Origin of the sequence: Oceanospirillum sediminis, assembly GCF_014164585.1 — a bacterium.
Lineage (GTDB): Bacteria > Pseudomonadota > Gammaproteobacteria > Pseudomonadales > Halomonadaceae > Oceanospirillum > Oceanospirillum sediminis.
In genome coordinates this window covers 1-57,671 of sequence record NZ_JACJFM010000030.1, presented here as the reverse complement: position 1 = coordinate 57,671, position 57,671 = coordinate 1, and the positions used below count along the sequence as shown (strand labels likewise).

Below are 57,671 nucleotides of genomic sequence, written 5' to 3'. Positions count from 1 at the left end.
GCTGACAGAGTCTGTGTTTACAGCGGATGCCGGTGTTCAGGTTCCTGCTGATATTCATACTCCATTCAGCCATAGCTTTGATGAACCGGGTAAACGAGATCGCCTGTTTGCAGCGATCAATCACCTGCATCAGTTTGCGCCGGAAAAACCGGATTATCTGCCTCTGCCTGCCGGTGCGCCTTTTGGTCAGGTCGCCATCGACAGCCAGAACTGCACCATGTGCCTGTCCTGTGCAGCGGTATGCCCTACCGGCAGTATCAGCAGTGATCAGGATTCCCCTGTACTGAATTTCCTTGAAGCGGACTGCGTACAGTGCGGCCTGTGTGAATCTGCCTGTCCGGAAAAAGTGATTACCCGTGAACAGCGTTTTGTATTTACCCCGGCTCTGCGTGACGAGAAGCGTGTTCTGAATAAAGATGAACCGTTCCATTGCATTGATTGCGGCAAGCCTTTCGCCCCGACCAGTACGGTCAACATGATGAAAGAAAAACTGAAAAACCATGCCATGTTCGCAGGCGATGCCATCAAACGCCTGGAGCGTTGTGAGGACTGTCGGGTTAAAGATATCTACCGGGGACTGGCTGCAGATCCTCAGGCTCAGCTGAATCTGTAAGGGGATACATGACTATGACTGCTGAATTCTACCCAGCCCTGACCGAACAGGATCAACTGCGAGCCGATATTTACAGCCTGCTGGCGGCTCTGCTCAGAGCCGTACCCGGCGAAGAGATGATGCAATGGCTGAAAGAACTGGATACCGATGATCAGGATGGTTCTGACATGGGTAAAGCCTGGTTAACGCTGCAGCTAGCAGCCACTCATGCAAGCCAGGAGCAACTGGCAGATGAGTACCAGGATCTCTTTATCGGATTGGGTCGTGGAGAACTGGTGCCTTATGGTTCCTGGTATCTCACTGGCTCACTGATGGAAACCCCACTGGCGATTCTCCGGCAGGATCTGAACCAACTGGGGTTTGAGCGGGCTGAGGATGTGCATGAACCTGAAGACCATGCCGCCGCCCTGTTTGAAGTGATGGCCTATCTGATTGCCAGTGGCAGTAGTGGGGCTACACAGAAAACATTTTATGAACGTCATTTAGGTGGCTGGATTGGTCGCTTTTTCCGTGATCTGCAGATCGCTGATGCCGCTGTGTTCTATAGCAGTGTTGGCACCCTGGGCCGGGCGTTCACTGACTTTGAAACAGACATGCTTGCTGCTGTGCAGGAGCAGGCTCTGTCCGTTTCCTGATAAGAACAGTGATCTCTGAGAAGAGAACACAGCGCGTTACCCCATAATGGGGCAGGTTCGCTTCTGGCCGAGAGAAGTGAGCCTTAGCGGAAATGAGGAGAACATTTGTGACTGACAACAATAAAAAAGACCTGAAGCAGGCGGGGCGCCGTCAGTTTCTGAAAGCGATTACCGCAGGTGGTGCAGTAGCCGGTCTGGCAGCCGTAACAGCCAGCAAAGCTGTTGCTGCAACAGACACTCAGGAATCTGTTCGTCCGGAAACCAATAAGCAGGATGGTTACCGCGAAACAGATCATGTGCGTTCTTACTACGATACTCTGCGTTAATCACCCCGGAGAAAACTGATGAAACTGACGAAAAAGACCAGCTCCGGCGAAAGCGTCGTAGCAGAAAAAGGCAGCAAGGGTCTTGGCCTGAGCCGCCGTGCCTTTCTGAAAAACACTGGTATCACCACAGGTGGTATCGCAGCAGCAGGCTTTATGGGTAATGGCATGATCCGCAAAGCGGAGGCCAAAACCTCGTATAGTAATGCACCAAAAGAAGTTAAACGTACCATCTGCTCCCACTGTTCCGTGGGTTGTGGTGTTTACGCCGAAGTACAAAATGGTGTCTGGACTCACCAGGAACCCGCTTTTGACCACCCGATCAACCGTGGTGCACACTGTGCCAAGGGTGCGGCTCTGCGTGAGCACGGTCATGGCGAACGTCGTCTGAAATACCCAATGAAGCTGGTTAACGGCAAATGGCAGAAACTGAGCTGGGATCAGGCGATCAATGAGATCGGTGATCAGACTCAGCAGATCCGCCAGGAGTCGGGGCCTGACTCTGTTTACTTCCTGGGTTCCGCGAAGCACAGCAACGAGCAGGCCTACCTGTTCCGTAAGTTTGCCGCCCTGTGGGGTACCAACAACGTTGACCACCAGGCTCGTATCTGTCACTCCACTACGGTAGCCGGTGTGGCTAACACCTGGGGTTATGGTGCGATGACCAACTCGTTCAACGACATGCACTTTGCCAAGTCGGTGATTCTGATTGGTTCTAACCCGGCTGAAGCCCACCCGGTTTCCATGCAGCACATTCTGATCGCTAAAGAGCAGAATAAAGCCAAGCTGATCGTGGTTGATCCTCGTTTCACCCGTACGGCGGCAAAAGCCAACGAATATGTACGTATCCGTCCAGGTACTGACGTCGCTTACGTTTGGGGTCTGCTGTGGCACATCTTTGAAAACGGTTGGGAAGATGAGCAGTTTATCAATCAGCGCGTTTATGGCATGGATGAAGTACGTGAAGAAGTGAAGCGCTGGAATCCTGCTGAAGTTGAGAATGTCACGGGTGTTGGCGAAGAGCAGATGCGTAAAGTGGCGAAGATGCTGGCCACTAACCGTCCGGGTTCTATCGTGTGGTGTATGGGTGGGACTCAGCACACTACAGGTAACAACAATACCCGTGCCTACTGCATCCTGATGCTGGCTCTGGGTAACATGGGAACCAGCGGTGGCGGTGCTAACATCTTCCGTGGTCACGATAACGTACAGGGCGCGACCGATCTGGGCGTACTGTCTCACACTCTGCCGGGCTACTACGGTCTGTCTGACGGTGCGTGGAAGCACTGGTGTGGTGTTTGGGGGCTGGACTTTGACTGGGTGAACGCTCGTTTCGATCAGAACAAATACAACGGTAAAGCCCCCCGTAACAACTCCGGTATTCCCGTTTCCCGCTGGGTTGACGGTGTTCTGGAAAATAAGAGCAAGATTGAGCAGAAAGATAATATCCGTGCCATGTTCTATTGGGGGCATGCGGTGAACTCTCAGACCCGTGGTCCTGAGATGAAAACAGCGATGGAAAAAATGGATCTGATGGTCATTGTTGACCCCTATCCAACCCACGCGGCGGTGATGCATGATCGCAAAGATGGTGTTTACCTGCTACCGGCCTGTACCCAGTTTGAAACCTATGGGTCTGTGACCAACTCCAGCCGCTCAATGCAATGGCGTGACAAAGTGGTTGATCCTCTGTTTGAATCGAAAACAGACCACGAAATCATGTACCTGTTTGCGAAGAAATGGGGCATCGCTGATCAGCTGTTCAAAAATATCAAGGTGGAAGGCAACATTCCTTACATCGAAGATATCACCCGTGAATTTAACCGGGGTATGTGGACTATCGGTTACACCGGTCAGAGTCCTGAGCGTCTGAAGCAACACCAACAAAACTGGCACACTTTCGATTTCGATACCCTGAAAGCGGAAGGCGGTCCTGCCGATGGTGATTACTACGGTATGCCCTGGCCATGTTGGGGTGATGCTGAAATGGGGCATCCGGGAACGCCGATTCTGTACGATACCAGCAAGCCTGTGGCTGAAGGTGGTCTGAACTTCCGTGCCCGTTTCGGTGTGGAACGTGATGGCGTTAACCTGCTGGCAGAAGGCTCAGCTCCAGTAGGTAGTGAGATTGGTGATGGTCATCCTGAATTTTCCTCCAAACTGCTGAAACAGCTGGGCTGGTGGAAGGATCTGACCCCAGAAGAGCAGAAAGCGGCTGAAGGAAAAAACTGGAAAACGGACCTGTCCGGCGGTATTCAGCGTGTAGCCATCAAGCACGGTTGTGCACCATTTGGTAATGCTAAGGCCCGTGCTGTGGTCTGGACCTTCCCGGATAAAGTGCCCCTGCACCGTGAGCCGCTGTACACCAATCGTCGTGACCTGTTGAAAGATTACGCGACCTGGAAAGACTCCGAGTCTATGTACCGTCTGCCGACCCTGTATGAATCTATCCAGAAGAAAGATGTGTCAAAAGAATACCCGATTATTCTGACCTCTGGTCGTCTGGTGGAATACGAAGGGGGGGGGGAAGAAACCCGTTCTAATCCATGGCTGGCTGAACTGCAGCAGGAAATGTTTGCTGAGATCAATCCTTATGACGCCAACAACCTGAATGTTCGTGATGGTGCGGATATCTGGCTGGAGGGTGCTGAAGGTGGCCGCATTAAAGTGAAAGCAATGGTAACCCGTCGTGTTGACCGTGGTGTGGTATTTATACCGTTCCACTTCGGTGGCAAGTTCCAGGGTAAAGATCTGACCAGTAAATACCCGCAAGGCAGTGCGCCTTACGTGGTGGGTGAAGCGGCGAATACTGCCACCACTTATGGTTATGACCCTGTGACTCAGATGCAGGAAACCAAAGTAACCCTGTGTAAGGTTACACCGGCTTAAACATTGATGTAGTGCGTCAGGTCTGTCTGATCTGACGTGAATCACCTTTGAGGATTGAACAATGGCTAAAATGAAATTCCTGTGTGACTCAGAGCGCTGCATTGAATGTAACGGCTGTGTCACCGCCTGTAAGAATGCCAATGAGACAGAGTGGGGCATTCAGCGTCGTCGAGTGGTTACTATTGACGATGGTGAACCGAATGAGACCTCCATTTCAGTTGCCTGTATGCACTGTACCGATGCGCCATGTATGGCCGTTTGTCCAACGGACTGTTTCTATCAGACAGATGATGGGATCGTATTGCACGATAAAGATCTGTGTATCGGTTGTGGCTACTGCCTGTTTGCCTGTCCGTTTGGTGCACCTCAGTTCCCTAAACAAGGGGCTTTTGGTGAACGAGGCAAGATGGATAAATGTACTTTCTGCGCTGGTGGTCCAGAAGAAGATCCGGCTAAACAGAAAGCCAAATACGGTGCTAATCGTATCGCGGAGGGCAAACTGCCACTGTGTGCTGAAATGTGTTCCACTAAGGCTCTGTTGGCCGGTGATGCTCAGACTGTATCTGATATCTTCCGCGAGCGTGTGGTTTACCGTGGTCACAAAGACGGTGCCTGGTCTTCTCTGGACAGTGAAAAAGCTGTTCCGGGAGAGATGAGCCAGCAGCAAATGGCTGCTCTGGCAGACGAACTGGCTGTTGATGCAGGAAATATTATTGCTAAGGCATAATTTTTGCTTTGCATGACGACCTCTGGGTCATTTTAACCAGGAAAGCCGGACTGCACCGGCTTTCCTGATATTCAACAGTTCGTTTTCAGGTTTCAATCATGATGATAAAAACAATTCAGCATAACAGCCGTCTGACGGCTGGAGGATGCTTTACTGTTCTACTGCTGGCACTGACCGCCTTTATGTTCGCTTTTTCTGGTGATGTCAGTGCTGCAGATCAGGCCACAGAAAAAGTTCAGGGCAACTTTGCCGGTGCTGATTACTGGCGTTCAGTGTCTGATGGAACTGAAGGATATACCACATCCCAGGGGGCCGAACACGGTCAGCTGATTAATGTGGATGGCGAACGCTGGCGTCATTGGAGAAACAAATGGATCAGTCCGGGTGGCCTGATTGCCATTGGTGGTAGTCTGGGTTTGCTGGTTCTGGTCTATCTGACTCTGGGATGTATGAAGCTGGACAAACCTCGCACCGGACGTCTGGTTCTGCGCTGGGGGCTGTTTGATCGTGCCATGCATTGGTTTGTTGCGATCACCTTCCTGACTCTGGCTTTTTCCGGCTTAAATATTCTGTATGGTAAGCATTTTATCCCAGAGTATTTTGGTTACGATATCTGGAAAAATCTGATCGCGTTATCGAAATTCCTGCACAACTATATCGGCCCGGTATTCTCTGTCGGTCTGTTAGTGATGATTGTGCGCTGGTTCGGACACAACTTCTTTAATATGACTGATCTGAAGTGGTTTATTCAGGGCGGTGGCCTGATTGGGAATAAACACCCCAGTGCAGGTTTTCTGAATGGCGGTGAAAAAGGCTGGTTCTGGGCACTGACCATTCTGGGGCTGGTTGTGGTAGGTAGTGGCCTGGTTCTGGACTTCCCTCTGTTTGGTCAGACCCGTAATGATATGCAGACCGCTAATCTGATTCACGGTGGCGTTTCTCTGTTACTGGTAGCAGTATCTCTGGGACATATCTATATCGGTACCATAGGTTCTGAAGGCGCACTGGAAGGTATGAAGACCGGTTACGTTGATGAAACCTGGGCTAAACAGCATCATGACCTCTGGTATGAAGAGGTTAAAGATCAGATTAAAGAGCCGGCTGGTGAAGAAAAAAGTGCTACAGAGAAAGGCAATACAGGCCGAGCCTGATTCTGAAAGATACAAGTTATACCCCTGAGGGAAAGGAGATCTCTTAAGCGCTGAAAGGACACCGTTAGTCAGGAAAACCTGTCAGATCCTCAAAGCAATCTATCCGGGCGATGCTGAATCACCTGAATAGATAAATCAGAGGAACCTTCCACTGTCAGGTTCTCCGTCATACTGCCATTTGCCCGAATAACAGAGAAGCCTGCGCAGCTTCTCTTATTCGGGCTGTTTTCTTATCTGTAGCTTTTGTTAGCTAATATCCTGAAGACTTGTCTCTGATCATAACGGATAAAAATTATTCTAATGGCAACTGTTTACAACAGGTAATTTTCCTCTCCAGGGGCAAATTTCTTCCAACTGATGTGCCAGCATCAAGAGCTTACCATCGTTCCCTATATCAGCCATAAAGTGCGCACCATGAGGAAGCCCATCATGATCCCAATGTAAAGGAACAGACATAGCAGGCTGACCAGTTATATTGGCGATAGGGGTAAATGGTGTGACATAGAGAGATTTATCGATAGCCATATCCAATGATTTATCATTGACTATTCTTTGGCCAAGGCCTGAAGCTATAATCCCTTTCATTATAAGTTTTTCTATGATGCCAGGGTCAAGCGCATTGCTTTCCAATGGTGGAGTAGCGACCGTTGGAGTAAGAATCACATCAAATTGTTGATGCAAAGCAGACAGGCTTTCACAGGCTCTTTTCCATATATTGAACGACTGTTCTAGTTTTTCCGGTTTGATACCACTGCCTGCAACAGCCATAAATCTTGTGTTTAACTCAATATCAAGCTGATCTTTATCTACTTCAAGTAATTTAGCAATATTTACCACATCCTGATGTGTGTAATGCATTACAATCGCAATAAAAGCCCTCATCAATTCACGACCATCAAAATTCCACTTCGCAGGTAATACTCTATGCCCCAGTTTTTCACAAAGCTGGCCCGCTAATTCGGCCGCTTTAATACATTCAGGGTGAACATGGGTTCCGACAGGTGATTCTGTAATCAATCCTATAGTTAATTGTTGACTACTACACAATGTATGATGCAAATAGCTTCCGCTGACAGGTTTATTTATCTGGTAATGGTTCAGGCAATTTCCTGTTATGCAGTCAAGGTAAGCTGCGCTGTCTCTGACAGAAATCGTTGATACATGACTGACAACAGCCCCACCCCAGGCTTCTGACATATCTTCATATGGATTAATACCTCGCGATGGTTTCAGACCAAAGATACCGCAATATGAAGCGGGTAAACGAATTGATCCACCTCCGTCACTAGAATAAGCCATTGGTACAACACGGCTTGCAACGGCTACTGAGCTGCCCCCGCTGGATCCCCCTGAGTTCTTCTTTTTATTCCAGGGATTCAGAGTATTCCCGAATGCCATGCTTTTGGTTAAAGGTAAAGTACCTAATTCTGACGTTGTCGTTTTCCCAAACGTAATAAGCCCACACTCATTTAACCTGTTGGCCATAGCGCTATTTTCATCAGATACAAACGCTCGCATCGCTTTTGTACCATTAGATAAAGGCATCCCTTTAAACGGAAGCATCAAGTCTTTTACAAGAAAAGGGACACCGCAAAAAATACTATCTTTCGATTGTGTCCCAACAGATGGTATTGATAAATCGTCTGGAAGATATGTTGCGATATTGAGTTGCGTGTGAATCTTATTCAGTCTTGCTCTTGCTTCGGACAATAGCTCTTCAGGAGAAATATCGCCATTACGCACTAATTGCGCCAAACCTAAAGCATCATAATTATCATATTCTAAAAATTTACTCATGTGTCACATCCCTTTTTCACAATTATTTTCTGACATTTTGCTGATGAGTATAAAACGATAACCGTATCAGCCAGCCTGCTTCTCCGATAACCAATAATTCATTCTGCTCTGGTGTTTCTCTTGTTAGCTTTAATTGTAACTGGCTGGTACTGCTCGCAAGACGATTACCATTAAGATACCAGTGTCTGCCCTGATAACCTTCCTCTAATTTCACCGGAACATTAATTGACTCATTTTTAATCAGAAACACCTGCCCTTGTTTAATTCCCTGTAACCGGACATCTCGCTTATCACTGAGATAAGGCAAGCACCGGTCTGACCATGATGGTAGCTGAGTTGCTGTTTTTTTATCTGCAGACAGCCAGGGCGCTAAAAAATCTGGCCATAGCGAAATCTCTGTTTTTTCAATATTTCCCTTAAAACAAGCCCTGTTTACCCGAAGCCCTGTCTTCTGATCCGTTAAAACGGTGCCATCCGGATCATAGAACAGTTGATTCGGATTCAGATCCAGAGTTCTGGGCGTCGTACCCTCGATCGTCTGTGCAATATGAGACTGATCACACTGACGGACAAGGTTCTCTGAACGACCATCAGGCCAGCAAATGATTTGTTGCTGAACACCTTCCGGTTTGTCGATGGCTTTTACTCTGGGGCTGATATCACGAAACAGATTAAATAGTATGGGACCGGCCGTGTTATAACCGGTTCGGCCTTTAGCCATCGGTTGCCCATCCGGACGCCCTGCCCATATGCCTATGGTATAGTCACGGGACACACCCACTGCCCAGGCATCCCTGTGTCCCCAGCTGGTTCCGGTTTTCCAGCCCACTTTACCGGAGAGCCGTCTTGCCGTATCCAGCCCTGTAGATGAAGGCATGCGCACTTCACGCAGGGTATCCCAGGTGATCCAGGCGGCTTGCGGGCTGAGCAGATGCCGCTTATTTAACAGAGCATCGGCCTGATCCAAACTATTCTCACCTTCTTCTGTATTCTGATCTGAATCCTGTTTTAGATCCCCGGGTGATTGATCCTCCATTACAGCGTTCACGTCGGTATCTGACAGAGTAAACTGCAACTCAGAGACTTTACCCTGATTCGCTAAACTGGCGTATAAGCGCACCAGATGCTCCAGTTGAATACCGACACCACCCAGAATCATAGCCGGATTGCCCTCATCCCCTGGTACGCTCAGATCCACGCCGCTGCTGAGTAAACGGTTCATAAAATTGCGGGGGCCATAGGCTTCTATCAGTTGAACAAAAGGCAGGTTCAGGGATAGTTGCAGGGCACGGCTGGCACTGACCGGGCCAGAAAAGTGACGGTTAAAGTTCTCGGGCTGATAGTGCTGACTGACAAATGGTACATCCGCCAGCAGGGAGTGGCTGTGAATCAGAGATTTATCCAGTGACAAGCCATATAAAAAAGGCTTAAGGGCTGATCCCGGTGAGCGGATAGCCTGCACCATATCCACCTGTCCCTGACGTTGTTTCGCCAGAAAATCTGCCGAGCCTGCATAGGCCAGTACCTGATGATTGCGGTTATCAACCACCAGAGCAGCGGCTGATACGGCATTCCCCATCACTGCTACGGCGTGGGCTAAACGGCGCTCAACCTGCTGTTGCAGCTGTTTATCCAGTGTTGAACGATGCACACTGACTTGTGGTGCAAGTTTGTAGAGTCGATAAGCCAGATGAGGGGCAATCAGGGGTGTTTCGACAGGCCGGATGTCGACCGGCTCCTGTTTTGCCCGGCGCACCTTTTGCGCTGACCAGATGCCCTGCTGCTGCAACCGATCCAGTACTTTATTTCTAGCGGTCTCAGCTCGTTGCGGATGCCGATCCGGCCGATAACGGGAGGGTGCCTGGGGTAGTACCGCCAGCAAAGCGGCTTCTGCGGGACGCAGACGATCTGCCGGTTTTCCCAGATAATGAAAACTGGCAGCCTGAACACCTTCCAGTGTGCCACCAAACGGCGCATAGTTCAGATACAGTTCCAGAATCTGTGGTTTACTTAATTGCTGCTCCAGCTGAATCGCCCGAAACATCTGCCGGAGTTTACCGGTCAGCGTACGGGAGTGAGGATCAAGAATGCGTGCAACCTGCATGGTCAGTGTCGAGCCACCTGAGATAATCTGGCCAAACTGGATATATTGTCCCATAGCCCGCAACAGGCTGAATGGGTTGATACCCGGATGCTGGTAGAAAAATTGATCTTCATAAGCCAGCAGAGCCTGGAGATAATCATCGGACACCTGATTAATGGACACCTGATGACGCCAGATACCCTGCTGATCAGCAAAGTAGCGCAGCGGCTGACCGTCACGATCCAGTACCACAGAGGCAGGTTGCCGGTTATTGTCAGGCAGAGGTAACGGCCAGATCTGATCGGCAATGGTAAACAGTAACACTGACAGCAGTGAAACAAATGCCACTCCTGCCAGTGTTTTTTTTACAGCACTCAAAATATCAGGTTTGCTCAGGGCTGAACGGTGATCACCGGCACAGCGATACCCTGACCACGAATCTCAGGCTGATACATGGATTCAGCCAGAACCGGAGGCACCTGATACTGCCCTGGTGTGACCACCCTGGACAGATAATACAGATCCGCTTCTACCCCTTTATAAAGTTCCAGTGCCGCGGCATAGCGATCATCCAGGTACGCTTCATATTCCAGAGCAGCCTGAGTCTGTATCACCTGACCATCAAGCGTGATGCCTTCCAGTTTGATTGCATGTTTCAGCTGCTGATTTTCCAGCTCCAGCCCCGCAGGAAGCAGTGCAGACAGGAGCACATCAGCCAGATCTTTCTGACTGCGCAGATTCACGTGAGTCAGTACCAGATCACCTGGCCGAAGCACATCCTTATCCGTGAGAGGCAATGCTTCATTGTTTTCCACTTTGAAGTAATTAGCCCGCACTGAGATGCCCAGGTCAAAGTCTTCTGGCTGTCCGGCTGGCAACGCGGTCCAGTCATAGGTGGCATATAGTACACCCGTTTCACTTTTGCCTTTACCCGTTTCACTTTTACCTTTGTCACCATAGATAAAGCGGGTATCGGCTAATAATGTTCTGTCCAGAGCGACAATCAGTTTCTTCTTTGCTTCCAGCAGCGTTTCTTCTCCTGATTGTGCCAGAGTACCCTGCCAGGCCTTGGCTGAGCGTTGATCCAGCTGAACCGCCAGGCGGAGTAAAGCGCTATGCTCCTGAGTACTCAGATAATGGGATTGCTGCACCTGTATCACCAACTGCTGGAGTTTCTTCTCCAGTGCTGCCCGATCATCATGGCTGATATGACGTATGGCCCCCTCTTCCAGAATCAACGCCATCATCAGAGCATCGTCTCTGATTACAGAGCCATAATCACCGGAGTAATGTTCTCGTTTTTGCGGCATTGCCCGAGCAATCAGCTCAATGCCCTCAGCTTGCTGCCCGGTATAAATCAGTGCATAACCACTTAACACTCCGGCCAGAGCACCATTACCGTAGCGCAAATGATCTTTGATCAGACCACGAACTTTACCCAGTGAAATACGCCCTTCTTTAGCCAGCACATAGGCGGCGTAGAGTCGATAAGCCGCTTCATAGTAGGCATTGCGACGGGCAGAGTGATAATCGTAGGCATAGCTTTCAACCCGACTCAGGGCCATTTCCAGCAGACCATCAGGCAACAGGTAGCCTTCCTGTTTTAGCCGTAGCATCAGATCGGTGACATGCACGGTCAGCCAGCGCTCCTCCGGAGACTGGTTATACCAGAGACCAAAACCACCATTTTCATGCTGAAGCTCTGCCAGGCGAGTCATTGCAGCTTTAAAGCCGGTATAGTCATCCTGATACAAAAGCGCACTGGCTTTACTGGTTGTTTGCTCCAGACAGGCATAAGGATAATCCTGTAAGAAATCGAGATGACGCTTTTTGTCCAGTCCGAGGACGTTGCTGACCCTGAGTTGAGCCTGCACGCTTTCCGGTTGGAAGCCTGCTAACTGATCAGGAGGAAAGGCCAGACTCTGGCCTTTTTCCAGAGCCTGTGTCACCGAGTGATAAACCGCAGGTACAGCGCTGCGCACGCTGACTGACCAGCTGCGTTGTAACTGCTTTTTAGTTAACTCAGGATCTGAAGATGCAGGATCAACCAGGGTAATATCCGCATGAATAGTTCCTTGTCCGAGGCTATCCGCAGTGACTGGCACAGGCATAATGTGGCGTTTGCCCGGCATCAGATGAATACTCAGTATCTCTTCTTTTGCAGTCAGTGTCGCTTCTGAAGTGGCTTCTGGATTACTCCTCTCTGAAATACCATCTTCTGACAGACCGCTTTCTGAAATGCCTTGTTCTGAAATAGCCCCGGAAATACTCAGTGCAACGTCGATCTGCAGTGCCTTCTCACTGGTATTGGTCAGTTCAAAGGTCAGTTGACTCTGATCCCCCTTAGACAGAAAACGAGGTCGGGCCAGATCAGCGACGACTGGTGATACCACTTTTACGGCCTGTTGCTCTGAACCAAATGAACTACCGGCAAAGGCTGTAGCCATCAGAGTCACTTCGCCGTCAAACACTGGCAGGTCAAAGTTCAGGTTTGCAATGCCATTTACCACCTTCACCGGTTTATGAAACAGACTCAATAGTTTGATATCCACGTCCGGACGCTGACCGCCCCGAGCTAGCAGGCCATCACCACCCCAGCGTACTCCAGCCGCTTTATAAAGGGTTTGCTCTGCGACATCCGCATACATATCACGCCAGTTAGCACCATAGCCCCGTGCGGAATAGAAGAACTCAAACGGATCTGGCATGGTGTAACCGGTTACACTCAGAATCCCTGAATCGACAATCGCCAGACTCACCCAGGCTTCACCAGTAAATGCCTGACCTGCTGCATCGGTGACTTCCACCTGCACTGTATTTTCGCTTTCCGGCAGTAAACGTTCTGGCAGGTCCATTACGATCTGTAACTGTCTGGCGGAACGATCCAGTGGCAGATGGGCAAAACCCGCACTACGCTTTCTGAATTTGTCGTTATCGTCTGTCGGAGCGATGACAAAGGCACTGATATAAGCATCATGGCGATTCAGACTATCCGGTACCCGGAAGGAGAAAGTAGCTTTCTTATCTATCAGTAAAACCTCTTCGGAGAACAGAATCCGGTCGGTTTCCAGCAGAATCAGTGCTCTGCCTTCTGTTGGTGCATTTAAGCGAACAGTCACTTCATCGCCAGGCTGATACGCTGCTTTATCCAGCGCTAGGCTGACCCGGTCAGGTCTAGCCAGCTGATCACTGGCCATCCACTCATTAAACCAGGATTCACCTGCCTGGAAGGGATAAATTGTGCGTGTACCGGATGTCAGATCGACCAGTTCCAGACGATATTTACCCCACTCAACAGGCAACAAGACTCTTAGTGGGCCATCACTGGTCAATACTGCTCGCTGTTCTGCTATCGGATATTCCTTACGCTCCACTTCATGGAACCAGCCCCGTTCACGGGTATAGCTCCAGAAATAGTTTTCTTCGATACGATGCAGCTCCAGCTGTACTTCACCGCTGTTCAGAGGTTCTCCCTGAGCATTGGCACGAATCAGATCAAAAAAGACTTCGCTGTTTTTACCTGAGATATGATTTTCAAAACCGGGCTTAACCCCTACAAAGCTGGCAGCAGGCCAGTACAGTGCTGACGTTTCCCGATTAATAGCTCGTCCACCCTGCTCAAACAGGCTCAGGCTGTAAGTCAGTTTTAATGGTGTACTGGCTTTCGACCAGGGGTATTGTCGATTGGTCAGAGTGAGTTCGGTTTGTCCGTCGTCATTCAGATGAACAGAGTCAGGATAAATCGTATCAGACACCGCATTATCCGGCTGACCAAAAAAGTAACCAGGCTGGTTTGCCAGCGGCTGATGCCAGGCCGAGATCTGAACAGTGGCATTCAGCTTATTGCCTGCTGCCGGGGCGCCGTACAGATATTCACCTGTCACCTTCAGTGCCGGTAGCTGCTGTCGGGTAAATAGTGCAGTATTGTCCAGCCCACCTTCGACTTCCAGACGTAGCTTTTCAGGCAGAAAATCTTCTACCAGAAAATCGAACCACTGGGTTTCTTTCTCAGACTCCGGACTGAACACTGCCAGCTGCCAGGTGCCGCTGGGGGCGTTATCGGCCAGTTGATACTGCAGAGGGTAATACCCGGCAATGGCTGCATCAGACAGCGTCTGCTCTGTCACAATATCGCCATTTGGCTGATAGATTCGCAGCTTGACATCCCCGCCCGCTAGACGACCATCATGGGCGCGTTTCAATACCCCGGCGCTCAGTAACTCACCGGGGCGATAGATATTACGTGGCGTCAGTATCAGGTGTTCTACAGACTGATACGGTGTTTTATCCAGCTCAAAGGCCGACAGATCAACCCAGCCGTTATGGTATTGCAGCGCAGTGACCTGACCGTTATTCATTGCCAGAATCAATTGTGGCTGTTTATCCTCAGGCCATTGCTTATGACGACTCCAGAGACCTGATGCATCGGTCATACCTGAGTCGATCAGTTCACCGTTATAGCCCAGTAAACGAATTTCAGTATTTGGCAGTGCTTTGCCTGTGGCGATATCCTGGCTGATAAAGTACAGCTGCTGGCTGAACTCTCGTATCTGTAAGCCAATAGATGACAGAGTAAACCAGGTGGAGTCCTGGAACTTCATCCGCCCGGCCTGCCGGATCATTGCCAGATAGATCCCTTGCTGTTTCAGAGCCGGAATATTCTGCAGCGGTATATTGGTTTTGTAACGCTGATTCCGGTTTTCTCCCAGCTGCAGCTTCATGCTATAAACATGTTCCAGATGCTGCTCCAGGTTTTCTGCCGCATACCAGCTCTGTTTCAGATAATCATATTCACTGAAAAAATGAGGCATGGATTCAGGCTTCACCCGATACAACTCCAGATCGGCTTCTGGCACATTGACAGACATTACCGGCAAAGCATCCACTTTTCCGGGCACCATCACCGCACCATCTACTTCAAAACTCAGGGCCGCATTCATAGCTCGGGTTTTGATTGTTTTTTCTGTCGATTCCGGTAGCCACTGTCCCTGAATCCCCAGAATCTGATGTTCTACCCGAACCTGGTAACTTTGTTCTGGTTCAATCCCGGTCAGATAGAGCGTCCGACCATCGTTGCTCAGAACAGGATCAGGTAACAACGGCTGGGTATGAACCAGAGTAGAAAATGCCTGATCAGATTTCAGAGGCTGGCTGAATTTCAGAGCAATAGCATTGATGTCACCAAACATCTGCTCTGAAATATCCTGCAGTTTAAAAGGCAGCTTGCTTTCATAAGCAGAAGTAGCGGGAACAGAGTCGTCATTTTCTGTCTCCGTCGTGGTAATACCCGAAGCTTCAGTTTCAATTTTCTTAACTGCCTGAGGTTCTTCCGAACAGGCTGATAGCATAATCAATGCTATTAAGCTGATCAGGTAATACGTAAAACGTCTGAACATACCTACTTCCTTCAATCCAGGATCATTTTAAGACCACGGAATCTGCATGAATCACTTTACATGAAACGGTGGCATACAGATGATAAATGATGCGGCTACTGATATGGGACTACTTTCTCTGATTCTTATCAAATCATAACTAAAGAAACAAACGGAGGACAAAAAGCGTCTAAACTCATGTATCAGAAGCATGGAAAATATATGTGCCAACCGTTCTTAAGCTTTCAGGTGATACCTATTGTGCGTTAAGGGGAGTCAAAATGAAAAGGACAGATCAAACGTTGCTGGAGCAGATGAGAATCAGTGAGGTTGAAATCCGAAGCAGAATGGAACTTCTGGGGCTGGATCAGAGTGAGCTCAATGTGTTGCCTGTATTTAGAGATGTTATTGAGCAGAATATAGATAATATTGTTGATCAGTTCTACAGAATACAAACAGAGATAGATGCTATTTCACTCTTAATTGGAGATGCAGACACACTCATGCGTTTACGGACTGCGCAGAGAAACTATGTGATTGATCTGTTCTCCGGGCAGTACAACAGTGAGTATGTGAATAATCGTCTGAGAATTGGTCTGGTTCATAAAAGAATTGGTGTTGAACCGAAATTGTATTTATCCGCAGTCCGAGCATTGAAACAGATCATTATTGAGGTAATGACCGATTGCTGTCCGGATAATGCTGATTCAGATAAGGCGATAGACGTACTGGATAAGCTGTTTTATTTTGATATTACTCTGGTTTTTGACACCTATATAGGCAGCCTGGTTGGAGAAATAGAAACGGCTAAGCGACATACAGAAAACTATGCTAAAAACCTGGAAGATCAGGTGGCTATACGAACCCGACAGCTGGAGGAACAAGCCAGAAAAGATTCCCTGACCAATGTTTATAATCGGCGGGCGATGAAAGATGTTCTCTGGCGGGAACTGTCAATGGCTAAACGCCGCAAAACGACATTGTCACTGGCATATTTTGATATCAACGATTTCAAAAAAATTAATGATAGCTATGGTCATATGCGGGGAGATGAAGTTTTACGTATCCTGGGGCAGATTCTGACAGATTGCAGTCGATCTACTGATTTAGCTTTTCGCTACGGGGGAGATGAGTTCTGTCTGGTACTTCCTGAGTGTAACTGTAATCAGGCAAAACTTGTCACTGATAAAGTTCAGGAGCTCTTCTTAGCCCACTTTCCAGACTTCTCTTTTAGCCTCGGACTGGCTCAGTTTAATCCTGATGATGATATAGATGGCGATGAGTTAATACAGTTAGCCGATGAGAAAATGTATCAGGCTAAGAAGAAGAGTAAAAAAGAAGCAAATGGTGATCAATCACCTTCGTCTTAGCTGTATTCGCTCAGGGTTATTATGTCTCTGTATGGATGGCTACAGTGTCCATAGCTACACCCGCTCCTATGCTATTGCGTAATCCGGTCGTATATTTCACAACGCTCTGTCCCGGCTAACGATATAAAAATACCTTACAACCTGAGGCGATAAAGCAAAAAGCAGTGTATATAATGCAGCAGAAAATTTATCCTGGAATATTCATCATTACTAAGATCATTTTATGCTGACTGCACTGGCTATTGAGAACTATCGCTCAATCAGATCATTAAAATTACCACTGGACAAACTCACTGTGATTACCGGAGCCAATGGCAGCGGTAAATCTAATCTTTACCGGGCACTCAGGTTACTGGCGAATACTGCGCAAGGCGGGGTTGTATCGGCTCTGGCCAGTGAAGGTGGCCTTGCTTCAACCATGTGGGCCGGACCCGATAATATCAGCCGCCGGATGCGGTCTGGTGAGGTGGCTGTTGAAGGTAGCCATCGCAAAAGCCACAACCGGTTAATGCTGGGATTTGCTTCTGATGAGTACAGCTATGCTATTGCCATGGGAATGCCTGAGCCAGTACCAGGCAGCGTATTTAATGGTGATCCGGAAGTAAAGCAGGAAGCGATCTGGGCAGGTGAAAAATGGCGGCCTGCGGCTCAGCTGGTATCCCGTCAGGGGCCTGTTGTCAAAAGTCGGCAAGGCCGTAATTACAAAGTCATCAGTCAGCATCTGCCAGCTTATGACAGTATGTTCGACCAGGTCGCAGATTACTCGGCAACACCTGAGTTATTTATGCTGCGCGAGCAGATACGCCAGTGGCGATTTTACGATCATTTCCGCACAGACCGGGATGCTCCTGCCAGGCAATCCAGCATAGGGACTCGTACTCCGGTACTGCATCATGATGGTCGGGATCTGGCTGCAGCCATTCAGACGATTCGGGAGGTGGGTGATGACGCCGCCCTGGAGGAAGCGCTGGATAATGCTTTTCCGGGTTCGACACTGGATATCGGTATTAGTGATGATAATCGATTCACTCTGAGTCTTCAGCAACCCGGTATGCTTCGCCCGCTGAGTGCGGCAGAGCTATCAGATGGTACTTTGCGTTATCTGCTGCTGACCGCTGCTTTACTGACACCGAGGCCACCTGAACTGATGGTATTGAATGAGCCGGAAACCAGTCTGCATCCGGACCTTCTGCCTGCATTGGGTAAGCTGATCATAAAGGCGTCTGAAGACAGTCAGATCTGGGTTATTTCCCACGCCCCACAGTTGATCAGAACACTGGAAAGCTATGATGAGTGCCACTCTGTCCATCTGCATAAACCTATGGGGGCTACAGAAATTCCAGGGCAAGGTATACTGGATGAACCCGGCTGGCAATGGCCATCAGGTTTCTGAACGCCAGAAGATACGCCCTTAAAAGACAGAGCAGCAAAGTGCTATCGAAGTAAGACTATAAACTCAGAAAATAGCTGAAATATTCCGTTTCTTGCTTATAACCCAAAGATTCATACAGTTTCTGAGCATTCAGGTTATCCCGACTCGTTTCCAGAGCAATCCCTTTCGCGCCGGTGCTAACGGCAAAATCACGGGCTTTATTTAACAGTGCTTTACCCACGCCCTGACCACGTAATTCACTACTGACATACAGATCGTTCAGAATCCAGCTGCGCTGTGCAGATACAGAGGAAAAGCAGGGATATAATTGCGTAAATCCGATACCTTGTCCATCATTATCCAGAGCCAGAAAAATAACGGACTCATCACTCTGCACCCGTTGCTCGATAAAGGAATGAGCCAGTTCCGGGTCACTTTGCTGACCGTAAAACACACGATACTGATCGAAAAGAGGTGCGACCAGGATAATATTTGCAGAGGAAACTTTGATGATCTTCATGGTACTTTTATCCGGAATATCAGCTTAAGCAGCTGAACAAAAGTTTCTCTATAAAGTGGAGAATATCGAAAGACTTTTGTTCAGGTATGTAATGCTATCAATAGTATATTGGTAGCCTGAACCAGATAAGACTCTGGAAACATGCATTGGTTTCACCGGGCAAAGGACGATTTCTGGATATAAGAAGAGGCAGAACAGGATCACTCTGACAAAGTGACCCAGGATATAACCGGTCGAATTATGCTGGTAATACCAGCAGGTCTGAGCATAGCTGAATATGGCCCAGACCTTGATATGGCGATAGCACTAAACCTGATGATGTAGTTGAACGCTATTAATTATTTCAGGTTTGCTTTTGCCGCTCTGGCTGCGTGCAGCTTTTTATAACTTTCGATCAGGCGCAGATGTTTATCCAGGCCTTCAAGCTGAGTGTTAGTCGGCGTCAGTCCATAGAAACGAACGCTGCCTTCTACAGAACCCAGGATGGCATCCATACGCTCGTTTCCGTACATACGACGGAAATTACCGATGTAGTGTTCCAGCTCCATCGCCTCGTCCAGAACCACTTCCAGCACAACGTTCATCGCCTGATAGAACAGGCCCCGGTCTACCGTATTGTCATTATATTGCAGAAAATCTTCAGTCAGTTCTTTAGCTTCTTCCAGGCGCCCCAGAGCCAGACAAATCAGTAGCTTCAGCTCCAGCAGAGTTAACTGGCCCCAGATGGTATTTTCATCAAATTCGATCCCTATCAGAGTGATGATATCGGTGTAATCATCCAGCTCACTTTCCAGAATACGCTCCAGCAGATCTTCCAGTTGCTGATCATTCAGGGAGTGAATATTCAGAATATCTTCACGGAAGTACAATGCCTTATTGGTGTTATCCCACACCAGGTCTTCTACCGGATAGATTTCGGAATAATCCGGCACCAGAATACGACAGGAAGGTACACCCAGGTCTTCGTATACGGCCATATAGACCTCTTTACCCAGTGTTTCCAGAATAGAAAACAGTGTTGCGGCTTCTTTTACATTGGTATCTTCACCTTCTGAGGTAAAGTCCCAATCGCAGAACTCATAATCGGCTTTATCACTAAAGAAACGCCAGGAGACAACACCGGTTGAGTCGATAAAGTGCTCAACAAAGTTATTCGGTTCAGTCACTGCATTGCTTTCAAAGGTAGCCTGAGGCATATCATTCAGGCCTTCAAAACTGCGTCCTTGCATCAGTTCCGTCAGACAGCGCTCTAAGGCTATTTCCAGACTGGGGTGCGCACCAAAAGAGGTGAAAACACCACCGGTGCGAGGGTTCATCAGCGCAATACACATTACCGGGAACTGGCCACCCAGCGAGGCATCTTTTACCAGAATCGGGAAACCTTGCTCTTCCAGTCCCTTAATACCTTCAACAATGTTCGGGAAACGCGTCAGTACTTGCTCAGGCACATCAGGCAGAGCTAATTCCTGCTCCAGAATTTCGCGTTTCACTGCGCGTTCAAAAATCTCGGATAGACACTGAACCTGAGCTTCTGCCAGAGTATTACCGGCACTCATACCGTTACTCAGATAGAGGTTTTCCACGATATTGGATGGGAAATAAACGGTTTCACCATCGGATTGGCGAATATAAGGCAGTGAGCAGATCCCGCGCTCGACATTACCGGAGTTGGTGTCATACAGATGAGAACCACATAGTTCACCTTCCGGGTTATAGATAGCACGGGTGTACTCATCCAGAATCTCTTCCGGAAGCTCATCGTCCGGCCCGGGCTGGAACCATTTTTCGTCAGGATAGTGAACAAAATGGCTATTGGCGATCTCTTCGCCAAAGAACTGATCATTATAAAAGAAGTTGCAGTTCAGACGTTCAAGGAACTCACCCAGAGCAGAAGCCAGCGCAGCCTCTTTAGTGGCCCCTTTACCATTGGTGAAACACATCTGAGAGGCCGCATCACGAATATTCAGTGACCAGGCATTAGGTACGATATTACGCCAGGAGGTAATTTCAATTTTCATGCCCATATCGGCCAGCAGCCGGGTCATTCTGGCGATGGTTTCTTCCAACGGACGATCTTTGCCTGAGATATAGGTGCTGGCCCCTTCAGCAGGCTCTGTCATCAACAGCGCCTGCGCATCTTCATCCAGGTTTTCGACCACTTCGATCTGAAACTCAGGTCCGGTTTGCACCACTTTCTTAACGGTACAACGATCAATAGACCGGATAATACCTTCACGATCCTTTTCTGAAATATCTTCCGGCAGCTCAACCTGAATTTTGAAAACCTGGTTATAACGATTTTTCGGATCAACAATATTATTCTGAGACAATCGGATATTTTCTGTCGGAATATTACGTGCCAGACAATACACCTTAACGAAGTAGGCCGCGCACATCGCTGAAGAGGCCAGAAAATAGTCAAACGGGCTGGGTGCAGAACCATCGCCTTTATAACGAATTGGTTGATCCGTGACTACTGTAAAGTCATCGAACTTGGCTTCAAGACGCAGATTGTCGAGGAAATTGACGTTGATTTGCATGAAAAAGGTTACTCAGAATGAAAAAATGGAGCGCAACAGTGCTTATGGCCGCTATTATCCATTTTTTTCGTCCTGAGTCCCGATATTATCCTTGAATGATTAGCTTACTAAAAGATGAAAACAGCTTGCCATAGGCTCTGCCATGCTGGAAATACTCCGTTAATCAGATCCCGACTGGATGGACAGCTTCAGGCCTGTTATTACTCATAATAATTTTATCTACGGAACAGATTCTGTCCTGTTCTAAGGCAAAGTTGATTGCATTAAATACATTTCTTGCACCCATAGCTCCGCATTCAACCTGCCGTACTTTATTCCAGTCTTTATCAGATAAAGGCGAAGGGTTGTCGAAGTCAGGAGGGTAAACCGTGATGAAACGAATGTCTGTATCACTCAATCTATGGCGCAACTGGTCTGCCAGAGTAGATTGCGCTGCTTTTGCTGCACTGAAGGCTTCATTGCAGCGGTTATGCCGGTTATCTGGCAAACTGGCGGTACTGTTAATAAAGACCACATCCGCTTCATCGGATTGTTTCAATAGCGGCAACAGGTGTTTTGTAACGAGCGTACTGCCTATAGCTGTAGAATTAAAGGCCTCCAGTATTTGTTCATCACTTGCGTCTGATAGCTGGCCATCCAGCCAGTATGCTGCATTGTTTATCAGAATATCGACTCTGTCAGTTACCCGTCGCACGTCAGAGGCAAATTCAATGATGTCTTCCGGGCGGGAAACATTCATCTGAAAACAGGTCACCTTTGCAAGAGGAACGGCCTGCTTGACCAGAGCGGCTGTCGTCCAGACTTTATCCAGAGTGCGGGCAGACAGAATCAGTTCTGCTCCCATCTGAGCAAATAAAATGGCCAGTGTCTGACCAAAGTCCGGGCTGGCTCCTGTAATAACAACCTTTTTCTTTTCAAAACTCATATTCGATGTCCTGATGGTGGTATTTGTGAAGGTCGTTATCATAAAACCTCATCTTAAGATGAGGTAAAGAGGAGAATTGAAAGACTGGTAACCCCGGACAAAAGCCTTTCTGCAAAAGATAGTTATGCTCCCAATCTTATATCTCAGGCAAAGGCTAAAGTTACAGCTTTTCTGTCTCTGCTGCATGACTATGCTGATACATAATGCCGCATCGTTCTTTGATATGCGTTACCAGACTCATAACACGGATCATGAAAGTTACGAATAAAGCTTTTTAAGAAAAGTGAGCTATTGATTAAAGCTGTCAGTAGAGAGAGAATTTTAAAAAGCATTGTAAATACAAGGTAATACAGTATGCGTACCTTTTTCCTGGCAAGCCTTCTGTTTTTCAGTTCTGTTAGTCTGGCACAGCAGATCATTACTGTAGGGGTTGTTCCCCAGTTTCCGGTCAAAAAACTGCACTCCATCTGGAAACCGGTTCTGAGTCAGCTGGAAGAAGAAACGGGCCTGATTTTTGAACTAAAAGGGTCACCGGATATTCCGTCATTTGAAAAAGAGTTTATGGCGGGAGAATTCGATCTGGCTTATATGAACCCCTACCACTATATTATTGCCAGTGATATTTATACCCCTATGGTACGAGATATTGGCCGCCAATTGTATGGCATCATTGTTGTTGCCAAAGATAGCCCGATTAAAACTGTCGCGGATCTGGATGGAGAAACAATAGCCTTACCTGCTCCGAATGCTCTGGGGGCTTCATTGATGACCCGTGCCGCAATGACGAATGAGTATCATATCCGCTATGAGCCTTTGTATGTCAAAACCCATTCTTCTGTTTATCTTAATGTTGCCCTTGGGAAAACGGCAGCCGGAGGAGGGGTACAGAAAACGCTATCTCAACAACCAGAGAAAATTAAAAATCGCCTCAGGGTTCTTTACCAGACCCAGAAAGTAGCGCCTCATCCTCTGGTTGCTAACAAATCCTTGTCTGAATCAACAGTCAAGCTGATTCAGCAAGCGTTGCTCAGAATGTCTCAGACCAAAGAAGGACGGGCTTTGTTGAGTAAGGTACCGTTTAAAATGCTGGGAGTAGCGGACGCTCAGGACTATGCTCCTCTCAGAGCATTGAATCTGGCCCCGTTCTTCCAGAATCATCAGTAATCTCTTCGGTAAGAAGTGTAATTAATCTGGAAAAGTTGTTTTAGTGAACCCATGAAACTACAGCGAAAAATCCTGTTACCTTCTTTACTGGCCTTTGCAACGCTGATTGCAATACTGCGCTTACTTGTATTGCCTGTGCAAACGGAGCAACGAACAGAGCAGGCTATCCAGCAGGAAAGAGAAAGGCTGACAGTGATTGCCCCCATTGTGGCTGAGGAGATGCTGTCAGGTGATATCGCGCGAATTCACGAAATTCTGGAAAATGAAGAATCTGGTCGAAGCCGTCAGTGGTCAGCTGTCAGTCTGATTGATGCCAGCGACTTCATGATCTATCCCTTTGAATCTACCGTTGTGCCTGAAGGTATAGACTACATCCGTCTGGATCACAAAATAGTCTGGTCAGATGAGTTCCTGGGGACTCTGATCATAGAAATGGATATTTCTCCGACCAAGCAGGAGATTCAGGAGCAGATCCGGCAATTTGAAACTCTGGCGCTGAGTACAGTATTGGTGCTCAGTTTATTATCGGCACTTTGGAACCGAAAAATTGTTATTAAACCTGTCACTTCACTGGCGAAAGCTGCCAGAGCACTCAGAAAAGGTAACTTTGATGCGCCGCTGCCGGATGCATCCAATGATGAAATCGGTGAGCTGAGGAGTGCTTTTGATGAGATGCGCCGTTCTCTGGCCGAAGCTCAGAAACAATCCCAGCGGGATAACCAGAAGCTCCAGCAGGCAAATGAGGCTGTTCGGGAGAAAAATATTGCACTGGAAGCGGCTCTGGAACAGGCAGAGTCGGCTGCAAAAGCCAAGAGCCAGTTTCTGGCGATGATGAGCCATGAGATCAGAACCCCAATGAATGGTGTACTGGGCATGGCTGATATTCTGCAAAGTACTTCGCTGAATAAAGAGCAGCAACAGTATCTCGGCATTATTCAGTCATCCGGTGAGTCATTGCTGAATATTCTTAATGACATTCTGGATTTCTCAAAAATCGAGGCCGGGCAGCTGACCTTAGCTCCGGTGGAGTGCGATCTGGAAGAGCTGGTTGAGCATGTCTGCCAGCTATTTGCAAATAATGCCCATAACAAAGGACTGGAGCTTGTTGCTCTTCCTGTAGAAGGGCTGGATCACTTTATTGTTGCAGACACCGGAAGGCTTGAGCAGATTCTGTCAAATCTGATCAGTAATGCCATTAAGTTTACAGAGTCCGGTCGTGTCGATATCCGTATCAGTATTCAGGCTGAAGATGTTCATTGTTATAAACTTCGTGTGGAAATTAAAGATACCGGTATTGGTATTTCTGAAGCTGTGCAGAAGAAACTATTCGGCAAATTTGTTCAGGCTGACCACTCTACAACGCGTCAGTTCGGCGGGACCGGATTAGGTCTGGCGATCTGTAAACAGTTAATTGAACTGATGGATGGCCAGATAGGCATTCATAGCGAGGAACATCTGGGGACCACAGTATGGTTTGAACTGTCTTTGGATAAATCCAGAAAAATCCCGGATAAGAGTTATCAGGTACAGTTGAAAGATGATCTTCACGTTCTGATTACTGATGATATACCGACCAATATTGAGCTGGTCAGTTACCTGCTTAAAGAGCAGCCTGTCTGCATATCGACTGCCACTTCTGCGATGCAGGCGCTGGATATTCTGCATAAAGCAATAGAAGAGCATAACCCGGTCGACCTGCTGATAACTGACCACATGATGCCAGAACATGATGGTTTTTTCCTGATTAGCAGCATAAAGGAACATATCAGCGTTCGACCTAAAATTCTGATGTTGTCGTCTGCTGGTGCTGATGTCACCAGGCAAATTCCAGTTGAGCAAAAAGCAGACTGCTTTTTATCTAAACCGGTCAGAAAACAACTTCTGCTACAGCAGGTATTTGCTCTGCTATCAGAAAAATCAGAACTGATTACAGCGACCAATCAATCTGATTCAGAAGTCAGGGTTCAGGATGCGCAGGATATGATCGCTGAAACCGGAAGCCCTCAAACTGCGTCAGACATATCGATCCTTTTAGCTGAGGATGTTGAAGTAAATCAGCTGGTGGTTCAGGGGATGCTGAGCCAGATAGGATTGACAGCCGATTGGGCCAGAAATGGTGCAGAAGCTCTGGATAAAGTCCGCAATAACTATTATGACCTGATTCTGATGGATATTCAGATGCCGGTGATGGACGGCTACGAAGCGTCTCAACAAATCCGTCAGTTTCAACAGGAACACACTTTGCCCTTGACTCCAATCATCGCCCTGACCGCACATGCCATGAAGGGGGATATGGAAAAGTGCTATGACGCGGGAATGAACGATTACCTGACAAAACCCATTACTGCCAGCCGTCTTTGCGAGTCTATTCAGCACTGGATTAACAGAGAGCTGGTTGATAGTGAAGCATTGCAGGCTTCTGATCCGATGACTGACTCACCTTCTGGTTCCCCTGACCTGATTAACCAACAGGTCATTCAGCGTCTGATTAAAGAGCTGGGAGGCGATATCTATCCTATTTATAAACAGTTCATTCAGACGCTTCTGACGTATCTGGCGCAACTGGATCAGGCTATGGCAGAAAACAACACTGAAGACCTGAAAAGTATCAGCCATAAAATCAAAGGCAGCAGCCGTAATCTGGGGCTGGATCTGTTGGGAGAGAATGCGCTTCAGATTGAGAAAGCGATCGACAATAACCCGCAAAATATACCGGATTTATTAGCCGGGTTAAAAAGCACACACATAAAAACTAAAACCGCTGTCACTGAATTTTTTACACAAGAGTCGCACGAATGACAGAAATACAACCTGTTCCCAGAATACTTATTGCTGAGGACGATATTACGACTCAGATGATCCTGAGTCGTTTCATCGAACAACAGGGCTACCAGGCCATTTGTGCTCAGGATGGTGAAGAAGCACTTACTCTGTCCCGGCTTCATAGCATCGACCTTGCACTGGTCGATGCGAATATGCCTGGAATGGATGGTTTTCAGTGCTGTCATGCACTGACAGAGCAATATAGTGCTCAGTTACCGGTATTAATCGTGACAGCCCTGGAAGATGAAGCGTCTATCGACCGTGCCTTTGAGTCCGGAGCGATAGACTTTATCAGTAAACCCATCCAGTGGGCCGTACTAAGAAACAGAATGAAGTATCTGCTGGCAAATAACAAAGCACGGCAAGAACTTCAGAGCAGTGAAGCCCGTAAAGCATCTCTGATCAACAATGCAATTGATGCCATTATCAGCATTAACAACAGAGGTCGAATACTTGATTTTAATCCTGCAGCAACTGCGTTGTTTGGTTTTGAAAAAAATGAAATTGCAGATTCAGTACGTATAGAGCATCTGCTACCGGATTTTCATCAGCTAATCCATAAAAAGCTGGTACAGACACATATCGATAAAGATCACAGCCCTAAGCGCTATGAGGCTCTGGCTATCAATAAATCAGGCGATAACTTTACTGTTGAAGTTGCCCTGTTCCAGCATGAAGTGCATGGAGAGATGGTTACAACCATTATGCTACATGATATTACTGAGCGTAAACGCTTTCAGGATGAGCTTCAGCTGGCCTCTACTGTGTTTAACTTCTGTAACGAAGGCATCATCATCACAGATAAAGATAACATTGTCGAAGCGGTCAATCCTTCTTTCTCAGAAATTACAGGATTTGCACCAGCCGAAGTCATTGGCCAAAATCCTTCTATGCTGCAGTCCGGAGAACAGGATGGCCAGTTTTATCAGCAAATGTGGCAGGATATTGAGCATAATGGCAGCTGGCAGGGAGAGATCGTCAACAAGAGGCAGGATGGTAGTCTTTATCATGAATGGCTGTCTGTAAGAACAGTCTTTGATCATACGGGGACCCAGGCCAGAAACTACGTTGCCATTTTCAGTGACATTTCGGAAAGGAAAAAGGCTGAACAGGAGATCTGGTGGCGGGCGCATCATGACAGCCTGACCGGATTACCTAACCGGTCTATGTTTATGCAATCCTTGAAAAGAAAACTGGATACAGCCGATGAGCTGCATCTGTTTTTTGTTGATCTGGATGGCTTTAAAGCGGTCAACGATACTCTGGGTCACCATAGCGGAGATCTGGTCTTAAAAGAGGCCGCGTCCAGATTGAAACAGGCACTGCCTGAAGAAGCCATGATAGCCCGTCTTGGGGGAGATGAATTTACTGTAATAGTGGAAAAAAACTTATCTGCAGACCAGTTATTGCGATTGGGTAACAGAATTATTGAGTTACTCAGTCAGGGGTATTTATGCGATGACAGATATGCCCGCTTATCAGCCAGCATTGGTATTGCCAGTTCTCCCCGGCACGCTACAAATGCTGATGCTCTGATCAGCGTTGCAGACCAACTGATGTACGACGTAAAACATAATGGCAAGAGTGGTGTGCTTTACGCCGATTAGTCTTTTCGTTACCCTCTGACTCCCTCTTTATGTTGCTCTGGAAAACATACATTTCGGAGCAGCAATATCATTCAATACTGGAATATATAATGACGCTGAACGAATTTATTGAGCAGATTGGCCAGAATAGCAGCCTGGATTTTGAAGATACGATGTCGGTTATCAGCCAGTACTACGACTATACGCCTTCAGGTTTTCAGAATGGGGAGCTGTTTAACGAAGCCGGTCAGAATGAAGGCAGTTGCAAGATTTTTGCGTTTGCTGCTCTGAATAAACTATCTGAAACTCAGACTCTGGCTTGCTTTGGTCGTTTTTATCAGGACGTTCTGAACACTCCAGAAGGATCTGATCACGGCAATATCAGAAACTTTATGTCTACGGGCTGGCAGGGAATTAAATTTGATTGTACTGTCTTAGCCACAAAAGCCTGATTCTCTTGCTTCTGACTGATCTGTCAGAATGCACACCATATCAGAAGCGCTTCAAAGGAAACAGTTCCTTCCAGATCTGTTTCCAACTGTATCCCGTTTGCTTTACCTCCTGTTATCAAACCATTTTTTGCTTATGCAATATTTCCTGATTTGACAGTTCATTGAGTAGAATAAATAATAAGAACAATTATCATGAACTGAGTAACCCTTTATGCTGAAAGAAGTTTTTTTGGGAATAGATAACTTCACACTATATGATTTAATACAGAACCAACGTTTTGGTGTCGAATATCAGCCTATTGTAGAGTTAAGTACAGGCGAAATAGCAGCATGGGAAGGCCTGGCTCGCTTTTATGACTCAGATGATAATCCTCTCAGGCCAGATCTGGTGTTTGAAGCGCTTCATGCTGATGAACTCAGTCTGTTTAATATTGAATATCAGATGAAATGGCTACAGCTCACATCAGCCCCTGAGGGCGATACTCTTTTTCTGAACATTGATCCCCACGCTTTTGCTTTATTTGGCAGTGACGAAAGAAATCCGTTGCTGGAATTACTGAAAGGTAAACCCAATCTGGTTGTTGAAATTATAGAAAATACTGATGCCAGTGATGCCATCTATAGCAGTGGCATGGGCAAGGCATATCGTGAACATGGTTTAAAAATTGCCCTGGATGATATTGGCGCTCCGGACAGTATGCTTTCATTCGATATTCTGCTGAGCGTTGACTTCCTGAAACTGGATCGTTCCTGGATTAAAAATCAGAACAAAGAAAACTATGAACATTTACTGAATGCGCTATGTCAGTTTGCTAAGGCCAGCAATAAAAAGCTGATTCTGGAAGGTGTTGAGCGTGAAGAAGATCTGCTGTTTGCCCGGCAGCTTGGTGTTGATTATATCCAGGGCTTTTTGTATCGGGAGCAGTTTATCTCTTATAAAAGCTGATATTCAGTTCATCTTCCAGCCTGGCAGTATTGATATCATCTGATATCAATACTGCATGTGCAGATCATTTTTTCAGGTGCTTATTTATCAAGTGATATTTCAGTATCTCATCTCAGGAAAATACTGCAGCCTTTTGCTTTTCCATTGTCTCCAGTTCAGTAATCAGGACTTCTTTACTATCAATTCCATCTTTATAGCGGCTTACCAATTCTCTGAATCTTTGCATGCTTTCTGATAAAGCGGCTTCCTCTCCATGATGATCAGAGTTCAACATTTGCTCAATCATCGCATAAACAGCCTGCTTCGAAGTCACACTTTCCAGCCTTTGGTGAGCTTCCTTAGAGATTTTAGCGGTATCTGAAGATCTGTCATAAGTGGTTTCTGCACTGTCTGCCAATACCTCGAAGTGTTCAAGCAGCACATTCAGTTTACTGCTGACACGACTGTTTAGCTGCTGGCTGATTTCTGCTGCCCTGGATATTTCCTCAATTCTGCGGTCTAACACATCAACCACGTCGCTGACTTCAATTGCTGTTGATTTTGTTTTTTCTGCCAGATTTTTCACCTCATCTGCAACAACAGAAAAACCTCTCCCGGCATCTCCGGCACGGGCCGCTTCTACTGAAGCGTTTAATGCCAGAAGGTTTGTCTGGTCCGCAATGGCTGTAATGAGATTCATCGCCTGATTGACTTCCTGAGCTGCGGCATTGAGGCTTGTCACTCTATTTTGCAGTTCTGCTGTTTCAGTCTCCGATTTTTCCAGCTGCTCAGCCATACTCTGCACTTCTGCCTGACTATGGCGTGATAGTGCCAGATTTTTTTCAGCCATCTGGCTGAACGCACTGATATCTCTTTCAATATCAGATAAGTTCTTAACCGATTGGAAAAGATCTCGCCGGATAGACGACAGGTTAAGCTGATGCATCATATGAGCCAGTTCATTCTGGCGGGTAAAGCCAACATTCTCCCGAATAGCATGAATCGCATCATTAATAGAGTTGAGGGATTCTGAAAAGTCTCCGGGTAATCCGGTTCCTCTGGCGATTCGACTGAAATCATTATTATTCACCCGATCAAAACATAACCGTACTTCCTTAAAGTACGTCTCAGAAAAGTCCAGAAACTCATTCACAGCCCAGGCCAGTTGTGCGGCCTGTTTAAGCTCATTTGTTCTGACAACCCGGTGGTGTAACTCACCCTTTCTGGCCAGTGTCAGAACTTTATGTACCTCATTCAGGGTCAGATCCAGCGGTAATATACTCCGGTACATCTGAAAGAGACTGCAAAGAAAAACAGCAGACAAAGCCGCTAATTCAGAGGTCAGCTGCTCCCGAATAAATGCGACCAACAGTATCATAGCGAGAAAAAACAGGGCCAGACCAATAAGGGACTTAACCGGGGATATTGTATTATTCATCCGTTTTACCTGCCTGGAGACTTATTACCAGCTCCTCATAGGTCATTTCCCTGTTATTCAGCAGCTGATCAAGATAGTCCAGAGAATGTCTGGCTGCATTAGCTCCTGTATATCTGGCTTCGATCTCTCTCATTGTCTGATATACAGGCTCAATATGTTTGATTGCCAGTTTTCCCGGACAACGCCGGACAGAGAAGTACCCTTGTGTATTGCCATATACATCCTTATCAGGTGTAATATTGGCGAAAACCCAGTAATACTGGCCATCTCTGGTTAGGTTTTTCACAAAGCCAAAAAACTCCTTTCCAGCTTTCAATTCCTGCCATAGAAATTTAAAAACGCCCTTTGGCATATCCGGATGTCTGATCAGATTATGAGGCTGGCTCAGCAGCTCTTCCTCAGAAAAGCCTGCAATAGACATAAACGTCCGGTTAGCGTAGGTAATTCTGCCTTTAAGGTCTGTTTTTGAGATAATCAGGTCATCACGACCCAGGTGTACTTCTTCGGAATGGGGGAAATCACAGGCCAGCATTATAATTCTTCCTATTTGAGCAGGCTGAAGATTTCAATAATGCTACGAAAGGATGAATTTTGAATGATTCAGGTCAAGCTAATACCTGAAAAGTCTGTATGGATAAAAAGTCAAGGATGGCATTTAACATGGGAGATGACTTCTGAGCCTGTCTGATACAGGCTCAGTAACGCCACATACGCACCGTCAGAGTCAGTCTGTCTTAGGTGGCTGGGCATCAAACTTCAGGCCATTATCGCCCTTGCTATCTGGCCCCATAAGGTAGAGATAAGTTGGCATAATCTCTTCGGGAGTGCGCAGAGTCGCGGGATTTTCTCCAGGATAAGCCAGCTGTCGCATCCCCGTTCTTGTTGCTCCCGGATTGATACTGTTTACCCTGACACTGGACAGATTTTCCTGTTCATCTGCCAGAATTTCCACCAGGCCTTCTGTGGCAAACTTAGAAATACTATAAGCTCCCCAGAATGCACGCCCTTTTCTCCCTACGCTGGAAGAGGTAAATAGCAAACGGGCATCCCGTGATTCTTGTAATAAGGACAGCAGCGCCTGAGTCATCAGCAATGCAGAATTAAAATTAACCTGCATAACCTGTTCCCATTGTTGCGGATTGTATGCATCAACGGGTGTCAGCGATCCCAGAATACCTGCGTTGTGCAGCAGTCCATCCAGACGACCGAACTCTTTTACCAGCAGCTCGGCCATTTCGCCATAGTCTTTATAGGTCGCTGTCTCGAAGTTAATCGGGAAGATAGCGGGTTGTGCACCGCCAGCTTCCTCAATCTCATCGTAAACTTCTTCCAGTTTCTTTATTGTTCTGCCAACCAGAATAACTGTTGCTCCATGCGCAGCGTAAGCTTTTGCAGCAGCCCGGCCTATACCGTCACTGGCACCGGTTACCATAATAATACGGTCTTTCAGCAGATCTTTCGGTGCCTGATAATCAATTTTACACAGCATTCTAATCCCCTTTCCCTCTGAATAATCCGATTATTTAGTATCAGCTCTGGTATCGGGTCGGGTCATCTGTCCCCGCGTCCTCAAAACCTTTTGCACGCAGTCGACAGCTATCACAGCGACCACATGCCTGCCCGTGATTATCAGCCTGATAACAGGAAACTGTCAGGCTGTAATCAACTCCGACGGTCAGTCCAGCCTGAATAATCTCTGCTTTAGTCAAAGATATCAATGGAGTCTGAATACTCAAGGTATGGCCCTCAATACCAGCTTTAGTCGCCAGATTTGCCATTTTTTCATAGGCATCAATAAATTCAGGCCGACAGTCCGGATAACCCGAGTAATCAACCGCATTCACACCAATAAAAATTTCTGAGGCTCCGAGAACTTCAGCCCAGCCTAATGCCAAAGATAAAAACACGGTATTTCTGGCCGGAACATAAGTGACGGGAATGCCTTCAGTTTCTTCTTCTGGTACGTCGATATTATTATCTGTTAACGCAGAACCACCAAAATCATTGAGGCTCAGTCTGACGACTTTATGTTCAATAGCACCATGAGCTTTAGCGACAGCTCTTGCTGCATTGAGTTCAGAAATCTGTCTCTGCCCATAGTCAAAACTCAGGGCATAGCATTCATATCCCTGAGCATTTGCCATCGCTAACACCGTTGCAGAATCCAGCCCCCCGGAAACAAGCACAACCGCTTTTTTCTTATCAGTCATTATTTATTATAACCTGTAATACTATCTGTCAGACCGGAAAATCTTAATGCCCTGGTTCATCATCCCAGAGCAGTTTATGCAGTTGCTGCTGAAAACGAACCTGTAATTTATCTTCCAGAATCCAGTTCGCCAGTTCAACGGGTTTCAGTTGTTTATGGCTCGGAGAAAAAAGAATCTCATTCACTTTATGAGCTAAGCCAAGTTCTTCCATTTTAAAACGGGCCCATTCATAATCATTTCTGTCGCAAATAACAAACTTAATCTGGTCATCTGGCTTTAGGTAGTCAATATTCTGCCAGCGGTTTTTTCCCAGTTCTCCGGACGCTGGCGTCTTGATATCCAGCACAACACTGACCCGGCTATCTGCCGGAGAGATATCCATTGCACCGCCTGTTTCAACAGAAACCTGATAACCTTCATCGCACAAACGAGTCAGCAGTTCATAACAGTTTTTCTGTGCCAGAGGTTCCCCTCCGCTCACAGTGACATATTGCGCACCGTATTCTGCCGTTTTTGCGAGAATATCATCTATACCAACGGTTTCTCCACCGGAGAAAGCATAGCTGGTATCGCAATAAACACAGCGCATCGGACATCCTGTCAAACGAATAAAAACTGTTGGTAATCCGACAGTTCTTGTCTCTCCTTGTAGCGAGCAGAATATTTCAGTGATTCGAAGAGTAGATTCAGACATTCCGGCCATTCTGTAAAAAATAAACGGCGCATTGTAACTGAAAGCGCCGCTTATCCATAGTTTTTTACCTGGCGATAGCCGGAAAGATTATAAGAAAGTCATTGTTCCAGATAGTTTGCAGCTAACTTAGCGGCTGTAGTATCAGGGTAAGTTTTTATCACCAGGCCCATCTGGGTTTTAGCTTTATCTTCCTGACCTGTTCTTGCGTAAATCAGACCCAGTTTATAGCTGGCATCCGGTACTTTTCGACTCAGAGGGAAGCTGTTGACGACGGTACTGAACACCTGCTCTGCTTGCTGTAGCTGCTTCTTCACCAGATACAACTCGCCCAGCCAGTAATATGCATTCGGCACCAGCGTCGAATCCTGATAAGTCGTGATAAAGCCTCGATAAGATTCAATGGCTTTATCAAACTGCTTGGTTTTCACCAGAGCATAAGCGCTCTGATAAGCTTCTTTTGCTGATACCTGTGATGATGAGGACTGAGCTGATGCAGGTGCTTCAGCCGCTACTGTCTGATCCTGAGTATCATTGCTGGCTGTAGTGGTAACCTGAGCCACTGAAACCGGAGTCTGAGCAGGCCCATTCACCGCCGGAGGAAGATTAACAGCGGCAGGTGCAACAGGTCGTTTCCTGAGAACCGTTATTTCACGACTGATATCCGATAATCTTCGATCAGCATCAAGATAGCGATCCCGACTATCACGCTGTAACTGATTAATCAGTTGGGCTTGTTGTTCAACATGATCTCTCAGCATTTGCACTTCGCGCTGCAACTGTTGCACCTGGAAAAGCAACTGAGAGCTGACATCTGGAGTTGATCTGGCCGAACCGGAATCAGCGCCCAATGGCGCAATATTCTGTCCTGCCAGATCTGCTGCATTCACAGATAATGATACTGCCAGAACAGGCAGCATCAGTATCTGTTTACGGAAAGGGATATACATCCTGCCCTCATCCGAACTTAGTATTTAACAACAACGCGACGATTTTCAGACCATGCCTCACGGTTATGGCCAATTACCGCCGGACTCTCTTCACCAAAGCTAACCACTTCCAGGCGGGAAGCGCTGATACCCTTCAGCTGCAGGTAGCTCATTACTGAGTTACCACGACGCTCACCCAGCGCCTGGTTGTATTCACGAGTACCGCGCTCATCTGCATGACCTTCCAGAATTACTGTAACAGAAGGGTTAGCCAGCAGATATTCGGCATGCTGATCCAGAATATCGCGTGAATCGGCACGGATATCTGACTTGTCAAAATCAAAGTATAAAGTATTTACAGCAGGCATAGCAGCGGCATCTGAACCACTACCCATTTGATCCTGTCCAAGTCCCTGACCATTAACAGAGCTGTCACCGCCGGCACCATCACTGGTTACAACCGGAGTAACATCACTACCACCAGTCATACCACCATTCTGATCAGTAGTAGCGGCATTACCACCACAACCCGCCAGAACGGCCAGTGTTGCACCAAAGAATAGAGTCTTGCTGTATTTTTTTAATTCCATATCAGGCTCCTGAAGCGATGGGGACTCAATTTTTTATTTAATGTATTAGCTATCTAATTCAAAAAGGGTGACCAGGCCGGCTCGCGCACATCACCCAGCTGCGAAGGAAGGCGATAACGCACCTGACCATCAATAGATACGGCTCCGAGATAGCCACTCCTACCCTCTTGCGTAGCATAAATTAACATACTTCCATTGGGAGAAACACTAGGAGACTCATCTAATGGCGTTTGTGTCAGAATTCGCATACGATTCGTGCTAAGTTCCTGTGCAGCAATGTGAAAAATCCCATCTTTCTGATGCACAAAATAGATCTCTTTGCCATCCGGAGAGTATCTTGCGCGGGCATTGTAATTGCCATCGAAGGTAAGACGCTTTTCTTCACCTGTTTCCAGATTCATTTCATAAATCTGTGGCCCACCTGCACGGCTTGATGTAAAGAGCATACGTTTACCATCTGATGACCACTCAGCTTCTGTCTCGATACTGTAATGGCGGGTCAGGCGTCTGACTTTGTTGGTTTGCAGGTTGATTTCGTATAGCTCGGGATTGCCGTCCTTTGATAAGGTAACCACCAGTTTATTGCCATCCGGGGACCAGCTTGGAGCGCCATTCAAGCCTTTAAAGGCTGTCAGCTGGCGTCTCTTGCCGGTATATACATTCTGCAGATAAATACCTGGTCGCCCTTTTTCAAAGGAGACATAAGCCAGATATTTAGCATCCGGAGACCAGGATGGAGACAACAGAGGTTGTTGAGATGTCAGAATCGTTTTCTCACGGCGACCATCGGCATCAGATACTTTCAGCTGATATCTGGTTTTACCATTGCTTTGTCTATCCGCTGTAATATAAGCAATCTTAGTAGAGAAAGCGCCTCGTAAACCGGTCAGCTCCTCAAAAATCTTATCGCTGATATAGTGTGCCCTTGAGCGCAGCTCATCTTGCGTTCCTTTGATAATCTCGCCCAGTACCCGAGCCTGGCGCACGACATCATAAAGCTCATAACGGATACTCAGAACTGTCGGATCAGACGTTGGTTTTACCTGACCAATCAACAGATATTCCTGTTTCAGCAGGGACCAGTCACGGAAAAAAATCTCTTTTCGTTCGCTGGGCAGACTCAGCATTTCAGTTCTTGCCAGAGGCTTGATCAGCCCACTTCTTTCAAGGTCATCTGAAACAATCCGGGCAATATCTTCCTGTAACGCAGCGTTACCCTGCCAGGAAAAAGGAACAATCGCGACCGGAGTTGCTTTGTCGTTTCCCTGGGTGATCTCAATTGTCAGTTCAGCGATCGCTTGCTGCACTGAGAGCAGCATCACCACTACTGCCATAATCCATTGACGGACTATCATTGTTAAATATCCTCTGGTTTAAACAACAGGTTAAACTCTTTGAATGCGTCCCTTTGATGAGGCTTCAGATCAATCAGTTCTCTGAATGGTCCTGCTTTATGAACTGCCTGTACAGCAGAACGATCAAATGCTGTATTACCGCTACCTCTGACAACCTGAACATCTTCGACTTCACCTGTGGGCAATAGTCTTATTCGCAAAAGAGCCTGCATCCCCGGTCTTGTTGTTGGTGGGCGAGACCAGCTTTGCTCTACATAGGTCTTAATCAAGGCTTGCATTGATCCCTGACGTTCCTGGTCTTCTAACTCCTGTAAGAAGGCTTCTTCTTTAGCCAGAGCATCCTCAAATGCCCGGCGTTCAGCAGCCTCTCTGGCCTGTTTTGCAGCCAGTTCTGCTGCTTGCTTACGTGCTGCTTCCGCTTTGCGGGCGGCTTCTCTCTTACGAGCTTCTTCTGCCTTACGAGTAGCTTCTTTCTTACGGGCTTCTTCCGCCTTTCGAGCGGCCTCAGCTTTTTCGGCTGCCTCTTTCTTTTTGGCTTCTTCTGCTTTCAGGAGTTCCTGTTTCTTTAGCTGAGCCAGACGTTCTGCTTCTGCTTTTTTCTTGCGTGCTTCTTCAGCTTTGCGAGCTTCTTCGGCTTTTTTGCGCGCTTGTTCTTTCTTGCGTGCTTCTTCAGCTTTCCGGATTTCTTCTTGCTTTATTCGCTCTTCTTCCTGACGTTTTTTAATCAGTGCCTGTTTGCGGGCTTCTTCTTTCTTACGTGCAGCCTCAAGCTGCTTTTTCTTTGCCTGTTCGGCCTGTTTTCTGGCCTCTTCCTGTTGTTTCTTTAGTGCAGCAATAGGGTCATGGTTGACCGCTGTCGCATTAATAACCTCACTGGGTTTTATTCTCGCCACTCGTTTTTCTGAAACTGTCTGTGACTGCTGCCATCCGAAGAACAGCAGGAATGCCAGTAAAGCATGGCAAACAAGTGCAATCAGAAACGGAAGCAGAAGCCCGCTTTTCTGGTTAGACATAATCCAATTATTCTTCCGGCGGTTCCGATAGCAGCCCGATATTTTTCGCGCCAGCCTGTTGTAAAACACTCATCAGAGAGACAACTGCCCCATAACTGACGTTTTTATCTCCGCGCACCAGAATCTGAATTTGCGGATTCTGCCCGGTAATTTTTGTTACCTGACTCTGTAATGTATCCAGAGCAACAGGCTCCTCTTTATCAGGCCCCAGCTCAATAAAGTATTCCCCGGTTTTCTTGATCGAAACGATCAGAGGCAGATCATCTTCTTTAACGTCAATAGGAGCAGAAACGGCCTCAGGCAGGTCGACTTTTACCCCCTGCGTCAGAATAGGTGCGGTCACCATAAAAATAACCAGTAGCACCAGCATAACATCGATGTAAGGAACAACATTGATCTCTGCAACCAGGTTGCGAGGCTTTCGATAGCGATACCCGGCCATAAATCAGCTCACATTCTGGCTATGCACATTGCGGTGCAAAATACTGGAAAACTCATCTGCGAAAGTTTCATAACGAACCATTAACAGTTCTGTCTTCGCGGAATAACGGTTGTAGGCAATAACGGCCGGGATAGCAGCAAACAGCCCCATAGCGGTTGCAATCAGAGCTTCTGATATTGAAGGTGCCACAACAGCCAGTGTGGCTTGCTGAACATGGGCCAGATCCCGAAAAGAGTTCATAATCCCCCATACTGTGCCAAATAAGCCGATGTACGGGCTGGTGGAACCAATTGTAGCCAGTAATGGCAAATGCTCTGTCAGGCGTTCTTCTTCTCGGGCAAGTGCAACACGCATCGCTCTTTGCACACCTTCCATGACGGCATCAGATTCCATGTTGCCTTTCTGTCTCAGACGAGAAAACTCTTTAAAACCGGCCCGGAAAATGTTTTCAGCACCTCCACCCTGGCCATCTTCTGACACCTCCTGATATAAACGCGTCAGATCCATGCCAGACCAGAATTTATCTTCAAACTGCTCCAGATTACGCCGGGCTCTGCCTGTTACGGATGCTCTCTGCATAATAAACATCCAGGATACAATAGAGGCCAGCACTAACGATGCCATAACCAGCTGAACAACGACGCTGGCATGAACAATCAGGCCCAGTAACGATAGTTTGTCTTCCACGGAAGTTCCTCAAATCTCTTTAATTTTCATCTGAAGCAGAAAGCTATTGTTATAAAAAAAAATTTCACTCTGATGCAAGCATTATGACCTTAATCATGAAAAAAGTTCACTTAAAAAATCATCACACTGTCAGAGATGTCAGTTTTTCCTGCATCTGAGCCGGAATCTGACAAGGTTTCATCGTATCTGCATTGACACAGGCCACTTTGACCTCTGCCGTACTCAGTAGCAGATCATCACAGGTGATTTGCTGCTGAAAGATAAGATAACTACGGGCCATCTTTATGATGTTCAGGCTAACGATCAGCTTATCATCCAGACGAGCAGGACGACGATAACTGACATTGATATTACTCACAACAAAGATGGTATTTTCTTCGTTTCTGAGTGTTTCCTGACTGAAGCCTGCCGCACGTAAAGCTTCAGTACGTGCCCGTTCATAGAATTTCAGGTAATTCGCGTAATACACTACTCCGCCAGCATCGGTATCCTCATAGTAAACACGAACTGGCCAGTTGAATGAAAACTCTTTACACATATTTTTCATTTCCAGGGCAGGTAGTCACTGCAATCCGTTATCCATAGTAAACATAAATTTCAGGCCGATTCAGGATAGTCAGACTTCATCCGGCATCGCCATGTTAAAGTGCAGATAAGCCTGCTGAGTCACCACACGGCCACGAGGAGTGCGCATGACAAAGCCCTGCTGAATCAGATAAGGTTCCAGCACATCTTCAATGGTATCCCTTTCTTCGCCAATAGCGGCAGAAAGGTTGTCAACGCCTACAGGCCCACCACCGAATTTCTCAATCATAGCCAGTAGCAGACGTCGATCATTATGATCAAAGCCATGAGTATCCACATTCAGCATATTCAGAGCCTGATCAGCAATCTCTCCAGTGATTACCCCATCCCCTTTTACCTGAGCATAATCTCTGACCCGGCGTAATAAACGATTGGCAATTCGAGGCGTACCTCTGGAGCGACGAGCAATTTCCATAGCGCCGTGCGGTTCAATATCTATATTCAGTAAACCAGCTGAACGGGATACGATGTAACTGAGATCATCGGTATTGTAAAACTCCAGTCGCTGCACAATACCAAAACGATCACGCAGAGGTGAGGTCAGTAATCCGGCACGTGTTGTGGCTCCCACCAGGGTAAAAGGAGGCAGATCTATCTTAATAGAACGCGCCGCCGGACCTTCGCCAATCATGATATCCAGTTGATAATCTTCCATAGCCGGATACAGGACTTCTTCGACAGCCGCGCTCATCCGATGGATTTCATCAATAAAAAGCACATCACCTTCTTCCAGGTTGGTCAGTAACGCAGCGACATCCCCTGCCTTCTCAAGTACAGGTCCGGAAGTGCTCTTGATTGCCACCCCCATCTCTGACGCGATAATATTAGCCAGAGTGGTCTTCCCCAGTCCCGGAGGACCAAATACCAGGGTATGATCCAGAGCATCACCACGATTCCTGGCCGCAGAGATAAAGATCTCCATCTGTTTTCTGACTTCGGGCTGACCGATATAATCGGCCAGGTACTCGGGTCTCATTGCCCTGTCGTGGTTATCTTCCCGCTCTTTACTGACTGCGGAAACCAGTCGATCTGCTTCTATCATGTTTTATGTCTCAGTACACCGGCATCAGAATACTGTATATTAAACCATGCCTTTCAGGGCAAGACGAATCAGTTCTTCTGTCGCCAGCTCCGCACTGAATACACTATTGATGGCTTTGCTTGCCTGCTGAGGCTTGTAACCCAGAGCGATCAGCGCCTGTTCCGCTTCCACTCGATTATCCGCAGTACTCGCTTCTGGAGTAGTCGCGTCAGAATCGCTCATGGTCAGCACAAAATCTTCCGGAGCATTATTCCAGTCTTTTAATCGATCCTTCATTTCGATCAGCAGACGTTCAGCGGTTTTTTTACCAACACCAGGCAGTTTTACCAGGGCATTGGTATCACCATCATGGACACAACGAACAAACTGAGATGCCTCTATCCCGGATAGAATAGTCAATGCCAGCTTAGGACCAACACCGTTGACTTTAATCAGGTCACGAAACAGCCGACGCTCATTACGATCAGCAAATCCGTATAGCAATTGCGCATCTTCACGTACAACAAAATGAGTAAACAGAGTCGCTTCTTCGCCGATACCAGGTAGCTTGTAGAAGGTGTTCATGGGGGCTTCCAGTTCATAACCCACACCATTCACATCCAGTAATAGTTGCGGAGGTATTTTTTCCAGCACTACACCACGTAAACGACCAATCATAGTAACTCTCTGATTATTCAGGATAATTAAAGGCATATCCTGACACGAAATTCATCGAGTTTGAACCGGAAACGCTCTCTGATTCGTAATTTCTGGTTATTTCCTGTCAATAGTATGTTCTGCTTGAGGATCTGTTAAGTGATCGCTGCAACATATTCATAAAATCCAGCAGACGAGCGGCGGAATTCAGTCTTTTGTACGTTCGGGTGCAATACTTACCGAATCAACCATCCGGTTGATTACCATCATGCCTCCAATGAGTTGCAATATTTCCCGTAATCTTCCACAGAACATTCGGGATAACGCTATGCTGCCTGAGATTCATACCATCATTTATGCTTCAGACCTTGGCGAAGGCAGTCGCCCCGCTTTCCGGACTGCCGTTCAACAGGCTATTAAACATCATGCCCGAATTATCTACCTCCATGTGGTGGAGCATTCAACAGAGATTATTGAAGAAGTGATGGATGAGTATCTGCCTCAGCAGGTTAATAAAAAGCATGCTGAGCAGATTATGCAAACCCGGAAAAAGCGTATTGAACAGAGGATTCACGATTTCCTTGCTGTTGAACTGGGTGAACAGATTCATCAGCTTCCTTTTTCTCCCGAAGTCCGGGTCATTGAAGGTCAGCCTGATCGTGTCGTCCTGAAAACTGCTGAACTCTGCCAGGCCGACCTGATTGTGATGGGGGATCGAGAAAGCTCGGGGTTGTCGAGAATATTCCTGGGTTCAACGGTTCAGAAAGTAGTTCATCACAGCGATATCCCGGTATTGATCGTACCTTTACGCAAAAAGTCCGGTTAACCACGGCTGACACTGTCTGCATAGCGGTGCATTTTTATCCGGGGTAATGCGCCGTTTCTATGATCAGGAGAGGCTCTGCCCGGCCACTCTCCCACCCCGAACAACAATAACAACCAGAGATATTAATCCACGGAGGATTAAAACCCATGAAAAAACCTGCATTTCAGCGTCTTTCTATGACACTTCTGGCAGCAGCAATATCGGCAGTATCCGCTCAGTCCAGCGCTTATAATCTGGTCGATGAAGATGGCAGCAAACTGGATCTGAATATCGAAGCGATTGCCGGTACCTTCAACAGTCAGGAAGGTTATGCCACGGCTCCCAGTGGAGAGCAGAATAAGAAATATAACTGGCAGGAAGGCTATATTAAGGCAGGCCTGACCGGTGAGAAGAGTTTACAGGATAGTACTCTATACGGCGGTATCAGTGTTGTGGGATCGGGTACCTGGGGTGACGGTGATGCCGGTGGTTTTACCACTGGCGATGAGCGTGAACTGGATATAGAAGATCTTTATATTGGTCTGCGCAAAGGTGCTTTTGATCTGTCTGTTGGCCGACAGAATTTTGTGCTGGGTGATGGTTTCCTTATTAACGGTGATGCTCTGAGCTTTGGTAAAGGCTTTAACGATGTCATACCAGAAATCCCTGATTTTAACCGGGGTGGAGCCTACTGGTTAGCACCCAGAAAGTCATTTAAGAATACCGCTGTTCTGCGTATTGAAGGTGACAATGGGTTACGTTCAGATCTATTCTGGCTGCAATCCGGTAATCCAGCTCAGGCCAGTGTAGAGCTGGCTGGTATTAATATTGAACGTGCCAGCGACGTGGGCACTTTTGGCATCAGTTATATTCAGGGCACCGATGTTGATAAAGCTGAAGCAGAGTTTCTGGCTTACACCCATCGTGATGGACAGAAAAATCTCAGCCTGCGTTATCAGGGTAATGCCGGGGTAGAAGACCTGTTCTTATCTGCTGAATTTGTGGCTCAGGAACAGGGTGATGATACCCGTAAAGATGGCAATGGATATTATGCTGAGGCGGGATGGACTTTTAGTCAGGCTAACTGGTCACCTGCAGTCACTTACCGTTTCAGCCGCTTCGAAGAAGGTTTTGATCCTCTGCTGTTTGGTTTCAACAGAGGCTACGGTACCTGGTTCCAGGGTGAAGTAGCGGCTAACTACGCCGGTCCATTCAGCTCTCATAATGATGTCCATCATCTGGCTCTTAAAGCTGCGCCGATGGAAACTCTGAGCCTGGGAGCGCTTTATTTTGATTTCCAGGACACCAATGGTGACGGCAGCAATGATGGTAAAGAGCTGGATCTGTATGCTGAATGGGTGGTTAACGACAATCTGATAATCAGTCCGCTCCTGGGTATGTATACCCCTGACTCCAGCACCAGTCTGCAAGGTAATACTGATACCAACACTTACTTCCAGATGATGGCTATCGTGCTGTACTGATCAGCCACTATTCATCCGACAGACCAACAAAAAAACAGATCAGGCCTGCAAACGGACTGCGGGCCACGGAGAGAAAGATGCACACTGAATTTTCACTGATGATCAACGGCGAAAAAGTTGCCGGACAAGCAGGCAGTTTTTCTGTTATTAACCCGGCAACAGAGGACAGCATATACCAGTGCCCTTTGTCGTCTGTTGAGCAGGTTGATCAGGCTGTCGCCGCTGCGTCTGAAGCATTTAAAAGCTGGCAGCACACCCCGGATGAAGTACGTAAAGCATCACTGCATCGTATTGCAGATCGCATTGAGGCTAATGCTCAGGAGCTGGCAGAGATTATCGTAACAGAACAGGGGAAACCGATGTTTCTGGCTCTGGCTGAAGTCGGTGGTGCTGTTGCATGGACCCGTTATACCGCCGATCTGGATATTCCGGTTGAGACCATCGAAGACAGCGAAGAAAAGCGGATTGAACAACACCATAAACCACTGGGGGTTATTGGCTCAATTACACCATGGAACTGGCCACTGATGATCGCCATCTGGCACATAATGCCAGCGCTTCGGGCCGGTAATACGGTGGTTTGCAAACCTTCTGGGTTTACGCCATTAAATACACTGCGTCTGGTTGAGCTTATGAATGAAGAGCTACCAGCGGGTGTAATCAACGTTGTTACCGGTGAAGGCGAAATCGGTCAGGCGATCAGCGGTCACCCGGACATCCGTAAAGTGGTCTTTACCGGTTCGACGCCAACGGGGCAAAAGATTATGCAGAATGCATCTGGCAATCTGAAGCGTCTGACGCTGGAGCTGGGAGGAAACGATGCTGCCATCGTACTGCCAGATGCCAACCCGGAACAAATTGCAGAAGCGATTTTCCAGACTGCATTTCTGAACATGGGGCAAACCTGTGCAGCTCTGAAGCGCCTTTACGTACACGATGACATTTACGATGCCCTTAGTGAAGCTCTGGCTGAAAAAGCACGTAGCCAGGTAGTGGGCAACGGCATGGAAGAGAGTACAACATTTGGTCCGATTCAGAATCAGAACCAGTTCAATCTGGTTTGCGATCTGGTTGATGATGCCCGCAACCAGGGAGCGACTATTCTGACAGGCGGTGAGCCATGCTCAGACAAAGGCTATTTTTATCCGCCAACTATTGTGACAAATATCAGCGATGGCGCTCGTCTGGTTGATGAGGAACAGTTCGGTCCCGTACTACCTGTCATTCGCTATAGCGATATTGAAGATGCTATTCAAAGAGCTAATAACTGCCCTGTTGGGCTTGGAGGCTCGGTATGGTCATCCGATCCGAATACCGCCAGTAAGATTGCCCAACGCCTGGAATGTGGTACCGCCTGGGTAAACAATCACGCAGAAGTTCTGCCTCATGCACCATTCGGTGGCTGTAAGATGTCCGGTTTTGGTGTGGAGTTTGGTCTGGCCGGGTTGCTGGAATACACACAGCCCCAGACTCTGAATATTGCAAAGTAATCCTGTTAAAACGTCCGAAAACACCTGTATTGTAAGGAGGTGAACCGCTTCTCAACCTGCCATTCATTGTTTATGAGTTTCTGTTCTTCATGGTAAGAACTTCGGGTCTGTCGCTTGCAGGCCCTTTTTTAAATCTCTCTGCAATGCGGGCGCCCTTGTCGAAAGATAATAATACTTTTACTATCCCCCTCCTTTTCTGATTCTGCTGAGTTTATCATCCTATGGAATATGATTTTATCCGTGAAAAAACAGGCCAGTACTCTATTGAGCTATCCATGGGACACGAAGCTCTGGCGAACTGGATTAATACCGAAATTACCGATAATCAGGCACAGGTTGAGCAAATTCTGACCACTATTCATGATCTGAAAAGCAAGCTTATCAGAGAAAAAAGCATTATCGGAAAAGAGTATTCACTTTATCTGACAATGGAAGATGCTGAGGTTATGGCTAATAGCCTGCATTTTCAGACTGAGGAGCTGGGGGAGCAATATACAGAAGAAAACCTGTCTGAAGATGAAGATATGAGCCGGTCAATTTGTGGCACAGACGATTTACAATATTTACTGGAAGAGTGGCTGGATTTTATTCGGCATCATTAAACTAAAGGCACATAAGATTATTGCCTTCGGGATGGTAAATGCGATCCCGGTGATTGCTATTTACCATCCCCTATAAGAGGTTAAGTGCTCCGTTCACTCCGTTTTTAAACCGGGTTTCAGGAAGTTGCTATAGACGGAAGCGGGACAGTTTCTGCTCTATTTCATCTGCAACGTGTTTCAGGTCTTCACTAGCGGCGACACTGGTGTCACTTTGTATACGGGTGTGATCTGATAGTCTCTTGATATTATGCAAACTCTGGGTGACGGTCTCAGCAACCGCTGCCTGTTGCTCGGCTGCAGCAGCAATGTTGTTACCCATATCTGAAATATGGGCCATGTAGTCACTGATTTCAGTAAGAGAATCTCTGGCCTGAATCGTACGTTCCCGGCTTTCCTGAGAAGCATCGTTACTGGTTTCTATGGCTGATACAGCCTGAGTGATTTTGTTCTGTAACCGTTCAACCAGTTGAGATATCTCTGATGTTGCATTCTGAGTCCTGCCTGCCAGAGTGCGTACTTCATCGGCAACCACCGCAAAACCACGCCCGGATTCACCTGCCCTGGCCGCTTCAATTGCAGCATTCAATGCCAGCAGATTGGTTTGTTCGGCTACCTCGCTGATGGTCACTATAAATTCACTGATATTATTACTTTCCTGAGACACTTCTTTAATCAGGTCAGAGGCTTTCTGCATCTCTGCTGCCAGAAAATCAATGGTCATGTGAATAGCTTCAGATGCTTGCTGTCCACTGGTTGCTTTATCCTGCCCCTGCAAAGTGGTATTGGCCGATTCCCGAGCGTTATCAGCTACATCTGCCGTTGTCGCAGCCATCTCCTCCATAGCACAGACAACCTGCTGGGTTTCCAGTGATTGCTGGTCAACGGCTTCTTCTGTATTACTGCTGGCTTGTTGTACCTGGCTGACATTTTGTTTCAGGGAATAAGATGCCTGACTCAGCTGGCTGACCAGATCTGTTAGCCCCTGATGCATGCTGATTGTGCCCTGGCGAAGTAACAGAATCTCATTACTGCAATCCCGAGAAACATCGACGGGCGGTAAGTTAATATTGAGTTGTCCCTGGCCAATTGTCACCAGGTCCTGAGTCACTTTATTCAGTGGTGCCAAACGACGATACAGCATAACAGCACAGACTGCGATAATGATCAGGGTGCTGACAGCCATCAGAATGATCATCATATTTCTGAGCAGAATACTGGTTTCGGCAAACTCATCACTGAAGCTGCCCAGCAGGACAATCCAGTTCCAGCCCTCAACGTGATGGAAAGCGGCAATTTTTTCTCTGGCAACATTATTTTTATCTTGCCAGCTGTAGTGAATCAAACCGTCTTTTTGCTCCAGCACAATACGAAAAGGCAAAGTACCATCAGCTGCTTTGACATCCTGAAGTTTTGCACCTTCAATTTTCGGATGCATTAACACAGTGCCTTCCTGTTTATGACCTTTGCCTGCAAGTACAGTGGCGTAACCGGTTTCACCTACTGTCATTCTGGCCAGGGTCTGTTTCAGCTCTGTCAGTCCCTGAGTCAGATCAAAACCAATATAAAGCACTGCGATGGTCGTTCCGTCTTTCTGGACCGGACGATAGATGGTCATATAGTCACGGCCAAACAGGTGAGCGACGCCATGATACGTTTGACCAGCGATCAGTTTTTTATAACCGGGGTGACCTGTACCCAGTAGGGTACCAAAGGCCCTGTCCCCATTTTCTTTTTTCAGCGATGTGCTGATACGAAGAAAGTCATCTCCATGACGGGCAAAGACAGTAGCCGTTCCTCCGGTCATTCGGGTAAATTCGTCAGGCTTTGAAAAGTCGCCATTAATAATACCTTTTTCGTCAGTCAGTGCTCTGGTTTGATAGTTAGCGACGGATACAGTCTTATTTGAAGGTGAGACTCCCTGAGGAAACATGTTGAAGAAAATATCAGATAATCTTTTGGCATTATTAAAGCTGTCCTGGTAATAGAAGCCCAGCAGATCAGATACCAGCTGGCTCTGTTGTTTTAATCCGGCTTCAGCTTCTGTTTCCAGATTGTTTTTTGCTTCTCTGGTCAGAAAGAGGGTCATAGCAGTGCTGGCCAGGATCATCAGTATAGAGATGACAATCGTTAGCTGTGCAGCAAGAGACTTATTCTGGAATGAGTTAACCATAGGCACTGTACCCGTTGTTATTAATATTCAGGAATTACTCTTTATTGAGTATAGGAATAAGCGTATAGAGAATAAACGAGTCTATTTGCATGTATTTATTGAAGTTTTGATCTTAATCAAATGAATACAATACGTAAAATAATAGCAAAAATAAGGCCGGATTTTTTTTGGGAGAATAATGACCAATAAGGAGGAATAATAACAGTTAAGGAGTGATTTTAACTTTTTTGAGACAAAATAGGTCAAAGTTGAATCTTGTATTCTTGATAGTGTGACTTTTTTGCAATTTCAGTATGGTTTAAGTTCGTTTGTATTTATGATGAGTCAACTATTTTTTATAGTATAGAAGGCGTTGAATGGCGGTGCCGCAGACTTGATGGTGTCAGTCTGATCTCCAGGTTGGTAAAAAGCCATTTTGACAATGGCTTTTACCAGAGTTCCCGGAGATCAGTCTTTTAGTTCTTCAGTCCTTGCTGTTTTTTAAAACCGGATGTCGGTGAAGGTTGATATCCAGTTGTTGATAAGCAATCTTGATCTGGTGTTCTTTAAATGCCCGTTCGACAGCCTGGTTTATCTCATGGGTGACGGTAAGCCGATCATCCATGCTGCTGACAAATAGGCGTAACTCCAGATTCAGCGTGCTGGGACCAAAATTCATAAAGAAGGCATTAGGCTCAGGATCTTCAAGCACCTTAGGATTTTCTTTTGCCACATTCAATAGCAGGTTTTTAGCCAGTTCTGTATCTGAACCATGAGCAATGCCGACAGAAATAATGACACGGGTAATCGGGTCTGTCAGGGACCAGTTGATCAGCTGATCGGTGACAAAATTTTTGTTTGGAATAATGATCTCTTTTCTATCCCAGTCTGCAATCGTTGTGGCTCTGATCTGAATGCGGGTGACAGTACCTGAATATTGGCCAATGGTGACGGTGTCGCCGATACGGATTGGTTTTTCAAACAGAATAATCAGACCTGATACGAAGTTGGCGACAATTTCCTGTAAACCAAAACCGAGGCCCACACCCAGGGCCGCAACCAGCCACTGTAACTTTGACCAGTCAAGCCCCAGTTGCCCTGTACCTGCAATAATACTGGTCACAATCAATATATAACGGGTAATGGTGGTAATCGCGTAGGAGGTGCCCGGAGATAAAGTCAGGTGGCGCAATAGCATAAGCTCCAGCAGGCCTGGAAGGTTATAGGCCGCCAGAATACATAATCCAATAAGCACTACGCTCATCAGAATGCTTTTCAGTGTGATAGCTTCCGGAATAATACCTTCTGAAGTCGCTACATCATTATTCCAGAGTACAATATTATCCAGTACGTCAAATGCGGGCAGAGCGTTTTTCAGAAAAGCCCATAGCAGCAGAATAAAGATGATTCCGGTGGTGGCTCTTAACAGCACCCGTGCCTGATCCGAGATGGTCTGCAGATCAAGATAGTTTTCATCCAGAGGCGGAACTTCCTCATTTTTTTCTCTGGCTTCCAGTATTTCACTTCGTCTGGCTTTGGCTCTTTCAAAAGCCAGGCGACGCTCTTCAATTAATAGCCAGCGATTACCGAAACGGTAAAAGATGAATGTCAGTATACTGATACCGGACAGTATCATCAGCATCAGCAAAAATGCCTGTCCGGTAAAGGTGTATCCCAGAATTGCCGCGATAATAATTAACAGATAGCTTGCGGCGTAAAAAGCCAGCCATGGACGCAGTTGTAACCACAATGGTGTGCTGGCGGTGCTTTCTGCTGGCAAAGAACGGTAGAGTGATATACAAAATCCACTGATCATCGCTGCTACTGTAATCAGTGCTGCCCGGCCTGCACCTGAGCGCATCATGAGGTTGTCAGATTGTTCCGAGCTGATAATGAGCAGTAGCAGGCTGCCACCGAGCCAGAATACCGGATGTAAAAACTGGCGCAGGCGTCTGCATAAATCAGCAGGCACAGATAAATGTTTATGAAACAAACCATCCGGAACTTTCAGCCAGTAAATTAATGCCAGGTAAATCGCACTGAGTATCGCTGCCGCAGGAGCCAGTTCTGGCAGATTAATCAGCCATAATTCACCGTTCAGTGCACTGTTAAGCAACAGGTATATACCGGCTGGAACAGGCAGAATGACCAGCAATGGCAGCCAGAACATACGGAATGTATGGGAAAAACGATCGTTCACCACGTTGCCAATCTGATTAGCCCATAGCACTTCATCTTTTCTGAGTCCGGGAAACAGCAAAATGGAAATAATGACCAGTAATACCCAGAAAGTGAATTGTTCAGCCCAGTGATCTGAAGAGATAAGATATCCCTGACGGTTATCTGAACGTTCCGCCACAGGAGTTAATGATGCGATAGCCAATGGCAGGCTTTCTGTGACTTCCGCAATCCATTGTGCTGAGATAGCGGGTACGCTGGGAACCCAGAGCAGATGTTGTGAGATAAGATCTTTGCCTTTGCTGACCTGTTCTCTGAACTGTTCTTTCACCGATAACAATTCAGATAGCTCGTTAATTGCCTGACTGATTGCTTCACGGGTTTTGGTTGCGATCGTTTTATAATCTTCTTTTAATGCGTTGAAGCGTATAATTTGCTGTTCATCAAACTGTCGTCCATCTGTTTGCAGGTCTGTGCTGTCGATGGTGAGTTCAGCGCGGGAGATATCCAGTGCCAGCAAACGCAGTTTATTGATCTGCTTCTGAGTAGACAGGGTATCTATACCGGCTTCCAGATGACGTACAAATCGATTCAGCTCCTGGCCCAGTGGCTCCCGGCTTAATTCCGTCTGTAACTGTAATGTGGCATAACTCTGTTGAAACAGATCCAGCTTACGCTCCAGTAATCTGCGTTGTGCCAGCGCCTCTTCACCCTGAGATACTACGGATTGCAGATTCTGACTCAGCTTCTGATTCAGAGTGATTTGTTCGGTAATAGCGGCTGGATTTTCGATGTTTTCAGATTCAGAGCTGGTTTGCTCCAGAGTTTTTTCTGCTTCGGACCGGCGTTTATTCTGTAAAATATCCTGCAGGCTCTGGGTCAGCTGTTGTTGATGCTCCAGTTGGCGGGTCAGCAGCTTGATCTTAATTTGATTCAGTTCGTTCTGACCCGGTAATGTTAGCAGTTCAAACTCCAGTGCCTGAATACGTGCTGTGCGAGCTGCAAATTCCGCCTCATTCAGTGCGCTGTCTCCGCTGCTCTCTGTGCTCTCCTGTTGTTTCAGAGAAGCCAGCTCAGTTCGCAGAGAGATCAGCTTATCGTTACTTTGTTTAACCTGTTGCCGTGCCTGTTTTTCACTTTGTTCAAGCTCCAGTAAACGGGCTTTTTCCAGAGTCAGTTTTTGTTCAAGTTCAGACAGACTGCCTGTGCCTAGTTTTTTCAGATTGATGGAGGCCGCTGGCGCTGATAAACCGCGTTGCAGTTTCTTTATTTCTGCGGGTAAGCGTTCAAGCAGGTTGCGACTTTGTAATGCTTGCTGTTCAAATCGGATTGCATCCTGCCAGGCCTGAATAATTTTCTGATAAAGCTCTTTTTGCCCTTTATCTTCGGGGTTTTCACTGGAAGTATCGAGTTGTTCCAGACGTTGTTTATAGAGGTCTATATTTTCCTGAGGGCTTGCAGATGAAAAAGAAGAAAACAGCAGAAAGGTCAGAAGAAGCAGACTTCTGAAAAGGGTACACATATAAAGAACCTGAATCCTGATATCAGTGGTGGTGTCTCAGACATTTGAACAATTATTTTAAAGCATATGTCTGATATGGCAATGTGCTACTGGTTACAATCGTGTAACTCCTGATATCAGATATGTAGTCTTTGCCTGAAATTTTGTATATCCACTCCCTTTATAATAGCTGGCTGGTTTTATCGGTATTGCAGAGGTGGCGGCCTTAGACCGAATTCACTGAAGATCCGGTTCATCTCCGGTCCACGTAATTGCAGCAATAACGCATTCAGCTCATCAAGAGATACGGGAGAGGATGGCAATACGATAAGCTGTCGCTCATAAGTGTGATCCGGCTCGGGGTTAATATTCAGCAATCGGAATCGCTCGGGGGATGTTTTAGATAACCAGTCCAGCAGGGATTGACTAATAATACCAGTATCTGTTCTGCCATGTTCAACCAGTCTTAACACAGCCAGTTCATCTTTTGTCAGGCGAACATTCTCCATCTGCTCCAGATTACTGGCTTTAAACCCGGCAAATGCGTAATGAAATCCCCTAACCGCAGCGATAGTTACTGTGTTTGCTGCGGAGGATGATTCTTGTAGAGCAGAAGTGGGTTTCTGCTGTTTATGACGCACAAAAAGGTCACTGCCATAAGTCAGCGGGAGACTGCCTTCCCCGCCACGCTTTTTCCAGCCCCAATCAACATCATTGAAAGCAATAATATTGATTTCTGGCCCTTTTTCAGTTTTAAGGAGGCGTTTAACAGGCACCATACGGGGATTGAAAATAAACTTTTTCTGCTTCCTGTTAAGAAAGTCGGTAAAAGCATAAGCCAGGCCCAGCTGTTTTTCTGAATTGATGACAAAGGGAGGCTGAATGGAAGTCAGGCCCACTGTAACGGGAATAGGTTGTTCGTCAGCAAAGACAGCCTGAAAGCCCGGATGCTGTAGCATAAATACAGCGCTAATCAGAAGCAGAAGTTTAGCTTTCATGCAAAACGATACCAAATCATGTCATACAGATATTTTATTTTATCTTGTGTGGCTATGGAATGGGCTCTATATGTGCGTTAATTTGATTTACGTGATATGTATTCAGCTAATTGCAAAAAATGATGCTTTTTATTCAACTGAAATCAGGAATTATACTGATAATCTGCTATTGCCCTGGCAGACCATCAGTATGAAAGACAGCGAGGCTATCTGTTTCTTACGCTATTTTATCTGAGTCATAGGTTTATGCGGGTGCACCAGATTAAAGTCGGCCAGCACAGCATAAGCACAGGGAATCACCAGGAGTACCAGAAGCGTTGAGGTCATCAGACCAAAAACAATGGAGACCACCAGAGGCTGAACCACCTGAGCCTGCAGGCTGGTTTCCAGCAGAAGAGGTAACAATCCGGCGGCCGTTGTGATGGAAGTCAGAAAGACTGCACGGAAACGCTCTTTACTCGCGCTAACGACGGCCTGATGTACGTTGTCTCCCTGATCCACATGAAAGCGGATATACTGCACCAGCAGAATTGAGTCGTTAACGACAATACCGGCCAGAGAGATAAATCCCATCATGGAAGGCATTGACAGATTGTAGCCCAGTAGCAGATGGCCAAAGATCACACCGATTAACGCCATAGGAATGGCAAGCATCACGACAAAAGGCTCCAGATAACTTCTGAACTGGAAGCTGAGAATCGCAAATAAGCCAAACAAACCGACGATAAAGCCTTTTGCAAAGGACTGCCCGGTTTTACTGGTTTCTTCAGCAGAACCTTGCAGACTGACTTTCAGGCCAGGATACCGGCGTTCCAGCTCAGGCTTCATATGCTGAGTAAAGGCATTCAGAATCTCTGTACTATTGGCTTTGTTGTTATCAACATTTCCCATAATGGTAAGGCTGCGCACGCCATCAATACGTTCGATACGAACAAAGGAGCGCTGATAATCGACATGAGCAATGGCTGATAATGGAATCTGAGCCCCATCGGGACGGATAATCGGGAAGTTCATCAGTGCATTCAGATCCCCGGCGGAGGCCTTATTCAAGCGCACTTCTATTTCAATATTCTCAGGGCCCACCTGAATTTCATCGGCAGTCTGTCCCAGAAACGCCCCTCTGAGCTGACTGGCGATCATCAGGCCATCAACGCCATAGCTCTCTGCTCCAGCGGACGGACGGATCAGGACCTCCTGTTTACCCGGGCGCATATCATCCAGCAGGCCTTCTGTGCCACTAAACCCGGCCAGGTAGCTCTGAACCTCAACAGACGCAGCTTTCATCAGTTGTAAGTCCTGATGCTGCAATCTTATTTCAATATCCCGTCCGGCGGGCCCCAGTGAAGGCTGAGTAAATACCATAGATAATGGATGTGCCTGCTCGCCCACCGCCTGACGCCATTGCTGGATAAAGTCATTGATTGAGGTACGGCGTATCTCAGCGGATAACAGATCCAGCCGCACGGTTGCCAGATGAGTACCTTTTTCTCCGGCATCTGTATTGGTGTTAAACAGGGTTGTGACCGACTGCAGTAACGCATCCGGTTCCTGATAATCACGGGAAAACCGACGGGCAACCTGTTCTGCCTGTTGTGTAATGTGATTCACCAGAGCCCGTGTTTCCGACAGTGGCGTGCCAGGTGGAAGGATAATGCGTGCCTCTGCAATATCACCGTCCAGTTCCGGGAAGGGGGCAAACTTTAATGTTCCACCAGCCAGCATTGATATAGCTATCAGTAACAGGCCGATGGTTCCTCCCAGAGTGGCGTAACGCCATTGCACCAGTGCAGAAACGATACGTACCAGATGTTGGGTGCGGAAATGATCAAAGTGTTTCAGAAAGGCCTGCTTCAGGCCACTGTCCGGTTTTTCATCGGCATGGGCACTTAATGAGTGGTGCAGATGATTGGGCAGAATCAGAAATGCTTCCAGCAGGCTGACCGTCAGTACCAGAATCAGCACCATAGGTACGACAGCCAGTACGGCACCCATCTGGCCGTCCAGCCAGAGCAAAGCGCCAAAGATGCTGACGGTTGTCAGAAAGGATGAAATGACACCTGGCAGTACCTTTTTGACACCCAGCACAACGGCCTCATCCACATCATGCCCCCGATCCCGGAATGCTGCTATGGATTCAGCAATCACAATAGCATCGTCCATCATAATACCGATAGCCATCAGCAGAGCGACCAGACTCATCATATTGATAGATAAACCCATCAGGCTCATCAGGAACAGACCGCCCATAAAGGCCACGGGCAACCCGGCAGAAACCCAGAATGAATAACGCAGAGAAAAGAACAGCCACATGCTGAGAAATACCAGAATAATGCCCTGCCAGCCATTTTTTAGCATCATTCCCAGGCGGTCATCCACCAGTGAGGACATATCATTGGTCAGAGTCAGAGTGACTCCATCCGGTGCGGTTAACTGCGCCTGACTGACAAAGTGTTCAATCTGCTCTCTGATTCTGAGGATATCATCTGCTTTGTTTTTCTGAATTTTCAGAACCGCTGCCGGATAGCCATTAAACAGAATAATATCTTCATCGTTTTCAAAGCGGTCTGTAATGGTTGCAATGTCTTTCAGACGTATTACGCCGCCACTTTCACTGGCACTGACAATCAGTTCCGCCAGTTGATCGGCTGTCATTTTCTGTTCATCAAAGCGAACCAGAAGATTCTTATCTTTCAGCTCCAGAGTACCTGCTGGCATTTGCACATTCTGACGGGCGATTTTATCGGCCACATCGGCAATGGTCAGTCCGAAGCGTCTGACATCATCCGGGTTCAGCTCAATGCGAATCTGATGATCCGAAAAGCCCTGAATAGTGACCAGCTTGATGCCTGCCTCGGTTTTAAGTCGCTGCTTTAGCTGCTCGGCATAGGCTTTCAGGTGTGTAAGGTCTGTATCTGCGGTAATAGCAATATCGACAACTGGATCTGCCCAGTTCTGTTCCTGAACAACAGGGGCTTCTGTCTGATCCGGAAAATCCTGAATGGCATTAATTTTAGTCTGAGTGTCCAGCAGCATGCGTTCTATGCTTGCATCACTGGTCAGCTCCATGGTCAGCGTGGCCAGGCTTTCTCTGGCTTCACAGCGCACTTCTTCAATATTACTCAGCCCATCTACTGCATCTTCCATACGTTGACACAGGCTTTGCTCAACGTCTTCCGGCGATGCTCCGGGCCAGACAACAGAGGCAGTGATAACAGGCAGCTGGAACTCGGGAAAGGTTTCGCGCTTAATAGACCCGATGCTGGTAATACCCAACAACAGCAAGGCCATCATCAGCAGGTTTGCAACGGTGGGATGGCGAGCAAAATAAGCGATCATTGTTCTGACTCCTGTGCCTTGCTTTTCTGCTCGCTGGCATCAGAAATGGTTCTGTTTACAGGACGTAGTTTCATGCCCTCAATGGCTGGAATCAGATCATTGACGATCAAACTGCTGCCATCAGGTATTGATGCCCGAATAGCAACACCCTGACTGTTTCTGAACAAAATCCGAACAGGGAGAATAGTTAGTGTTTGATCCGCCGTCATCAGATACAGAGTTTTGCCATGCATAGCTTTCTCCGGAACCAGATAATGGGACTGCTCAGGCCCCTGAATAACAGCAGAGACAAACAGGCCTTTGGTCAGAGGCGGTTGTTCTGGCAGGTTCAGTTGACGATAGTCCTGGTTCACCTCCAGATACAGACCAATTGTTGCGGTATCTGGCGCAATTGTATCGGCAATACGAGTCACACGAGCTGGCCAGCTAAAGCGTTTATCGGCAGAAGAAAAGTGTACTTCTGCGGTGAGTGGTAAGCGGTCAATCGCTGGGAGCTGGCCTTGAGTACCGGTAAAGCCTGAAGCCATTATCAGGCTGCGCATGTTTTCAATCGCCAGCTCTGCCCTGATCTCAACCTGCCCGAGCTTATATGCTTCTATCATGGTTTCATTCAGTGCAACGACCTGATCCTGTTCAATACTAATGGCAGAAATACGGCCATCAAATGGTAGAATGATTCGGGTTTTAGCCAGATTACGACGGGTATCTTCCAGCTGTAACTGATCAACTTTTAACTGTGCCTGAGTGACCCGACGATCATCCGGTAGCAGCTTTAAAGAGTTTTCAATATCCTGAACACGTTTCAGTTGATTAAAATAATTCTGCTCCTGCTGTTCCAGATCGGAATCTGAGATCAGTTTTTTACGGTGCAGATCCCGCATTCTCTTCAGTTCCTGCTTCGTTAACAGCATTTTTTGCTGTTCCAATTTCAGACTGGTGTTCAGATTCTGTTCTTCCTGGTTCATGCGCGCCAGTTTTACCTGAGTCGCATTCAGGCTTGCCTGGGCCTGGGCTTCCTGTAACCGATACTCTGTCGGATCAATCTCTATCAGCAATGTGCCCGCTGTCAGAAAACGGCCATTTTCCAGTTCTGGATTACGATATATCACCCGACCTTTTACTTCTGCTACGGCCCGCCAGTCATGTTTCGGCATAACCCGACCGTAAGCCGTGACTTCGGGAGCGACGGATTGTCGGGTTAAGGGCTGTGTTTCTACCAGAACAGAACGATCTGCCTTCTGTCTGAGTTCAGGTGTTTCACGGGAAGAAACGGCAATAGCCAGCGCCACAACGCCCAATGCTACGCCGACAAAAAAGAGTAAGGATTTTGATTTAATCATTCTGGTGGACCTTATGAGCGGATGCCGTAGCTGGTGTGTCATTGGCAGAAGCAGTAGCGGATGATATATCCATCAAACCAAAACGCAGTAATTGACCGTTTTGTTCTGCCAGAGTATCCAGAAACTCAGGGGTCAGCTGAATATTCAGCTTTTGTTTTAAACGCAGTGGCGCAATAAATGGGAAAATCATCAGGCTGAAAAAGCTCAGGCGGGCGCAGTCGGTATTGACATCATCCCGCAGCAGGCCCTGTTTTTTCATCATTTCAAAAAATAACAACTCTTGTGGGCGAAAAAGATCATCAAAAAAGGCCTGCAAATCCGGGGTGATTTGATCGTCCGGCATATTGCTCAGACTGTACATAAGCCTGGGCCAGTTAGGATAGCGAGCCATCAGCTGGTAGTGAGTCCGTAAAAATCTTTCAGGTGTTGTCAGATCTGTCGAATCCTTAAGGTACAGAATTTTTTCCCTTACAGGACGCAGAGTTTCATTTAACACCGCGATAAATAGCTGCTCTTTGCAACCAAAATAATAGCGAATTAATCCGGGATCTACGGATGCAGACCGGGCAATTCCTCTAATCGATACGTTCTGGTAACCATGACAGGCAAATAGCTCACGAGCAGTATCAATAATCACTTGCCGATTATCAGATTGTGTTACTTTGGTTCTGGTTGTGCTCAGATTCGACTGAACGAAATTATTTGACGCAATGTCTTTTTTTACTGATGTGCTCATGACAAATCCTGAAACAATATTCTGTACAGTGCAGAGAATTTCCCCATCTGAGGAAATTTTAGCCAGAGCTTATAACTGGACAGTGCGAAGTTCTCGATAGTGGAAGCATAAGCTTGACGCCTCTCAAGCTTATGATCTTTTCTTAAACTCACCACAAGTAAAGT

43 protein-coding genes (1 of these 43 running past the window's edge) are annotated in these 57,671 nt (G+C 47.1%); 17 read left to right on the top strand and 26 right to left on the bottom strand.

Going from position 1 to position 57,671, the window contains the following annotated elements; translation table 11 throughout:
• The 6 genes from H4O21_RS18330 to H4O21_RS18305 form a co-directional block, all read left to right on the top strand.
• Positions 1–613, top strand: the final stretch of a protein-coding gene (locus H4O21_RS18330) for a 4Fe-4S dicluster domain-containing protein (protein ID WP_182810337.1). Its footprint begins 1,205 nt before the window's first position; only the last 613 of its 1,818 coding nucleotides appear in the window; its start codon lies beyond the left edge, outside the window; the stop codon is at positions 611–613.
• Positions 614–621: 8 nt separating this feature from the next.
• Positions 622–1,248, top strand: coding sequence for a TorD/DmsD family molecular chaperone (locus tag H4O21_RS18325; RefSeq protein ID WP_182810336.1), 627 nt, complete (start codon positions 622–624; stop codon positions 1,246–1,248).
• Positions 1,249–1,355: 107 nt separating this feature from the next.
• Entirely contained in the window at positions 1,356–1,574 is a 219-nt protein-coding gene (locus tag H4O21_RS18320; RefSeq protein ID WP_220495729.1) for a twin-arginine translocation signal domain-containing protein, read from the top strand.
• An 18-nt stretch (positions 1,575–1,592) separates the two neighbouring features.
• Complete coding sequence (locus H4O21_RS18315; RefSeq protein ID WP_182810334.1) at positions 1,593–4,460, top strand: formate dehydrogenase subunit alpha; 2,868 nt, start codon at positions 1,593–1,595, stop codon at positions 4,458–4,460.
• A 61-nt stretch (positions 4,461–4,521) separates the two neighbouring features.
• Positions 4,522–5,187, top strand: a complete 666-nt coding sequence (fdh3B, locus tag H4O21_RS18310) for a formate dehydrogenase FDH3 subunit beta (RefSeq protein WP_182810333.1) — start codon at positions 4,522–4,524, stop codon at positions 5,185–5,187.
• Between the two features lie 98 nt (positions 5,188–5,285).
• A complete protein-coding gene (locus tag H4O21_RS18305) occupies positions 5,286–6,338 on the top strand; it encodes a formate dehydrogenase subunit gamma (RefSeq protein ID WP_255487367.1) in 1,053 nt (350 codons plus the stop codon).
• Positions 6,339–6,635: 297 nt separating this feature from the next.
• On the opposite strand, the gene H4O21_RS18300 is transcribed toward H4O21_RS18305, so the two are convergent.
• Genes H4O21_RS18300 through H4O21_RS18290 form a run of 3 tightly spaced genes read right to left on the bottom strand, consistent with a single transcriptional unit; the run spans position 6,636 to position 15,614 of the window.
• Entirely contained in the window at positions 6,636–8,135 is a 1,500-nt protein-coding gene (locus tag H4O21_RS18300) for an amidase (RefSeq protein ID WP_182810332.1), read from the bottom strand.
• A 22-nt stretch (positions 8,136–8,157) separates the two neighbouring features.
• Complete coding sequence (gene pbpC / locus H4O21_RS18295; protein WP_182810331.1) at positions 8,158–10,596, bottom strand: penicillin-binding protein 1C; 2,439 nt, start codon at positions 10,594–10,596, stop codon at positions 8,158–8,160.
• Positions 10,597–10,610: 14 nt separating this feature from the next.
• Positions 10,611–15,614: an alpha-2-macroglobulin family protein gene (locus H4O21_RS18290; RefSeq protein WP_182810330.1), complete on the bottom strand. Its 5,004-nt coding sequence runs from the start codon at positions 15,612–15,614 to the stop codon at positions 10,611–10,613.
• A gap of 260 nt (positions 15,615–15,874) precedes the next feature.
• Between H4O21_RS18290 and H4O21_RS18285 the strand changes: the two genes are divergently transcribed.
• Together H4O21_RS18285 and H4O21_RS18280 are read left to right on the top strand one after the other, a co-directional pair.
• Entirely contained in the window at positions 15,875–16,963 is a 1,089-nt protein-coding gene (locus H4O21_RS18285; protein ID WP_182810329.1) for a GGDEF domain-containing protein, read from the top strand.
• A gap of 223 nt (positions 16,964–17,186) precedes the next feature.
• Positions 17,187–18,356, top strand: coding sequence for an AAA family ATPase (locus H4O21_RS18280; protein WP_182810328.1), 1,170 nt, complete (start codon positions 17,187–17,189; stop codon positions 18,354–18,356).
• Between the two features lie 55 nt (positions 18,357–18,411).
• On the opposite strand, the gene H4O21_RS18275 is transcribed toward H4O21_RS18280, so the two are convergent.
• The 3 genes from H4O21_RS18275 to H4O21_RS18265 form a co-directional block, all read right to left on the bottom strand.
• Positions 18,412–18,855: a GNAT family N-acetyltransferase gene (locus H4O21_RS18275; RefSeq protein ID WP_182810327.1), complete on the bottom strand. Its 444-nt coding sequence runs from the start codon at positions 18,853–18,855 to the stop codon at positions 18,412–18,414.
• 338 nt (positions 18,856–19,193) lie between these two features.
• A complete protein-coding gene (locus H4O21_RS18270) occupies positions 19,194–21,395 on the bottom strand; it encodes an OsmC domain/YcaO domain-containing protein (protein ID WP_182810326.1) in 2,202 nt (733 codons plus the stop codon).
• Between the two features lie 163 nt (positions 21,396–21,558).
• Entirely contained in the window at positions 21,559–22,320 is a 762-nt protein-coding gene (locus H4O21_RS18265; protein WP_182810325.1) for an SDR family NAD(P)-dependent oxidoreductase, read from the bottom strand.
• A 354-nt stretch (positions 22,321–22,674) separates the two neighbouring features.
• Between H4O21_RS18265 and H4O21_RS18260 the strand changes: the two genes are divergently transcribed.
• The 5 genes from H4O21_RS18260 to H4O21_RS18240 all read left to right on the top strand — a co-directional run bounded on the left by H4O21_RS18260 (position 22,675) and on the right by H4O21_RS18240 (position 29,291).
• Positions 22,675–23,484, top strand: a complete 810-nt coding sequence (locus tag H4O21_RS18260) for a phosphate/phosphite/phosphonate ABC transporter substrate-binding protein (protein WP_182810324.1) — start codon at positions 22,675–22,677, stop codon at positions 23,482–23,484.
• 51 nt (positions 23,485–23,535) lie between these two features.
• Positions 23,536–26,283, top strand: coding sequence for a response regulator (locus H4O21_RS18255; protein ID WP_182810323.1), 2,748 nt, complete (start codon positions 23,536–23,538; stop codon positions 26,281–26,283).
• Positions 26,280–27,914, top strand: a complete 1,635-nt coding sequence (locus tag H4O21_RS18250) for a PAS domain S-box protein (RefSeq protein WP_182810322.1) — start codon at positions 26,280–26,282, stop codon at positions 27,912–27,914. The genes H4O21_RS18255 and H4O21_RS18250 overlap by 4 nt, the downstream gene beginning before the upstream one ends.
• Before the next feature lie 89 nt (positions 27,915–28,003).
• The gene (locus H4O21_RS18245; RefSeq protein ID WP_182810321.1) at positions 28,004–28,345 is read left to right on the top strand and encodes a HopJ type III effector protein; all 342 of its coding nucleotides are present in this window, start codon (positions 28,004–28,006) and stop codon (positions 28,343–28,345) included.
• Positions 28,346–28,556: 211 nt separating this feature from the next.
• Positions 28,557–29,291, top strand: a complete 735-nt coding sequence (locus tag H4O21_RS18240) for an EAL domain-containing protein (RefSeq protein ID WP_220495728.1) — start codon at positions 28,557–28,559, stop codon at positions 29,289–29,291.
• Between the two features lie 112 nt (positions 29,292–29,403).
• Here H4O21_RS18240 and H4O21_RS18235 read toward each other — a convergent pair whose 3' ends face one another.
• The 14 genes from H4O21_RS18235 to ruvA form a co-directional block, all read right to left on the bottom strand.
• The gene (locus tag H4O21_RS18235; protein ID WP_182810319.1) at positions 29,404–30,708 is read right to left on the bottom strand and encodes a methyl-accepting chemotaxis protein; all 1,305 of its coding nucleotides are present in this window, start codon (positions 30,706–30,708) and stop codon (positions 29,404–29,406) included.
• The gene (locus tag H4O21_RS18230) at positions 30,701–31,240 is read right to left on the bottom strand and encodes a PAS domain-containing protein (RefSeq protein ID WP_182810318.1); all 540 of its coding nucleotides are present in this window, start codon (positions 31,238–31,240) and stop codon (positions 30,701–30,703) included. Before H4O21_RS18230 ends, H4O21_RS18235 begins: the two co-directional genes overlap by 8 nt.
• A gap of 192 nt (positions 31,241–31,432) precedes the next feature.
• Complete coding sequence (locus tag H4O21_RS18225; RefSeq protein WP_182810317.1) at positions 31,433–32,197, bottom strand: YciK family oxidoreductase; 765 nt, start codon at positions 32,195–32,197, stop codon at positions 31,433–31,435.
• 40 nt (positions 32,198–32,237) lie between these two features.
• Entirely contained in the window at positions 32,238–32,918 is a 681-nt protein-coding gene (gene queC, locus H4O21_RS18220; protein ID WP_182810316.1) for a 7-cyano-7-deazaguanine synthase QueC, read from the bottom strand.
• 43 nt (positions 32,919–32,961) lie between these two features.
• Positions 32,962–33,612, bottom strand: coding sequence for a 7-carboxy-7-deazaguanine synthase QueE (queE, locus tag H4O21_RS18215; RefSeq protein WP_182810315.1), 651 nt, complete (start codon positions 33,610–33,612; stop codon positions 32,962–32,964).
• Between the two features lie 98 nt (positions 33,613–33,710).
• A complete protein-coding gene (ybgF, locus tag H4O21_RS18210) occupies positions 33,711–34,559 on the bottom strand; it encodes a tol-pal system protein YbgF (RefSeq protein WP_182810314.1) in 849 nt (282 codons plus the stop codon).
• A gap of 17 nt (positions 34,560–34,576) precedes the next feature.
• On the bottom strand, positions 34,577–35,128 hold the full coding sequence (gene pal, locus H4O21_RS18205) for a peptidoglycan-associated lipoprotein Pal (RefSeq protein ID WP_182810313.1): 552 nt from the start codon (positions 35,126–35,128) through the stop codon (positions 34,577–34,579).
• A 53-nt stretch (positions 35,129–35,181) separates the two neighbouring features.
• Positions 35,182–36,483: a Tol-Pal system beta propeller repeat protein TolB gene (gene tolB / locus H4O21_RS18200; RefSeq protein ID WP_182810312.1), complete on the bottom strand. Its 1,302-nt coding sequence runs from the start codon at positions 36,481–36,483 to the stop codon at positions 35,182–35,184.
• Positions 36,484–36,485: 2 nt separating this feature from the next.
• A complete protein-coding gene (tolA, locus tag H4O21_RS18195) occupies positions 36,486–37,496 on the bottom strand; it encodes a cell envelope integrity protein TolA (protein ID WP_182810311.1) in 1,011 nt (336 codons plus the stop codon).
• 7 nt (positions 37,497–37,503) lie between these two features.
• Entirely contained in the window at positions 37,504–37,938 is a 435-nt protein-coding gene (gene tolR, locus H4O21_RS18190) for a protein TolR (protein WP_182810310.1), read from the bottom strand.
• 3 nt (positions 37,939–37,941) lie between these two features.
• On the bottom strand, positions 37,942–38,625 hold the full coding sequence (tolQ, locus tag H4O21_RS18185) for a protein TolQ (RefSeq protein ID WP_182810309.1): 684 nt from the start codon (positions 38,623–38,625) through the stop codon (positions 37,942–37,944).
• A 121-nt stretch (positions 38,626–38,746) separates the two neighbouring features.
• Entirely contained in the window at positions 38,747–39,163 is a 417-nt protein-coding gene (gene ybgC, locus H4O21_RS18180; protein WP_182810308.1) for a tol-pal system-associated acyl-CoA thioesterase, read from the bottom strand.
• 78 nt (positions 39,164–39,241) lie between these two features.
• Positions 39,242–40,252, bottom strand: coding sequence for a Holliday junction branch migration DNA helicase RuvB (gene ruvB / locus H4O21_RS18175; RefSeq protein ID WP_182810307.1), 1,011 nt, complete (start codon positions 40,250–40,252; stop codon positions 39,242–39,244).
• Between the two features lie 39 nt (positions 40,253–40,291).
• Positions 40,292–40,909, bottom strand: coding sequence for a Holliday junction branch migration protein RuvA (ruvA, locus tag H4O21_RS18170; protein WP_182810347.1), 618 nt, complete (start codon positions 40,907–40,909; stop codon positions 40,292–40,294).
• Between the two features lie 247 nt (positions 40,910–41,156).
• Between ruvA and H4O21_RS18165 the strand changes: the two genes are divergently transcribed.
• The 4 genes from H4O21_RS18165 (at position 41,157) to H4O21_RS18150 (ending at position 45,269) form a co-directional block, all read left to right on the top strand.
• Entirely contained in the window at positions 41,157–41,714 is a 558-nt protein-coding gene (locus H4O21_RS18165; protein ID WP_255487366.1) for a universal stress protein, read from the top strand.
• A 146-nt stretch (positions 41,715–41,860) separates the two neighbouring features.
• Positions 41,861–43,177: an alginate export family protein gene (locus tag H4O21_RS18160; protein ID WP_182810306.1), complete on the top strand. Its 1,317-nt coding sequence runs from the start codon at positions 41,861–41,863 to the stop codon at positions 43,175–43,177.
• A gap of 77 nt (positions 43,178–43,254) precedes the next feature.
• A complete protein-coding gene (locus H4O21_RS18155) occupies positions 43,255–44,667 on the top strand; it encodes an aldehyde dehydrogenase family protein (protein ID WP_182810305.1) in 1,413 nt (470 codons plus the stop codon).
• Positions 44,668–44,888: 221 nt separating this feature from the next.
• Positions 44,889–45,269, top strand: a complete 381-nt coding sequence (locus H4O21_RS18150) for a YacL family protein (protein WP_182810304.1) — start codon at positions 44,889–44,891, stop codon at positions 45,267–45,269.
• Positions 45,270–45,396: 127 nt separating this feature from the next.
• Here H4O21_RS18150 and H4O21_RS18145 read toward each other — a convergent pair whose 3' ends face one another.
• From H4O21_RS18145 to H4O21_RS18120, 6 genes are all read right to left on the bottom strand, one after another.
• Positions 45,397–47,439, bottom strand: coding sequence for a methyl-accepting chemotaxis protein (locus H4O21_RS18145; protein WP_182810303.1), 2,043 nt, complete (start codon positions 47,437–47,439; stop codon positions 45,397–45,399).
• A gap of 463 nt (positions 47,440–47,902) precedes the next feature.
• Positions 47,903–51,118, bottom strand: a complete 3,216-nt coding sequence (locus H4O21_RS18140; RefSeq protein ID WP_182810302.1) for a mechanosensitive ion channel domain-containing protein — start codon at positions 51,116–51,118, stop codon at positions 47,903–47,905.
• A 179-nt stretch (positions 51,119–51,297) separates the two neighbouring features.
• Positions 51,298–52,095 (bottom strand): ABC transporter substrate-binding protein, encoded by a 798-nt coding sequence (locus H4O21_RS18135; RefSeq protein ID WP_182810301.1) that lies wholly within the window; start codon positions 52,093–52,095, stop codon positions 51,298–51,300.
• A gap of 222 nt (positions 52,096–52,317) precedes the next feature.
• Positions 52,318–55,431, bottom strand: a complete 3,114-nt coding sequence (locus H4O21_RS18130; RefSeq protein ID WP_182810300.1) for an efflux RND transporter permease subunit — start codon at positions 55,429–55,431, stop codon at positions 52,318–52,320.
• On the bottom strand, positions 55,428–56,771 hold the full coding sequence (locus H4O21_RS18125; protein WP_182810299.1) for an efflux RND transporter periplasmic adaptor subunit: 1,344 nt from the start codon (positions 56,769–56,771) through the stop codon (positions 55,428–55,430). The genes H4O21_RS18130 and H4O21_RS18125 overlap by 4 nt, the downstream gene beginning before the upstream one ends.
• Entirely contained in the window at positions 56,764–57,507 is a 744-nt protein-coding gene (locus H4O21_RS18120) for a TetR/AcrR family transcriptional regulator (RefSeq protein ID WP_182810298.1), read from the bottom strand. Before H4O21_RS18120 ends, H4O21_RS18125 begins: the two co-directional genes overlap by 8 nt.
• Positions 57,508–57,671 lie beyond the last annotated feature (164 nt).

Coding starts and splice junctions, on each gene's coding strand:
- H4O21_RS18325 (WP_182810336.1), top strand. CDS start 622: ATGACTATGACTGCTGAATTCTACCCAGCCCTGACCGAACAGGATCAA.
- H4O21_RS18315 (WP_182810334.1), top strand. CDS start 1,593: ATGAAACTGACGAAAAAGACCAGCTCCGGCGAAAGCGTCGTAGCAGAA.
- fdh3B (WP_182810333.1), top strand. CDS start 4,522: ATGGCTAAAATGAAATTCCTGTGTGACTCAGAGCGCTGCATTGAATGT.
- H4O21_RS18305 (WP_255487367.1), top strand. CDS start 5,286: ATGATGATAAAAACAATTCAGCATAACAGCCGTCTGACGGCTGGAGGA.
- H4O21_RS18300 (WP_182810332.1), bottom strand. CDS start 8,135: ATGAGTAAATTTTTAGAATATGATAATTATGATGCTTTAGGTTTGGCG.
- H4O21_RS18290 (WP_182810330.1), bottom strand. CDS start 15,614: ATGTTCAGACGTTTTACGTATTACCTGATCAGCTTAATAGCATTGATT.
- H4O21_RS18285 (WP_182810329.1), top strand. CDS start 15,875: ATGAAAAGGACAGATCAAACGTTGCTGGAGCAGATGAGAATCAGTGAG.
- H4O21_RS18280 (WP_182810328.1), top strand. CDS start 17,187: ATGCTGACTGCACTGGCTATTGAGAACTATCGCTCAATCAGATCATTA.
- H4O21_RS18275 (WP_182810327.1), bottom strand. CDS start 18,855: ATGAAGATCATCAAAGTTTCCTCTGCAAATATTATCCTGGTCGCACCT.
- H4O21_RS18270 (WP_182810326.1), bottom strand. CDS start 21,395: ATGCAAATCAACGTCAATTTCCTCGACAATCTGCGTCTTGAAGCCAAG.
- H4O21_RS18265 (WP_182810325.1), bottom strand. CDS start 22,320: ATGAGTTTTGAAAAGAAAAAGGTTGTTATTACAGGAGCCAGCCCGGAC.
- H4O21_RS18260 (WP_182810324.1), top strand. CDS start 22,675: ATGCGTACCTTTTTCCTGGCAAGCCTTCTGTTTTTCAGTTCTGTTAGT.
- H4O21_RS18255 (WP_182810323.1), top strand. CDS start 23,536: ATGAAACTACAGCGAAAAATCCTGTTACCTTCTTTACTGGCCTTTGCA.
- H4O21_RS18250 (WP_182810322.1), top strand. CDS start 26,280: ATGACAGAAATACAACCTGTTCCCAGAATACTTATTGCTGAGGACGAT.
- H4O21_RS18245 (WP_182810321.1), top strand. CDS start 28,004: ATGACGCTGAACGAATTTATTGAGCAGATTGGCCAGAATAGCAGCCTG.
- H4O21_RS18240 (WP_220495728.1), top strand. CDS start 28,557: ATGCTGAAAGAAGTTTTTTTGGGAATAGATAACTTCACACTATATGAT.
- H4O21_RS18235 (WP_182810319.1), bottom strand. CDS start 30,708: ATGAATAATACAATATCCCCGGTTAAGTCCCTTATTGGTCTGGCCCTG.
- H4O21_RS18230 (WP_182810318.1), bottom strand. CDS start 31,240: ATGCTGGCCTGTGATTTCCCCCATTCCGAAGAAGTACACCTGGGTCGT.
- H4O21_RS18225 (WP_182810317.1), bottom strand. CDS start 32,197: ATGCTGTGTAAAATTGATTATCAGGCACCGAAAGATCTGCTGAAAGAC.
- queC (WP_182810316.1), bottom strand. CDS start 32,918: ATGACTGATAAGAAAAAAGCGGTTGTGCTTGTTTCCGGGGGGCTGGAT.
- queE (WP_182810315.1), bottom strand. CDS start 33,612: ATGTCTGAATCTACTCTTCGAATCACTGAAATATTCTGCTCGCTACAA.
- ybgF (WP_182810314.1), bottom strand. CDS start 34,559: ATGTATATCCCTTTCCGTAAACAGATACTGATGCTGCCTGTTCTGGCA.
- pal (WP_182810313.1), bottom strand. CDS start 35,128: ATGGAATTAAAAAAATACAGCAAGACTCTATTCTTTGGTGCAACACTG.
- tolB (WP_182810312.1), bottom strand. CDS start 36,483: ATGATAGTCCGTCAATGGATTATGGCAGTAGTGGTGATGCTGCTCTCA.
- tolA (WP_182810311.1), bottom strand. CDS start 37,496: ATGTCTAACCAGAAAAGCGGGCTTCTGCTTCCGTTTCTGATTGCACTT.
- tolR (WP_182810310.1), bottom strand. CDS start 37,938: ATGGCCGGGTATCGCTATCGAAAGCCTCGCAACCTGGTTGCAGAGATC.
- ybgC (WP_182810308.1), bottom strand. CDS start 39,163: ATGTGTAAAGAGTTTTCATTCAACTGGCCAGTTCGTGTTTACTATGAG.
- ruvB (WP_182810307.1), bottom strand. CDS start 40,252: ATGATAGAAGCAGATCGACTGGTTTCCGCAGTCAGTAAAGAGCGGGAA.
- ruvA (WP_182810347.1), bottom strand. CDS start 40,909: ATGATTGGTCGTTTACGTGGTGTAGTGCTGGAAAAAATACCTCCGCAA.
- H4O21_RS18165 (WP_255487366.1), top strand. CDS start 41,157: ATGCCTCCAATGAGTTGCAATATTTCCCGTAATCTTCCACAGAACATT.
- H4O21_RS18160 (WP_182810306.1), top strand. CDS start 41,861: ATGAAAAAACCTGCATTTCAGCGTCTTTCTATGACACTTCTGGCAGCA.
- H4O21_RS18155 (WP_182810305.1), top strand. CDS start 43,255: ATGCACACTGAATTTTCACTGATGATCAACGGCGAAAAAGTTGCCGGA.
- H4O21_RS18150 (WP_182810304.1), top strand. CDS start 44,889: ATGGAATATGATTTTATCCGTGAAAAAACAGGCCAGTACTCTATTGAG.
- H4O21_RS18145 (WP_182810303.1), bottom strand. CDS start 47,439: ATGGTTAACTCATTCCAGAATAAGTCTCTTGCTGCACAGCTAACGATT.
- H4O21_RS18140 (WP_182810302.1), bottom strand. CDS start 51,118: ATGTGTACCCTTTTCAGAAGTCTGCTTCTTCTGACCTTTCTGCTGTTT.
- H4O21_RS18135 (WP_182810301.1), bottom strand. CDS start 52,095: ATGAAAGCTAAACTTCTGCTTCTGATTAGCGCTGTATTTATGCTACAG.
- H4O21_RS18130 (WP_182810300.1), bottom strand. CDS start 55,431: ATGATCGCTTATTTTGCTCGCCATCCCACCGTTGCAAACCTGCTGATG.
- H4O21_RS18125 (WP_182810299.1), bottom strand. CDS start 56,771: ATGATTAAATCAAAATCCTTACTCTTTTTTGTCGGCGTAGCATTGGGC.
- H4O21_RS18120 (WP_182810298.1), bottom strand. CDS start 57,507: ATGAGCACATCAGTAAAAAAAGACATTGCGTCAAATAATTTCGTTCAG.